The 45,756-nt window shown below is 41.0% G+C and carries 33 protein-coding genes and 2 pseudogenes; 11 read left to right on the forward strand and 24 right to left on the reverse strand.

Going from position 1 to position 45,756, the window contains the following annotated elements; all coding sequences use genetic code 11:
• Positions 1-50: 50 nt before the first annotated feature.
• Positions 51-266 carry a CRISPR-associated protein Csx16 gene (gene csx16 / locus IE070_RS15415; RefSeq protein WP_189484094.1) on the reverse strand — a complete coding sequence of 72 codons (216 nt, stop codon included), beginning with the start codon at positions 264-266 and terminating at the stop codon, positions 51-53.
• Positions 267-520: 254 nt separating this feature from the next.
• Between csx16 and IE070_RS15420 the strand changes: the two genes are divergently transcribed.
• From IE070_RS15420 to IE070_RS15430, 3 genes are read left to right on the forward strand one after another with little or no spacing between them, the layout of a single operon-like run.
• Entirely contained in the window at positions 521-1,594 is a 1,074-nt protein-coding gene (locus IE070_RS15420; RefSeq protein WP_189484095.1) for a hypothetical protein, read from the forward strand.
• 9 nt (positions 1,595-1,603) lie between these two features.
• Positions 1,604-2,311, forward strand: coding sequence for an SDR family NAD(P)-dependent oxidoreductase (locus tag IE070_RS15425; RefSeq protein WP_189484096.1), 708 nt, complete (start codon positions 1,604-1,606; stop codon positions 2,309-2,311).
• A 1-nt stretch (position 2,312) separates the two neighbouring features.
• Positions 2,313-3,269: a Gfo/Idh/MocA family protein gene (locus tag IE070_RS15430; protein WP_189484097.1), complete on the forward strand. Its 957-nt coding sequence runs from the start codon at positions 2,313-2,315 to the stop codon at positions 3,267-3,269.
• A 933-nt stretch (positions 3,270-4,202) separates the two neighbouring features.
• Here IE070_RS15430 and IE070_RS15435 read toward each other — a convergent pair.
• The 9 genes and pseudogenes from IE070_RS15435 to IE070_RS15475 form a co-directional block, all read right to left on the reverse strand.
• Positions 4,203-7,949 (reverse strand): DUF2357 domain-containing protein, encoded by a 3,747-nt coding sequence (locus tag IE070_RS15435; protein ID WP_189484098.1) that lies wholly within the window; start codon positions 7,947-7,949, stop codon positions 4,203-4,205.
• 75 nt (positions 7,950-8,024) lie between these two features.
• Entirely contained in the window at positions 8,025-10,541 is a 2,517-nt protein-coding gene (locus tag IE070_RS15440) for a DUF8727 domain-containing protein (RefSeq protein ID WP_189484099.1), read from the reverse strand.
• Complete coding sequence (locus tag IE070_RS15445; protein ID WP_229797105.1) at positions 10,534-12,555, reverse strand: hypothetical protein; 2,022 nt, start codon at positions 12,553-12,555, stop codon at positions 10,534-10,536. The genes IE070_RS15440 and IE070_RS15445 overlap by 8 nt, the downstream gene beginning before the upstream one ends.
• Positions 12,556-12,572: 17 nt before the next feature.
• The gene (locus IE070_RS15450) at positions 12,573-16,121 is read right to left on the reverse strand and encodes an AAA domain-containing protein (RefSeq protein WP_189484101.1); all 3,549 of its coding nucleotides are present in this window, start codon (positions 16,119-16,121) and stop codon (positions 12,573-12,575) included.
• Positions 16,111-17,613, reverse strand: coding sequence for a protein kinase domain-containing protein (locus IE070_RS15455; RefSeq protein ID WP_189484102.1), 1,503 nt, complete (start codon positions 17,611-17,613; stop codon positions 16,111-16,113). The genes IE070_RS15450 and IE070_RS15455 overlap by 11 nt, the downstream gene beginning before the upstream one ends.
• Before the next feature lie 31 nt (positions 17,614-17,644).
• Positions 17,645-18,382, reverse strand: a complete 738-nt coding sequence (locus IE070_RS15460) for a PP2C family serine/threonine-protein phosphatase (RefSeq protein ID WP_229797106.1) — start codon at positions 18,380-18,382, stop codon at positions 17,645-17,647.
• Positions 18,366-18,899, reverse strand: coding sequence for a hypothetical protein (locus tag IE070_RS15465; RefSeq protein WP_189484103.1), 534 nt, complete (start codon positions 18,897-18,899; stop codon positions 18,366-18,368). The genes IE070_RS15460 and IE070_RS15465 overlap by 17 nt, the downstream gene beginning before the upstream one ends.
• Positions 18,886-19,608 carry a vWA domain-containing protein gene (locus tag IE070_RS15470; protein ID WP_189484104.1) on the reverse strand — a complete coding sequence of 241 codons (723 nt, stop codon included), beginning with the start codon at positions 19,606-19,608 and terminating at the stop codon, positions 18,886-18,888. The genes IE070_RS15465 and IE070_RS15470 overlap by 14 nt, the downstream gene beginning before the upstream one ends.
• 145 nt (positions 19,609-19,753) lie before the next feature.
• Positions 19,754-20,604 (reverse strand): annotated as a pseudogene (locus IE070_RS15475) (IS1634 family transposase); the annotation flags it as partial.
• Positions 20,605-20,736: 132 nt separating this feature from the next.
• Here IE070_RS15475 and csm6 point away from each other — a divergent pair.
• A complete protein-coding gene (csm6, locus tag IE070_RS15480; RefSeq protein ID WP_189484106.1) occupies positions 20,737-21,936 on the forward strand; it encodes a CRISPR-associated ring nuclease Csm6 in 1,200 nt (399 codons plus the stop codon).
• 25 nt (positions 21,937-21,961) lie between these two features.
• Positions 21,962-23,112 (forward strand): annotated as a pseudogene (locus tag IE070_RS15485) (IS3 family transposase).
• Between the two features lie 345 nt (positions 23,113-23,457).
• Here the strand turns inward: IE070_RS15485 and IE070_RS16795 are convergent.
• The 6 genes from IE070_RS16795 to IE070_RS15515 form a co-directional block, all read right to left on the reverse strand.
• Positions 23,458-23,523 carry a DUF4113 domain-containing protein gene (locus IE070_RS16795; RefSeq protein WP_189484125.1) on the reverse strand — a complete coding sequence of 22 codons (66 nt, stop codon included), beginning with the start codon at positions 23,521-23,523 and terminating at the stop codon, positions 23,458-23,460.
• A 219-nt stretch (positions 23,524-23,742) separates the two neighbouring features.
• Complete coding sequence (locus IE070_RS15495; RefSeq protein ID WP_189484107.1) at positions 23,743-23,889, reverse strand: hypothetical protein; 147 nt, start codon at positions 23,887-23,889, stop codon at positions 23,743-23,745.
• Positions 23,873-24,043 (reverse strand): hypothetical protein, encoded by a 171-nt coding sequence (locus tag IE070_RS15500; protein WP_189484108.1) that lies wholly within the window; start codon positions 24,041-24,043, stop codon positions 23,873-23,875. Before IE070_RS15500 ends, IE070_RS15495 begins: the two co-directional genes overlap by 17 nt.
• Positions 24,044-24,184: 141 nt before the next feature.
• Entirely contained in the window at positions 24,185-25,060 is an 876-nt protein-coding gene (locus IE070_RS15505; RefSeq protein ID WP_189484109.1) for an HD domain-containing protein, read from the reverse strand.
• Complete coding sequence (locus IE070_RS15510; RefSeq protein ID WP_189484110.1) at positions 25,053-26,231, reverse strand: Arm DNA-binding domain-containing protein; 1,179 nt, start codon at positions 26,229-26,231, stop codon at positions 25,053-25,055. The genes IE070_RS15505 and IE070_RS15510 overlap by 8 nt, the downstream gene beginning before the upstream one ends.
• Complete coding sequence (locus tag IE070_RS15515; protein WP_189484111.1) at positions 26,224-26,460, reverse strand: hypothetical protein; 237 nt, start codon at positions 26,458-26,460, stop codon at positions 26,224-26,226. The genes IE070_RS15510 and IE070_RS15515 overlap by 8 nt, the downstream gene beginning before the upstream one ends.
• 149 nt (positions 26,461-26,609) lie before the next feature.
• On the opposite strand from IE070_RS15515, the gene IE070_RS15520 reads away from it, so the two are divergent.
• Entirely contained in the window at positions 26,610-26,807 is a 198-nt protein-coding gene (locus IE070_RS15520) for a helix-turn-helix domain-containing protein (RefSeq protein WP_189484112.1), read from the forward strand.
• Positions 26,808-26,986: 179 nt separating this feature from the next.
• Here the strand turns inward: IE070_RS15520 and IE070_RS15525 are convergent, their stop codons facing one another.
• The gene (locus tag IE070_RS15525) at positions 26,987-27,202 is read right to left on the reverse strand and encodes a hypothetical protein (protein WP_229797109.1); all 216 of its coding nucleotides are present in this window, start codon (positions 27,200-27,202) and stop codon (positions 26,987-26,989) included.
• 201 nt (positions 27,203-27,403) lie between these two features.
• Between IE070_RS15525 and queD the strand changes: the two genes are divergently transcribed.
• From queD to queC, 5 genes are read left to right on the forward strand one after another with little or no spacing between them, the layout of a single operon-like run.
• Entirely contained in the window at positions 27,404-27,766 is a 363-nt protein-coding gene (gene queD, locus IE070_RS15530; protein ID WP_268247356.1) for a 6-carboxytetrahydropterin synthase QueD, read from the forward strand.
• A 1-nt stretch (position 27,767) separates the two neighbouring features.
• A complete protein-coding gene (locus IE070_RS15535; protein WP_189484113.1) occupies positions 27,768-28,691 on the forward strand; it encodes a hypothetical protein in 924 nt (307 codons plus the stop codon).
• A gap of 3 nt (positions 28,692-28,694) precedes the next feature.
• Entirely contained in the window at positions 28,695-29,945 is a 1,251-nt protein-coding gene (gene dpdA, locus IE070_RS15540) for a tRNA-guanine transglycosylase DpdA (RefSeq protein ID WP_189484114.1), read from the forward strand.
• A 3-nt stretch (positions 29,946-29,948) separates the two neighbouring features.
• A complete protein-coding gene (gene dbpB / locus IE070_RS15545) occupies positions 29,949-31,043 on the forward strand; it encodes a DGQHR domain-containing protein DpdB (RefSeq protein WP_189484115.1) in 1,095 nt (364 codons plus the stop codon).
• A 3-nt stretch (positions 31,044-31,046) separates the two neighbouring features.
• A complete protein-coding gene (gene queC / locus IE070_RS15550) occupies positions 31,047-31,715 on the forward strand; it encodes a 7-cyano-7-deazaguanine synthase QueC (protein WP_189484116.1) in 669 nt (222 codons plus the stop codon).
• 108 nt (positions 31,716-31,823) lie between these two features.
• Here the strand turns inward: queC and dpdD are convergent, their stop codons facing one another.
• The 7 genes from dpdD to dpdF form a co-directional block, all read right to left on the reverse strand.
• On the reverse strand, positions 31,824-34,031 hold the full coding sequence (gene dpdD, locus IE070_RS15555) for a protein DpdD (RefSeq protein ID WP_189484117.1): 2,208 nt from the start codon (positions 34,029-34,031) through the stop codon (positions 31,824-31,826).
• Positions 34,012-34,596, reverse strand: a complete 585-nt coding sequence (gene dpdK, locus IE070_RS15560) for a phospholipase D-like domain-containing protein DpdK (protein ID WP_189484118.1) — start codon at positions 34,594-34,596, stop codon at positions 34,012-34,014. The genes dpdD and dpdK overlap by 20 nt, the downstream gene beginning before the upstream one ends.
• 23 nt (positions 34,597-34,619) lie before the next feature.
• Positions 34,620-39,029, reverse strand: a complete 4,410-nt coding sequence (dpdJ, locus tag IE070_RS15565) for a protein DpdJ (protein WP_189484119.1) — start codon at positions 39,027-39,029, stop codon at positions 34,620-34,622.
• An 18-nt stretch (positions 39,030-39,047) separates the two neighbouring features.
• Positions 39,048-39,848: a hypothetical protein gene (locus IE070_RS15570; RefSeq protein WP_189484120.1), complete on the reverse strand. Its 801-nt coding sequence runs from the start codon at positions 39,846-39,848 to the stop codon at positions 39,048-39,050.
• Positions 39,845-42,922 (reverse strand): protein DpdH, encoded by a 3,078-nt coding sequence (gene dpdH, locus IE070_RS15575; RefSeq protein WP_189484121.1) that lies wholly within the window; start codon positions 42,920-42,922, stop codon positions 39,845-39,847. The genes IE070_RS15570 and dpdH overlap by 4 nt, the downstream gene beginning before the upstream one ends.
• Complete coding sequence (gene dpdG, locus IE070_RS15580; RefSeq protein ID WP_189484122.1) at positions 42,919-43,881, reverse strand: protein DpdG; 963 nt, start codon at positions 43,879-43,881, stop codon at positions 42,919-42,921. Before dpdG ends, dpdH begins: the two co-directional genes overlap by 4 nt.
• Positions 43,881-45,756, reverse strand: a 1,876-nt coding sequence (dpdF, locus tag IE070_RS15585; protein WP_189484123.1) for a protein DpdF, incomplete at its 5' end; no start/stop codon positions are given. The genes dpdG and dpdF, both read right to left, overlap by 1 nt.

The raw sequence follows: 45,756 nt of genomic DNA on the forward strand, positions 1-45,756 counted from the left end.
AAACGAAAGCGAGCGCAGATATTGGCTTAGCTATAACAATGTGGCCAAAATTAGTTGACCACTACAACCTCTACACTCAAGTGCAAGTAAGTAGCGCCCTTACGATTTAATTCGTGCACCATAGGGATGGGCAAAGTACCAACAACTACATCACCCGCCATCACATCAGATAAAGATAAATGGCTTTCCCAACGATCAATACGCACGCCCTGTTTTTTAATCCACTCAATTGCTCCAGGATGGCGGCTAATAAAAAATGTTGTCATACAGCAATCTCCAAAAGTTTTACCAAAGATAACATGCAATTTAAACGCCGCGTTTTTAACAAGTTTGTCAGCTACAACATCAGAACAAACAAAACTGCAAGATAAAAAAGTATTGATAAGCAGATAAAGCAAGGTACCCTATTCGCATTCTTAACAATTACATATCAGTACTACCTAAAGGAATATACCTAAACAACGTTTTAATTTTTCTGGCACCGACTATAACCCTGCAAAACATAATGGGATTAAACAAAATGGACCAAATTGATTTCGATCGCTTCTGTCAGCAGGAGCATTGGCAACATCAGGGAGAAGCATCTGCAGCAAAAACACAGCATAGTAATTTTGAATGTTGGCAACGCTGGCTGACACGCCAACCCTTAACAATAGCAGAACTGAATCAACTACCCAGTACAGCAAAAGCAGTGCATCAAGCCTGGCAGGACTATCATCAAGGCTTATATCAAACCTCTTTAACCCATTTTAAGCAAGCTCTAACCGAGATGGAGAAAAATTGGCCAGCCATCAATCTAGATGCTGCACTGGGTATATGCCGAATATACACACGAACCGGTCAATGGCAGCTGGCCCGTGATTGGGGGACTTATGCGCTAAAACTGGCAAGAAAGCATAACCGCTTATTTGACACTAGCCGCACTTTCAATGCCTTAGGCGATTTATTTTGCCGTGCCGGTTATACCCAATTTGCCCATTTATTTCTAATGAGCTCAACCAACGTACTACTGCAAGGTTCTGTACACAAGGCTAGGCATTACAACAGCCTGGCAACCGTATTAATGCGCCAAAAAGCCTATCTTCGCGCCGAGGCTCTACTAATGAACAGCCTGTATTTAGCGCATGATAATCAAGATAGTGACAGTGTCTGGCATGCCTTGGCGCGCTTACAGTGGCTTTATGTTGAAACCAATACACAGATCATGGTCCACGAACGTTTCAACAACTTAATACCCGCAAAACATAATGCAATAGCCAACGCCTATATGGAAATAGCACAAGCCGTCATGATTATGCATGAGCAGCCTAAACTAGCTGAACACTTACTTAACCAAGCAGCAAACCGTACATCTACACTCTACCCTATCGAGTCGGCCTGGTTTGCCCGTTGTGCTGGTAACCAAACAGCACTAAACGCAGAGATGCTTAATCTTCCGCTATACCCAGCCCCAGCAGCAGAAGGCTTCAGCTGTTTCGATAGTAGCTGGCAACAGGTAGAGCTAGCAAATAATCAACTAAACTGGCTCGTAACACCCCAGTCAGCGCTCAGTGCCCAGCACTTACTAACAGAACGCCAAGCTTTTTTTATTTAAGGACATCATATGAAAACCGTTATTATTACCGGCGCCGGCGGCGGCATGGGTCAGGCTACAGTTAAAACCTTAGCTCATGAAGGCTGGAACGTTATTGCCATAGACCGGCATCAAGACAGACTAGATGCTATTGCAACCCTGGCTAATGTTACGCCTTTACAAAGCGAACTCACAGCCAATGATCTCCTGCTAAAACTAACCGACTTATTACAAAATATGCCAACGCTACAAGGCTTAGTGAATATGGCAGGTGCTTCAATCGGTGCGCCAATACAACAACTTACGCAAGAAGCCTGGCAACAGGCTTTTGCCACTAACGTCGACATCCCAATGCAACTAATCCAATTTGCAACAAAACATATGCCCGCAGGCAGCAGCATTGTTAACATTGGTTCACCAGTAGGTATTGTGGGTGCAAACAAACCAAGTTACGCCGCGAGTAAAGCAGCACTACATGGTTTAACCATGAGCTGCGCTCGCAACCTTGGACCGCAGGGAATTAGAGTAAACCTGTTACTACCCGGGCCAACCATTACCTGTATGACAAACGACTGGCAACAAAGTCGCCGAGATAGCATTGCGCAAGGAACCTTTTTAAAGCGTTTATGCACCCCAGCAGAAGTTGCCAATGCGGTAAGCTTCCTGTTAAGCGACAAGGCCAGTTATTTTACTGGTAGTGTCGTAGATATGACAGCGGGCAGTATATGGGGGCACTAACATGAGTACCATTCGACTTGGTTTAATCGGCCTGGGCAACCAAGGCCGTGAGCACTTAACGGCTGTAATGGGTCAAAACGATATTCAATTCGTATGTGGCTTCGACCCGGCGCCAGAAGCCGCAGCCTTAGCAAAACAAATTCAGCCAGCACTAAGCTGTGTTAAGACTATTGCAGATATTGCAGCTTTTCAACTGGATGGCCTAGTACTAGCCTTACCACACTTTGTCTACGATACGCTCTGGCCAGAATTACTCAAACTAAAACTGCCCCTACTAAAAGAAAAACCTCTTGGTCGTAATCTGGATGAAGCTATGCGCTTTTTAGCGCAAGCAAAAAATGCAGGATGCCCACTCCAAACAGCCATTCAGCGGCGGCATCATCCAAGTTATGCCTTTTTGAAAAACTTACTAGCCACAGAAAACTGCCAAATTTACGAAGCTCATGCCAAGCTTCATCTGGGATTTAGCCGTAGCGGAAAAGAAGATAGTTGGCGTAATCAAAAAGCCTTGTCTGGTGGCGGAGCACTTTTAGATGCAGGCTATCATATGGTCGATCTACTTCATTATATGATTGGCAGTTTCGATTTAGTCTCAGCCGCCTTATGGTTAGATGGTCAACTTTGCCAGCAACAAGATGTTGAAGATCAAGTACTGTTAATTGCCAGAAACCGGCGATGCTGGATCACGCTAGACGCCCAAGTTTACGCCGATAAAAAAGAGGAAAGCTTAAAGTTAATGACCTCCAACGGCTACTACCATGCTAATCGAGAAAATGTTTGGCATAATGAGCAACTAATATTCAGCGCCAACAAACAATGGCAACAAGCCATGCAACAGCAACTAAGGCTTTTTAGTCAAAATATCAGCAAAAAAAATTGGCACGACACGCTTATATGGGATCAAATCCCCGCCATGCGGGTTATTGAAGACGCCTACCAAGTGGCACAGCGTTTATAACGGATAACAACCTTTATAATATTCAGGGAACCGTAAAACCAACTAATCACCTACGGCTTTACCTTTAGAGACCATGTTAACTCTAAGGGTAAAGTTTTTTACTTTTTAAGCTATTAACCTACTCACAAACTTGTCAGCTAGCCCAAAAAACGGGCAAAGCGTTATCATTTCATCCGTTAACACAAGCACTGCAGATGGAGAGATAAATACCTTATGGCAACAAAGCCCAAAGCCTACACTATTGTTTGCAACAAATGCCGCTGGCAACAAACCTGGTGCCCCACGAGCGATATGTTGCCCGCCACTGCCAGGCCAGAATGTTGCCCTAATTGCCAACAACCTGATTTGCACTACCGTAGCGCAACGCTGTTTGAAAAGTGGCTTGATGGCATTGTTTGCTAACAAGCTATTAGACAGAAAAAAAGTTAACAAACTTGTTAGAACATAAATAAAAAAAACAGGTTTATTATCTTCTCATCGCAAAACAAAACGGGGTAACGACATGTTCAAGTGAATAGTAGTGGGTTGCTTGGTTTATATTTGCTATCAGGTGTCAAAAGATAATACCAATAACAAAAACTTGGTAATAACCTCAAACGCTTTAAGCAATCACTTTTTAAATCATTTCAGAGGTAAGCTATGACAACTTATTCTTTAACACCAGGCGCGCATTTAAAGGTTTCAAAGGGCCAGTATTCTTTGAAAAACTGGTACCTTTGCTTTTACCTTCATTACTGCCCCAAGATACAGAGACTTGTAGTGGTATGTCCTTGTTGCAAAGAGATACGTGCAAGGGGCGCAAGCAATTCGTAACCTCTATATGCTTATTTGAACAGCAGGACGATCTAAGGCGTTCATTAATTTATCAAGCGATTTAATCTCTACAAGGTTGCTCATATCTCTCACTTAAAATAATGCCTGTTATGACCCATATTATGTATTAACCAGCTCGGTAATGGTTATTTGATCAGCACCATCTTCTCCTGAAAGGTAAAGCTTTAATGCATACAGTAAATCTGGTGTGCGATAGTAAGAATCAGGTTTATTAACAGACAACTTAACTCGAGCTACAACCTTAGGGTTTTGACGGATCTGATTAGCCAGCACTTCCCCTTGTTTATCTGTAATTTTTTCAACAGTACTAAGTAGCTGGTTAGTTAAGCTACTACCGTAAGCAAACAGTGAGCTTATTTCTGATTTTGAGCTTTTTCGTGTACGCAATAACGCAAGTATTAGTTCCAAATGCAGAATAAATGAGTTCCACTTGTAATGCTTATCTTGCTTCTTAAGCTGGCCAATAGCTTCAAGCAGATACTCGTTTAGCCTTTGAGTAAGCATTATCACTTGTTCTGCAGTTAATTTATGAATAACTGTTTTATCTCGCCACATAGCAACCGATATAATCTCCAAAGTTGCTGCTCGAGTACCGCCACTATCGTCAACTGGCTCTAGTATTTGGGTGAGCAATTGTTGTTGCCATGGCTGGCTTACATCACCCAAAGCGTACTTAAACCAATTACTCTCATGCCTAAGTAGATATTTATCGGTTGCCATTTCTAGAAGATTATCCGCTGCAGATGCAGGCATCAGCTTGTGGTTATAGCTTAAAAACTGCACAAGCTCTCTTTCAAGGTCTTTATTGCTACCCTTAAGCAGGTTAAGCAGTTCCTGCGCTTGCTCTATGGCTTGCTGGCCTTTTTGTGCAAACTCTTTTGGGAGTTCTTCATCAGCAAAGCTACGAGTTTGATCGCTAAAAATAAGCATAGGAAAGCGCCACTTTTTAGGTAAGTTTTTAAGCTCCTCTTTTGTTAGCTCTCCTTGAACACCAACATTTTCCAAAGAGTATCTATCATCCCCTTTAATTCGAATATCACCAGAAAAATATCTTTGATTTATAATATCGAGCCCTTCAAATTGACTACGGTGTACAAAAATATTCTCGTAATCTAGGTGTGCTCTATAAAAACCAAAATCCTTATTAGGAATCCAGTCAACGTCTCCATAAGAAAAGTTAAAACGCTTTTTACTCTTACCATCCGATATAAATTTATAAATATCGTCTAACTCTTCAAGGTTGCGTTCAATCCAACCTACAATATCAGTTGAACCGTCATTGCCTGAATAAGTCCGCAACGTCTCGAATGGCAAACGTTCAGGAAAAGCAGGAATTGCAACCACTCTATCAGTAGCATCATCCTGTTTTTTACCCCATTGTGCATCAACATAATTAAACGGCTTATTATCAGTATTTCCTGGGATAAAACGTAATTTATATGGCTTTTCATCACCATAGGTATAGGTAAGCTTTAAGTTGCAGCTACAATCCGTATTAAGTGGTTTTCTTAGTGATAACAACAGTGAAAATTCCTGACGATGACTCTCTGTTCCCTGATAGACATTAAAGCGCAATTCTTCTTTACCACTTGGAAGAGTAAAAGGAGTACTGATTGGAATCTCAACTGCAACACCACGCTCAGGTTTAACTGAGGTACGTTTATCAACAAAGTAGAATTCTTGCTCGATGCCTTCTATTGGCAACCGTGTCATTAACTGGGGTAAGTGGTCTTTCCAAAAAACCTTATGAGGCTGATCATACTGTTTTTGTAGCAGCTGCTGCGATCCTGAAAGTGGATCGCTAGCTAACCACTGCTGGGGTTTAACACCCTTTTGCTGCTTGATTGCTACAGATACAGAAATAAAGTAAGTTTTTTCAATTTTCTTCTGTAATTTTTGTGTTTCTTTAAATAGTACATCACTAATGTCGATGTTCGACACCTTTAAACCTGCAGGGACTCGATACCAATGCTCACCATCCTGCAGTATGATTTTGGCTTTGTTTGATACGATTTCACGGTAGCTGTATAGATCGATAAAACGCACTGCTATATGACTAGGCAATCCTGACTTAACTAACGCATCCTGCAACAGCTGCAGCTCCCCCTTGTTAGAAAGCTTAATTGATGGATGTCTTTCAAGGTACTCTTCCCCTGCATTCTCTCCCCAGCAATAATAAACAGGTGTCGCATAAATGCCATCGCAATCAGAGCTAAGAACCATAATTAAGTCATTAGGTTTAAATTGGTTGTTAGCTGTTGCTGCATAAGCGGCTGCAATACTTTTTGGTAGTGGACTTGCATTATTGAAATTACGACTCATTTCACGACGCAGATCGCTGGTCTCAAACTCACTATGATGATCACTAACTAGGTAGTGCATCTTCTGTTCTGCTCGAAACTGCTTCGCTAACTGATCTGAAAAAACGCCTAACTGCTGCTTTTTACTACCTTCATTTACTGTAGCTAACTCTTTAGCACTAAACACTTTTGCATCAGCTAGTAATGCTTGGCTTTGGCTAGAGTCTAATCCAGCTTCATCAAGTAATAGCGGCTCTATCCAATACCCATCTGAATCAGTTCCGAGTTTTAACTTGCAACTAGCACCATCAAACATCATTGATGCAAAGTTATCAGACACCTTAGTCGCTGGTTGTAACATGTGCCTAGTCTTTCTCTCACCAGGAAGAAGTTCGTCAATAATCCGTGCAGCCAAACTAGAAAAATCTGCAGGCATAGCAGGAATAAGTTGTTTATCTTGATTATGACTTGTTGTTGAAGAGGTGACTTTTACATTAATTACGCCATTATAATGCTGGAAGTTAAACTCCCAACAATGCAACTGGCCTGACTGAGCTCGCCTTTGGATTTTAATTTGCCCTTCGGCAGATAGTGACAAGAACAACTCAGCCTGCAGCTTTATAATAGCGTCATTCTTGGCTCCAGTCTCATCACCACCAAGATCTATAGCCAAAACCTCGACTTGAGCTAGCTTTTCAGTTAGTTCAAGCGAGGAAACCACCGATAAACAATCAATCTTAAATTGCCAAGGCTGATCTAGCAATACGCAACCCTCTGTTCTAGCTAGCTGCTTTAATAACTCACTAAAAAGACCAAATCCAGTTGCAAAAAAATTCTGCTGCTGATTTTCACAGTCTTCTTCTAAACGCTGTAATAGCTGCCAAGCACGCCATACCTTTCGGTATTGTTTATCTTGCAGTAACACATTGTTGGGCGGCATATGTTGCCAGGGTTTAATTGCAACAAACTCTTCTTGCCTTAAAGTTTGCTGTATTGAGTCTATAAGGTTTTCTTGCCTATCAGTTAATTTTAAACCCGCGTCTTGGCGATCTAAAATAAGGTTTTGAGTTCGAGTTAAGAAAGCCTTGAACAAACGGTTTTCAAGGGTATCGAAACTCATTTTACGAGTAGCCGCCAAAATATGTGGGTTTGCAGCTAGCTTTTCACGCATATTATTACCCGGCTTTCGGCTCAGCCACTGTACAGAACGACTATCTAGGCGTTGCGCTAAGTAGACTGGTGTCATCTCATGGACTCGCACCACGGTTTGCCGAGGCGACAACAAAATATGGCCGATAGCGTCCATGCAATGATTGATCAGGTGCGTAAAGCGATCATATAACCATTGATCTGGCCCCGGAACACTCTGGCTCAGCCAGTGGCTCATTCGCTGTGGTAATGCCTCACCATTGAGCGGGTCAAAAGTGAGGTTGCTCAAGTAACAGTGCTGTCCTTGCAATAGCTGCAGCGCAATTGCTTCACCCGCTTGATAGCGAGTATACAGTTGACCAAAATCGTTCAACTGCTCATTTTCATTGTCGGTCATCTAAATTCCCTACTTACTCTTTCCAAGCATATCTTTCATACCTTTAGGCCTCAGTGATGCCAAGGGTTGCGAGTTCTATTTAGTAGGTTGTGATACAGGATCTGCAACTGAAGCCTGCTCTGTAATCGTTGCTGTGTTTGGAGCCAACAATGGTGGATTTAAAGCAAGCTTGAATAATTCTTGATAACGATCGTTGCTCTGCTGATTATTTAAGTAATCTGCACTTGCCCAATTAAATTGTCCATGGCCAATCCGCATCGCTTTATCAAAGTCATCAAGAATGTCTAGTTGATTTTTGGCGAGAAGCTCACGAATGGGGTCTAAACAATGCTCTTTGGCATAACCGCGTGTCTCAATTCCGCGCAATTTAGGCATGACCTTTTGTACTAGCTGATCTTCAAAAGCGAACTTGAGTGCGTCTTTGTATTCGTCAGGGTATTGTTCTGCATCCAAACCAATGACTAGCGGGTGGTTAACCATGTAGTATTCAATGGATTGCCAAACACGGTGACCAAGTGCCTTGCCATCTTCCCCCAAATATTTATTTATTGCTTCTATCAGTTTCTTATATGGCTCTACCACAGTGTCTGATAGCTCACTTTCTTTCTTAATCCAATCCCACCAAATTTTCAGTGGCAACAAGTCTGCTTGCGCAGGCAATGATTTAAGCTTTTCACGACGGTGCAATGAGCTTGGTCGTGGGAAATAAATTGAGGTGCCCCGGTCGATTACCTTATCAGACAGAGACTTAGTCGTTTCATCTTGGTTCATAGTGCCAGCAAATAGCAGATTTCTTCCTAATGAAAGCTTATAAGGATCTAGCTTTGCACCAAGGTTAATATCAATGTAGGGCAGTTCACTATTTTTAGTCGCGCGACGCTGCTCCAACTTACTGAGAAAATCTGCAAAGTAGAGTTCCACATGAGCAAGGTTCATCTCATCAAGAAGCACCAAGCTCACAGTGTCATTAAGTCCATTGTAGTTATCTTGTGGATTATCACTGCCTCTTATCAACTCTTCGCGGCTTTGTACAAGAAAATTGAGCAGCGGTTGTGTTTCATAGCTGTTGCTGATCGAATTAAAGTAACCCAACATGGACTCCTGTGAATCCCAATTTGGCTGCACAGGTACGTTAATGAAGTTAATACCGCCAAAACGGCTGTAAAGCTTTGGTAGCTCTGACTTACCTGTACCACTAACGCCAGCCAAAACAGTTAACGGCGACCACTCAGCGATTTTTAACGCCGTATGAAAAGCACATAGAATTCGGTAAGAGAAATGCAAACCATGCTCATCAATTCCTGACCGAATTGCTTCGAGCCATTTAATCTCATTGACATTCTGACTTTGACGGCGTGGCACATATTGCTCAATGTAAGGACGTTTAATCTCTCGAATCCGATCTTCTCGATTCTGTGGCTCGTTGTAAGCGGGGTTTAATCGATCTAAACTTTCTCGCAGTTTATTATTATCAGCTAAAACTGCATTATAATTAACCTCAAGGCTATTGAGCTTAGTTTGTAGCCGTTCTTGGTCATACTCCAACTGCTCTTGAGTATCTAAGTCACGCTGAAGCTCACGCTTTTCCTTTTGTAAAATTATCTTATCTTGTTCTAGCCTGGTGACTTCAGCTCTGTGCTTATCGTAGTATTCTTCTAGCTCCTGACTCGGGAGCTTAAGCTCTTCACGCAACTTACTCAGCTCTTCGTTCTTTGCTGTAAGGTCAAGTAGTACTTCCTCTGGCGACCTATCACCCAGTGCCTTTTGAAGCTCATCGTATGCACTGTGTAATGCATCTTGACGCTCAATGCGACTCAAAAGACGCTGCTTATCCTGCTCAAACTGTCGCTCTTTTTGTTCAAATTCTTGCAGACGAGACTGGGTGCGCTCTGTAATTTTCTGCTCAAGTGAAGTTTGAAGTTGTTCAACCTCAACTTCTCTAAGTCTTACACTATTCTGCTCAGTTGTTAACATCGCTTGCTGCTGCTCTAACAGATCTTCTCGGCTTTTAAGATCATCACGGCGTTTTTGCAACTCCCTTTCTAGCACCTCAAAATCATTTTTGCGCTGCTGCTCTATTTCATTGTGCAACTTAGTGATGGCTGCAGAACGCTTCTGTTGCAACTCTCGCTGTAATTCAGCTCGCTGCTCAGAAAAGTCACCTTCCACTGTTTCTTGAATTTGTGCTAACTTTTCACGCTCTGCTTGCAGCTTATTCGTCTCCGCAACAAGTTCAGCACGCTGTTTTCTAAGCGCTTGACGCTCTTCTACAAGTTGCTGCTCACGCTCTGCAAAAAACTCATCTCGCAAAGCCGGTAAACCCTGCTCGATTTCTAGCTGCCGACGCTCTTGCTTTTGATGGCGAGTTTCAAGCTCTAAGCTACGCTCATTAAGTGACTTCTTATCTTGGGCAAACGCTTCTACTCGCTGCTTCAAGAGCTGTTCTTGCTTATTGAGCTCTTGTTGTTTTCCTTTTAACTCGACCTCTTTTTCATTTAGTGCATCTGCTTGTTTTTCAAGACTCTGCTGTCTAAACTGCATCTCAGAATCTCCAGCCTTAATCTTCTCCTGACCCTGCTGCTTGCTATCCACAATATTGCTCCATTAAAAGCTTAATAAGTTCAAATACAGTTTTCTCAATTTCATTCAAGTTTTCATTCTGGCCTAGTATTGGCCCTGAATGGCCTCTTATCTTATTTAGACGATCCACTGCTTTAACAAAACTCTCAGTCTTTCGAAACTCTTTTTGCTGCTGGTCGGTTATTTGCGCCCAAAAAGCGATAAAGTTTGCTCCAAGGCTCGCATTACTACCATTTAGTGCGTCTTGTACCTTATGTCGATTGCTCTTAGTGATGCTTACTGCGCCAAGGCCTTCTAACTGACGTATCATCAACTCAGTATCATTTACTTCACTTGCATCAAGCACTTGACAGGCTTGATAAAGCGCATGCTGCAAGGCACCAGCCAAGGCATTGGTTCTGTTTCTAGCATCCTCGAAATTGGCAAACACCAAAGCATCAAATAACCCCTGATACACATGCTCGCACATGCGACTGCACATTAGCCCAAAATATTTGTCTAGTTTATTGCTCGCTTCGCTGCGAATATCCTCTTTAAACCAGTTGGGAACAGTTATTTCTGCTACTTGATTGTTATTATCTTTTAACCAATCTGACAAGGTTTCGCGCACCCGCTCTACAAGCTGATAGATAAACCTAGCCTGCTCCAAGCCAAGTTCATTGCGTACAGCATCAGCGTCACCATGATCAATCGGGTTTCGCCAACGGCGTAACTTAGCAATACTACTTAGTAGATCTGGATATTCTTTAGCTAACCTAGCCATGGGCTGCTGCTCGTCATTGCGTGCTGCTAGTAAATGGCAGAATAATAATGGCGACATAACTGGTTGCTCTGCCTTGAGGTGAATAACACTACCCTTATTTACCTTAAGTAGATTATTAACAAGCTTGCCATCACTCACCTCAAAGCCTAATTTTGATGCTATTTTTTTTGCTAAGTCAGCATTACGCTGCGGGTCGGCACTCAACTCAGAAATGCAGTTATCAAGCTTTGAGAAGGCGTAGCATTCAGCCAACATCTGTTCGATTTCGTGATAACTTTTGCTTACAAAAGAGGAAAGATTGTTCTCATATTCGGCTTGGCCAATAGCGTTTTTTACTTGGTCTGCTGTTAATGCATGGTAGAGCCTATCCAGTGATTTTGATTTTTGCATCACCTGACGCTGATGAGTTCTTCTGCTTTTTTGAAGCAGCCCTTCATACGCTATCTTTAAGGTTGAATTGTTCTCTCGGTTGCTATGACTATTAAACCCTCGAGTAAACCGCTCTTGAATAGTCGAGCGAAAACCATCACTAACATAAGCCGAATTTACGCCATCTACCCTAAACGCATAGCAATGCAGATAAACCAACTCACTCTCTGGGTTGACTGAAATAGTGCCACTGCTAGCTATGAACCCATCATGGTTGCCGCGACCAGAAGAGGCAGTTAGCTTTTTATTCTGCTGCCGTGAGCGCTTAATAATCTCAATCACCTCGCGCTCATCCGGTAACTTTTTAGATACATTTTCACTCAGCAAGGGGATTGCTTGTACTTTTTCAGCCTTACCAACACTGCCTTGAGCAAATTCAACAAGGCCACTAGATGCTTGCTCAGCATTAACGGGGGATAGCTCACCACGACTAATGACTGGTAACCAACATTGATTGATTAAATCAAAGTACACAGTCGCGCCTATTACCTTCGTTTGACTGCTATTGATTTTTTTGAGCACTTGCTCGCCCTCATGGGTTAATCTGAGCCTATCGGTAATTAAATCTAGTTGTTGTAGTTTAAGGCTTAAAAATTCTGTAAGGCTGGAATGCTCACCTTCTTCATTCATAAGTCCCATTTGCTGGCTTAACTGTTTAAGATCGCTTCCCCCTTCACCTAGCAAACGCAATAAGGTGCGCTCAAATAGATTCAAGTTCTGATCTGCTTTAGCTTGTAACGAGATAGCAAAGCGCAAGCAGGGCCATAAAATGTCTTGCATAGCTTTAGGGTGGTACTGCGCAATAGAATGCGGCTGATGCAATACTTTAAACACTTTAGGTTGATGTAGACTCATGACAGCAACACCCCTTGCGAATGGTTTTTACACAACTCATAAAATGCTTGCAGCTCTGGTACTGCCTGTTCGGCTATGGGGGATTGAACCAGCTGACTGTCACCAACTAGAACCAACGCTTTTTTTTGGCGGGTCACCGATACACACAAGCGACTCTTAGACATTAAATGGCCAAATACTCTCTGCTGCTCCTTAGCTGAAAAGTTACGCTCTTGTAAAAAACTTGATTTATCGGACTGAGACCGCACCATAGACAAAAACACCACGTCGAACTCCATTCCTTGAAACGAATCAACGGTACCTACACGGAGGCGCTCTTCTAAGGGTTTGCCTTCACCGTCAAAAAGAATTTGATATTGCCTAGCAATAACATAGTGCCCTTCTTCGTCTTGCTCAGTAATGTGATATTCAGCAAGCGCTTTCATAACTTCATCAACCTGCGCCTTATAAAAAGAAATCACTCCAAAACTGAGGTTCTTGCCTTGCTCGCTGTCTATCCACTGCTGCAACTGCTTCGCTATTATCTTAGCTTCGGCCTTTCTAAATCGGCTCTTACTGGTATTACGATCTTCATCACCCAACCATGCAGGTACGTCTAGCCACACAGCTGCTTTTTCCTCAATTCCCTCAAGCTGTTGAGTAAAATGTTTAGCCGATAAAGGCGATTTATAACCTTCTCCATAAGGCTCATAAAACTGATCGCTAGCAAACTGTCCTAATAAAGGGTGACTACGATATTGTGCATCGAGTGTAATGGTTCGGCGCTTGCCATCTTGTTGCTCTAACTGCTTGGCACGATTAAACAAATATTCAAACATACTTTCTTTAATATGTTGATTAAACTCTTCTTTAGCACCTTGCCAATCAGTATCTTCAAACTCACTTTCCATTTGCTCTAATAATGATTCGTCAACCATATGCGGTAGTTGTCTATGGTCACCAACCAAAATAATCCGGTCTTTTGCTTGCACCATAGGGATCATAAGGTCTCTTGGACTAGCGCGAGCCGCCTCATCAACAATCACTGTGCCATACTGCAAATAGCCTTTACCGTCACCGCTCTTTGATTTAAAGCGGCGAATGACTTCACCCTCTGATTGCCCCGTCGTAGCGCCATAAACTAGGTTATATTCTGCCAACGCCTCTTGCACTAAATTAGGGTTACCTTCTAGATCACTCAGGTATTCTATAAGTGCTCTATTTTTAGACTGCTGGCGGCCGTTGGCTTGCAGCAAGTCGAGTGCACGCTGTATTGCTAACTTAACATCTTCTCTTGCTAGTGCTCGCCTAAGCTGAGGGCGTGGCGTGAACTGCTTTAACAGTTGTTGTTTTGCTTCTTTTAATTGCGGCAAAAAGTTTAGATCATTCTCTGGCCGCCAAATCATCGCTTGTTGTAATGCCTTTGAATAGGCTTCTTTGATGGTGACATCTTGCTCATCAAGCCAAGCCTTCAAAGCTGCAGCTCTATTGGAACCATCATCCAAAAATGCAGGCTTTGTTAGGCGCAATGCACGCAAAAGTCGCATACCATCACCATCCTGCTCACTCAAATACTGGTTACCAAGCTCACTACTTAGAGCTTTTAGTAAACCGATTAACTCATCACTTTCTGGATGCCCTGTTAATAGCGCTTTCGCCTTGTTCACCAACCGCAAAGCAGCGCTATCGCTTGGTCTTGCAGCGTAGACTATGGCGTCATTCTCGAGCTGTAAATATGCGATACTCTCTTTTAACTCTGGTGCTTGCTGATAAATTTGTTTTACTGTTTTCAGGCGCCATTCATCTAATTTGATTTCGGTTGAGTTGCTTTGTTTTTGCTCTCCCGAACGCTGACCAAACTTTATCGCAGGCAGATCGTTAACCGACAAGCGGCTTAACAGGTTTTCTACCGCATCATGCTGATAACCAGAAACCAAGATATCGCCCTGTATAGATTTGCTTTTATCAAGTTCCTGATTTAGGCGCTCAATAATAGCGGTGATAACGGTGGTTTTTCCCGTTCCTGGTGGTCCTTGAATAATGGCAATATCTGGTGTGTTTAAAGCGAACTTAATTGCTTTTTTTTGAGTTTCAGTTGGCGGATTTTTAGGGAATATCTTTGTTTCAACAAAATTTGATAGTGGCTCTATATCGGGGCGCTGAGCACGCCCACCAGGTAGTAAAGCCCCATCTTCTATTAGCAACCCTAAGTGTGGCATCGCACTTTTGCCTTCAATAATTGCATTGCGGGCAGCCATTCGTCGCTCAACTTGAACTTGATCACCCAGGATGGACTGTACTAAGGTCACTTCGCTTGAAGGCATACCCACTCCTTCAACAACAATTCGCTTCTCCTCGACCCTAATAACTTTTAAAAACTGATCAGGTTCACTAGCTGCCTGTGTTAAATTATTTTTAGGATCAGGATCTTCACTCTCTACGCTTGACTGTTGATCCCAACTTGAAAGGCCACTATCAAAGCCTTTTTTCGCTTTATACTCGTCTAGCATCTGCTGGCTAAATGACTGCCAATCCATATCTGGGTTATCAAGGTGAGCAATGGATGTTTCTGGGCTTACCATTAACAAGGTGTCTTGTGTTGTTAATAAACTGCGCAAATCTCTATCAATATAAACAGACAAGTGATTACCAGCTTCTCCACTAATTTCACAGCACTCAGGTGACACTTGAATACGGCCGATATCTCTAGCGCGCTTCAGCAGCTGCTCACCTTCCGACTGGCCATATCGATCCCAAGTAGCCAAATATCCTTTTTGATCAGCAATGATTTTACTCAACTGTTGAGTTGCCAATAACGCCATTTGTTGCTGCTGTTCATTAAAACTCAATTGCAGCTTCACTAGACGAAGTGTACGAGTGGGAGCTGTGTGAGAGCGAGTGACTAATTTGCGCACTCCTAAATAGTCATACTCCACCGCAGAGTATTGCTGCACGGCAAGTTGGAGATCATCACCTAATAAAACTAAGCCACTTTTAATCTTTTGCTGTAAGGCTTCATCAACATTAGTTATTTCACCTTCGCTTTTTTCAATCTGCTTCAGTTGATCTAGTGCCCCTTCCCCCAAAACAGCAATAGCATATTGCTCTTCTGACTCACCGGTAAGGTTTAACGTGCAGCGCTGTTCTAAAGCCTTCTTTATAGCATCGAAATCTTCGCCAACATCCGCGGCACGCGCCTGTTCTATAGTTCTTGGATCCAGTGCGATATCAATAGGGCCTAACTCAATCTCAGGGCCGTTGAACGAAGCCAGCGCCAATTCAAGCTCTATGCGCTCTTGTGGCCAATCTTTTTGCTGATGCACTCGGCGTATCTCAACTAGATTTGCATTAGCACGGTCAAATCCAAGCGCTAGCTCATTAAATAAAATCGGCTCACGCAAGGTAATAGCAAACAATTTATCCTTAATAATCAGCTGTAATTTACCGGTACGTGAACTCAAACGCAGTCGGCCTAAGTCGCCCTGACTAAAACTTAGCCCTTTACTTTCAAGTGGCTCTATCCAAAAGGTATGACTTACTTCAATATTAAGTTTTTTAAATCTCATTGTTTTTTTGAACCTTAATCTCGATAATCACAGAATAAGGCGCACGCAAATATAACTGCACACCTTTCTCAAGATCTTGCCTTTCAAGCAACCACTGATTAGTTAAAGGACGAAAACATCCATTAATATCTGCGATATCTATTTGTACATCTTCTACAGCTACATAGATAAACCAATCTTGCTCAATCTGGTTAATCTCAAGCATTGGAGTGTTATGTTTATCAATTTCAAAACTGCCAGATAATCGCATTGGTAGCCGTAAATTTTGGCCGTCAACAAACGGTGCAACCCAAGTCCAAGCCAGTTCACTTACACCCTCTGCTGTATAAAAATAGCTAGTGGCTACCAAAAGCTGTTGTGGTTGCTGCGTACAATAAGGACAAGTATGCTTGGGCAAAAAAGGCTGATAATAAAAGCTCATACCGCAAGTACATGAAATAGAGGCATCTGCAGCACTGGCTAACAAGCGTGGTAGTGCATGAAGACTGGGACGCATCCAAGGTGCGGTGCGCCCTTCGCCAAACATCGTTTGAAAATAACTTAGCAGTGAAGGTGTTAAAACTAAGTCAGAGGGTAGTCCGTTAACTTGACTATTGCTGTCATCTTTAGCGTCGTATATAAACGGCAGCTCACCTTTCGCTGCTTGGTCTTCTAGGCTTGGTCCAGCACTTACAGAGTCATCTACCGCCCAGTCATCTTCATCATTTTGAGAATCAAGAAAGCGTTGCCCAGCAAAAGCGCTCGTCATAGCTAATATTTTGAATGCTAAAAGCGCTAACGAATAAGCATCAGCGGTAACGCGAGAACCACTCTCTCTCTTAACTACTTCTGGCGCACCGTACTGTGGAGTTATGACACCTGTTATAGCATTTACTGTCTCAAAGCGGAGGTTGTCTGCATCAATCATCCAGACTTCACTATACTCAGCATCCACCGAACAAAAGATATTTTCCGGTGAAATATCCATAAATATCACACCGACGCTATGTAGCTTAAGTAGTTCGCAAGCAGCCTGCGCTAGTAACTCTAACCTGCGTTTAGTACCACCAGATTTAGCATACATTGTCAGCGAGTAAGCGGCCTCCAAGGGCACGTCATCGCTAAGCCAAGCTGGTGATTTAAACTCTTCTTGATCTTTTTTGGCTAGACTTTTAAATAGTTGTGGTAACCACTCACCAATCGGCTGCATGTCTTGCATCATCTGCATTACGTAACCTGCTTGTTCTTCAAGTAAGTAAAGCGGCTTAGTGATGTGCATCGCTTCATTTAATGGCAGCAGGTATAAACGTTCCAATTGGTCTTGAAAATTTTTCACTCCCTCCTTATCTGTTATTTCCTTACCGTTTTTAAGCGGCATCTTAACTAATAACTCAGGATCTGTAGTTCGATATACGATTCCTTGCCCGCCTTTCCCTAACTCTTTAGTGAGCTTATGCTGTTGAGATAACTGATCTTTAACCCATTTTGGCTGAGAGTTTCTTTGCTGTGTCATATACAACTTCCTAAAATTATTGCTACAGCTACTAGCGATACAAGGCAGCGATGGATTTATCATCACTATGGCCAGCCACAGGCCACTGGCTAATCCAGCCCCGTACATCCTCCTTAACATCATCATCTGACAACTGACGATATTGCCTCAATAGCTCAAGATAAAAACTAGCGCGGTGTTCTAAAGCCAAATCATCGGCAATACCATCGGTGACTAAGAAGCAGGCATCTAATTCAGCAGTCGGTTGCAAACAAAACTGCCACTGACTGGCTTGAAATTTATTGCCTAACGAGTATGTTTGGTTGGCAAACAGGTCGTCGTCTTTATCAGTTAAAAATCTAACCTGTTGCTCACCTACTATTTGCTTGGAAGTAATAATGCAACAATCACCATCACCAAGCTGAGCAATAAAAGTCTGCTCACCCAGCACAATAGCGAACAGCGCCGTACAGCGACACTGCTCAACATCTATATCCTGAAGCTCTTCTAGCCAAAAATCATGGAACAATTTAAGTAAAGATAGGGGCTCAATTTCCGACTTATCCACACAATACTGCGCTAACTTCACCACCGCACGGCTTACGGCTTGAGCTCCAAGTTGGGATAAATGTTTGCTCCCTAAACCATCCGATACAGTAATGAGTAGTGGCTCCTTCTCAAGCTCTAGGTAGTAAGCATCCTGATTTGGCAAACCTAGGCGTAGATGAAGCGGACCAATATCACTATCGCCTAAGCCTCGCCATGCCGGTGTGTTACCACTCATCATCATCTGATTCACCTTCAACAAGAACCACAGCTAATTCAACTCGACTTGCTGGGCCGACAGTTGCAGTTTTTGGTCGCCAAATTGTATGTAGAACATGGCCTAGTTGTTCAGCACGATAGCTATTCTGTGAAAGTGTATTTAGCTGTGCTAAATCAGCATCACCGCCCACCCCAACAACATATAAATTTTCCAACTGAGTAAGTTGATACCGCTGTTGATCAGTTAACTTAAAATAACCATCCGTTAGCACCAAAAATGTGACTCCAGGATTTGCTTCAGTCCAACTGCAAAGGGCAGCGATATCGCTACTACCCTCAACAACTGGCAGCTCAACATCAATTTGAGCAGACCAATTCATCTCAGCAATATCTTTTTGCCAGCTAAAGTAACGAGAGCTCTGACTGTGCTGTGTAGTAAATTGACGGATATAGCGCAGCAAGTTAACCAACAACATTGGCTTGCCATATTCCGCCATGCTTCCAGAACGATCTATGATGCAGTGCAAATTAGATGAACTCATCTTCAGACTCAACTAACTGCTTGTTTTGTTCTTGCTCGACCAACTGTTCAACTTCTTCTGGCTTAGGTACAACATTTGCATTCTGACTGTTCGTTCGGGTGGTTACAGACATAGTGACAAATTTAAAGAACTCTTGAATTTGCGAAGCATCTTGTGCCGTAAACACTTTATTTTCAGTACCCGAGACAAACTCATTAAGCACAGCGTTGGAAGCTTCACTGCCAATAGCCATTGCCATACGATCGCATTTTTGTGAGCGCCCCTCATTGACTAAAGCACGCAATGGCTGCTGCCAAGAGTCATTTGGCTCACCATCCGAGACTAAAACGATAGTAGGACGGTAGGCACGCGATGGAGTAACATCTTTATCTTCAATCATCGCCTTTGCCATAGAGAAAGCGGTACCCATTGGTGTCGCACCACTTACTCGTAAGTCTTGCCATTCAATGTCTTTGGCAGAGGTGTAGGGAGTATGAAGTAAGACTTCAGCGCCAAAAGTGATGACTGAAACCAAGATCTCAATTTCATTTTTTTCAGCACGGGCAAAGTCAGCAATCATCTCTTTTACAGCAGCGTTTAGCTGATTGATGCTGTTACCTTGCATACTGGTGCTTACATCAAGCAACAGTACTACAGGCAAGGGCTTAGCTTTAGCTACTGTAAAATTAGCGGGGTTAAATCCAGTCATAATATCGTCCTTCAGAGTCATTAAAATATAAAAGTAGCGAACGGTAGTTATTCGCCCTTCCTTGTGTGAACTTACAATAGCAAATTGAAAAATAAATATGGCGTTTACAAGCTTGCTATCTTCGCCCGCTCACCGGCAGCTTTAGAGTGCAACACTATCCAGCGTTTATCCAGCGTTGCGGTATCTCCATATGCTCTAAATGATTGACGGTGTATTGATAGTTATCATCAATTTTCTGCCATTGCTGTGCCGCTAACGCTTGTGTAATGTGGGTGTTTTCAAGTTTGATGGTGGAAGGAAGCAGTGTAATGAAGGTTAACTGCGATAAAAATTCGGCGTTTTCTTTATGGTACAGTTTACAATCAGCGACCAGATAACTGGGTTGTTTGGTGTTTTTCAGCATCTCCACTAGGGCTTTGGCGCGATCTTTAAACACTTTGGTATCAGCAGTATTGCCATCCCAGTTTTCACAGGCCAGAGGAATTCCACCGTCCTGACTGACAATCATTTCCTGAACAACTTGTTTTAAATAAGGGCGATCCGCTTTGCTGTAGCCGTGCGTAATGTGAATGACATGCTCATCGCTGTCCTCGTCAGAATGGACGGCATAGTCTCCGGTCAATGAATGGCTGGTGGTGTCCAGTGACTTAAATGTGCAATCCACGGCTTCTAATTCACAGGCTTGATGGGAGACCAGAGAAAATAAGCTTTCACAGCCAAAATCAGCACATTGATCAAGCGTTCTACCCAACTTGTGGCGATTAAAGTGCGAGGCGTTGACGCCTTCGCGAAACAAATGTTCCATCGGCAGATTGGTGAAAAACTGTGGGCTCAACGACAACGGACGACTCGAAAATCCCAGACCATTCATGATCATGCCCTTAATTGCATCGCATGGGGTGATTTCCTGTTTGTCATCTTGTGGTAAGTGCAGATCTAACAAGGGCACAATGTTTAAGTCATCAATGACGCAGCGACAATACCGTGATGGTCTAACCGTTTGATTTTTAATTTCATATTGCCCCCGAAAGTTGAGGCTATATGATACCGAATGGCTGATCAGGCAGGAATATCGAAAATAGAAAAATGAAGTTTTGGTCTGATCAATGTCAGTGTAAAGTATTTATTTTAGCTCTTAGGATCCAAAGAATGAAAAACATTCTGCTTGCCATTATGGGAACAAGCCCCCAGGTGTTAACTGAAACGCTATATGCTATTCATATGCAGGGTAGGCCGTTCCCTGACGAGGTTTATTTAATCACTTCAGCCAACGCCAAAGCCAAAGCGGTAGAGTGGTTACTTGAAAAAGGAAAAATTGAGCAATTAAAAGCTCATCATGGCCTACCTGACTTCAAGTTCTGCCTGAGTCATATCTTGCTTATGGAGCATGATGATGGTGAGGCCGTATTTGATGGTCGTGAAGAGGGGGACCAACAAAGTATTGCAGACTCGATTACGCGCATTGTGGCCAAGTTCACTGCGGATGAGAGCTGTCGAATTCATGCATCGATTGCAGGCGGCCGCAAGACTATGGCGTTTTATATGGGGTATGCCATGTCAATGTTTGGCCGCGAGCAAGATGTTCTTAGTCATGTTTTTGTTAGTAAAGATTTTGAGTTTTCTGATCAGTTCTTTTTTCCAACCTTAAACGATAATTATATTGCGAAAGGGGACATACCTTTGAATACCAAAGATGCAAAAGTTACTCTTGCAGAAATCCCTTTTGTGCGCATGCGTAATATGGTTGATCAAGGATTCATGAATCAGGTTAAGTGTAATTCTTTTAGTAAATCCATTAAGTTGTTAAATTCTTACAAAAAGAAAAAAATAATTGTTGAAGTTTTGACTCATAAAAAATGTCTGTTAGTGAATGGCATTGAAATTAAACTGCCACCAAAAGAACTAGCATTTTATCTTTGGTTATCCAAATTGCCTGAGAGAAAATTAAATGTTGATCGTAAGTTTTGTGTTGACTCAACATATAGCGCTTCTTACTTAAAAATCTATTCAATAATTGCTGGCGATAGCCGAGTGTTTGCTTCTTTTAATGTCGATAGAGAAATAGTTGAGGGAAGCTCTGAAGAGGCTTTATCAAAGCTACCTGCTCTAAAACCATTTGAAAAAGACTGGCTTCAGCAAGCTCGATCTAAAATTAATGGCCAGCTTAAAAAGTGGTTAGATGAGCGTCTTGCCACTGCTGTTGAAATTAAAAGTCAAGAGTATGACACACAGCTACATAAGGTTCGTTACTTTATTTCTGAGTCTCTAGCTGTTGAGCATGACTTAAATAAAGATAAAAGTGTTGATCAGGTGATCCGTACCAACACTTTTGGACACCTTGCTAAGTGAGTACAATCGCTTAACGAGATGAATCATGTCAACAAAGAAAGTCCGCAAAACACATACCGCTGAATTTAAAGCTGAAGCTCTGAAATTGGCTGATAAGATCGGCGTAGCTGCCGCAGCCAGGGAATTAAAGCTTTATGAATCTCAGTTGTATAACTGGCGCTCTGCTGCCGAGAAAAAGTCTACTACCAGTGAACGTGAATCCGAGCTTGCCGCTGAAGTAGCACGCTTAAAGCGTCAGCTAGCTGAGCAAGCAGAGGATTTAGCCATCTTAAAAAAGGCGGCCACCTACTTCGCGAAGAACCAAAAATAGCGCGGTTTGAGTTTATTCTTGAGCATCAGCATCTGTTCTCGTTAATCAGAATGGTTGCGGTGCTTCAGGTGTCGCGTAGTGGGTATTATGCCTGGCGTAAAAGCGGCCTGACGACAAGCCCAAGGGCGGTGAAGCGTGCACAGCGAGATGTCTTGATAAAGGAAGCCTTTGACGATTCCAAAGCACGTAATGGTGCTAGGCGAATTCAGGTAGACCTTGCTGAGCATGGTGATAAACCTGACGTAAAAACCATACGAAACAGCATGGCACGTCAGGGATTAGTGGCCAAAGCGGCGCGCAAGTTCAAGGTTACAACGGATAGCAATCATACGCTCCCTGTTGCACCAAATTTGCTTGAACAAGACTTTAACGCAACAGGCCCGAACCAGAAATGGGTCGGTGATATTACTTACTTGATGACCAACGAAGGCTGGCTGTATTTGGCTGTGATTATTGACCTCTACTCACGCACAGTGATTGGCTGGTCGATGAGTAACCGCATGACGGCAGACTTGGTGTGTGATGCGCTTAAAATGGCCTTGTTTCGCCGCGGACGCCCAAAAAAGGTGATAGTTCATAGTGATCGCGGCAGCCAGTATTGCTCGCATGATTACCGTGACTTGATTACATAGCACCAACTGGTGCAAAGCATGAGCCGTTAAGGAAACTGCTGGGACAACGCCTGTGCGGAAAGCATCTTCCATTCATTGAAGGTTGAAGCGCTTCAGGATGAACCGATAATGGATAGGGAAACAATGAGACAGCACGTTTTTGAATACATTGAGGTTGATTACAACAAGACCATAAGGCATAGTGCACTGGGCTATCTTAGCCCAGAGAATTTTGAATTGAAGAACAGTGCTTAGTGAAGTGTCCACTGATGCTGGTACAGATCACTACGTATTATTCGTCAGCGCTTAAGCTTATAACGCGTGTTAAATTGCTGGCAGCTTCAATTGCTTCATCACTTAGCGTCTGATCAGTATGTTTTACCATCCTCATTTCATTTCGCTCCTTATTCATCTCACAAACCAAAATATCGCCAACGGCAAAGCCTAACGCTGTGCAAAGCGGTTCAGGCAAGGGCAGCAGGTTATTCTGAAGGATTTCAACGGTGTAGCTCATAGCATTCCTCTTTGTAACAGCATTAACATTCTGATCGTAGTTCAAAGGGTATTTTTTGCCACAAATCAGCCAAGCGTGAACAGTGGCTAGCTGACAACGGGCAGCTCTGTCCATTTTGTGGTGTATTGCGGCGATAGCATCGCACGCTTCATGCTCCATGCCTGAGAAACGCCTTGGCTTGCTGCTTTTCTTTAGGCAGGCTCTGCTGATGTATTCTGCTATTGCTGCGTACAGCATATTTTTTAAGTGATTTACTGATATAGGAAATGCTGGAAAAGCATATTGAAGCTTTACTGCGCTAGCAAAAAGCCTAGCAATACATCAATCTTAGTCGGCAAAATAGGCCCTCAGCAACAATGCTAGGAAATTACCTAGCATTCATCGTTGTCACTATCTTTGGTCTTTTCCTGTTGCTTCTCCCGCTTTTCCTGCTCAATCGCATGATACAAACGCCACATCATATAAACGAACGAAGCGGCAATGGTTAACAGCATCGCGATTTCATAACCGTTTAGCATTTTTCTTTTCCTTCTTGGATTTTTGTTGCATTAACGCCCGATTTTTCCGCTGCTCTTCCTTGTATAGCGCCGCAAAATAGGTTGCAAGGAGCGTCATTCCGATTGCCATAAAGGCAAAGAATGCAATAATCAATGAGACGGTTGTCATGCTCATAAAGCCTCCGGAGGTGGTTTAAGTTTAACTGACGTACTGGGTTTTAAGCATGTTGCCATGCTTTGGTATTCACGCCACAAATCAGAATTGGTATATGTGGCGTGAAAGAAAGAGGGATGAAACCGCCTGCCTGCAACGCATTTAGGCCTGTTTCGCTAACTGTGAGCTCATCTGGTCGGCAAGCTGCAGGGCCGGTGCCAGGTAGGTTTCCGCTTTATAACCATACCGAGCTCCTGGGCTGCTGCATGTCCAGATATGACGCAGCAAGATAGCCGCTGATGGGTCTTCTGCGTCTAACCAGCGAAGTGCTGCAGCACAGATTTCTAGCGTCATTTCATCATGGTCCACTAACTTACCCAGTGATGTGCGGCGCATGGTCTGGGTTAAGGTTTTCGCCTTACCGATATCATGCAGTAACGCTGCTGTAATCAGCACATCGCGGTCATACTGAGTACGCAAGGGTAAGGATGCAGCAATCTCTGCTGTTTCCACACTATGCTCAAGTAAGCCGCCTTTATAATTGTGATGATAATTAAGACTTGCCGGTGCCGCTAAAAAGGCCTGCAACACATCACTTTGCCAGAACACCTTGGTGATAAAAGCCAGTAGTACCGCAGATTGCATACTCATCAAGAGCTGCAAAAAGCGCTCCACCACCCACTCGGCAACAATCCAACTCACCGGTAACGCTTTCCAAAACAGCGCGGGCTCCATCAATGCATCTCTTAGCGCCAGCTGCTCCGGATTTTTCGCCACAATAAACCCGACTTGAGGGCGTAACGACAACTCCATCATAATCACCCCATTGACCGCGAAGGTATCCCAGCGCGGCGTCTCGTCAAATAACAACACTTCGCGCATACCTGAAATATCCGCCACTTTAATTGACCAGTACGGCTCGCCAGTGCGAGACACCCTAGCAACACAACCCAGCAAACGAAAACTGCCATGAAAGTGTTGATTGTTCTGGTTTAAACCCGACAAACAGCCTGGAAAAATAGGAATAAGACTATGCATGCTGCACCTCTACGTGTTGTAACACTAAGCGTTCAAAAGCAGATCCATCCTGACGCGTCAGGTTAGGCACAAAACGGCTATACACCCGAAATAACATCTCTGTTGTGGTATGCCCCATTTGCCGTGCGATCCACTCTGGGTTCTCCCCTGCCGCTAACCATAAGGTGGCTGCGGTATGCCGAGTTTGGTACTGACGACGCTTTCTAAGCTCAAGTTTCTCAAGCAAGGGATACCATTTGCGTTTTAACAGGTTATGCCGACAAAGTGGCTTACCGGCACTGTTACTAAACACGTAGATCCCATTTGCGGTTCGCTGCTGTTGACGCTGCAGTGCGGCCTTAACAGGTGCAGACATGGCAATTTCACGCTGACTGCCATCGGTTTTGGTGTACTCCTCTTTACCATTGACGATGGTTTCCCGAATCAAAATCAGATCATTACTAAAATCAACGTAACGCCACTTAAGCCCCAAAATCTCCCCCGTGCGCATCCCGGTAAATAAAGCCACCGTAAGCAAGTCTCGATATGCAATGTCGGCATGACTTAAGATCCTGTTGATTTCATCTAAGGTGAACGGATCCACATCCGTTTTTTTCACCTTGGCTGGTTTGAGCCTCTCGATTGCGCTAAACTGAAAACGGTCGGCTGCTTCACTGAGGATCATTTGAAGAACCTTCAGATGGCGGTTGATATAATCAGCTGAGAGTGCCTTTCCATCTTCGCGACGTACTTTGCCGAGTGAGGCGCGAAATTGGAGTAATTCAGCTTTAGTGATTTGGTCGACCTTCCTATCCTTGAAATAGGGTTTAATCCTAGTCTCAAGCAAAATCTTAATGGTCGATGCGTACGAGTCACGCCAGGTAACCCGCATTTCGTCATACCAAGTATCAGCAAAAATCCCGAACAACGGGTTATCGCCCATCCGTGTAAACTGACGCTCGTAATTAAGTTGCTGTTCAACCTTGTCAGCATTTTTGCTGTTAGGGAAATACCTACGGTACTCGAAAGTGTCTAAGGTGATTTCCGCTTCAATGCGATCAAGTAACTGTTTTAATTTCTTACGATTAGCTGCGTTGTCAGGCAAAGCCGTTTGCTCACGAAAGCGCTGATTCTTGTATTTAAAATCGATGAGCAAATTCTTTGAACCCTCTCTGGTTCTGATACTAGCCATGAGCATGACCTCCATTTGCCATTGGAATCACCAGCCCCCAAGTGGGCTTAGCCATATCTCGTTCAATCGCTTCCCACAGATATAAAATTTTTCTGCCACCAAACGGCCTGATGTAATGGACTCCTTCAAGTAGCACCTTGTCTTTTAGCTGCTCCCGTATAGTTCGGGAGTCATACTTGATTAATGCCGACAGCTCATTAGACGTTAAATAAGTCATTGCACTTTTCATGGTAAACACCTCTTTTTTGAGTTAGTCTAAATGACATAAAGCTACTCTATAAACCAAAATGTCATCTTGAATGCAATTTAGCATCTAAAAATGACATGTGCAAACATTTTTTGTCATTTTAAATGGCATTTTGATATTTGAGGTGTAAATTGATTAAGTGTCACTTAGCCAGATTAATGGGTGAACACAAATTAAAAGTTACCGATGTTGCGCGAGAGACAGGGCTTAATCGAAATACGATTACCCTGCTTTACAAAGAGACTGCACAGCGCGTTGACTTTGAAACCATTGATAAACTTTGCGAGTTATTTAACTGCAAAGTTGAAGACTTGTTTGAGAAAGTTTAAGCATTATCTCAAATACTCTTGGCTTCAAGGGCGCGTTCGGCAGTTTTTGGTTAACTGCTTTAGGATACCCTGCTAACCAAACGGGTCTTCCTGGGATTTGTAGTCAGCTAATAAATGATCGATAAGCGGGTATGAAACTGACATTATTTATTTTTTTAAATATGTGAGTAGAATGGCGCTTACACAGGATTTTTTATACTCTCAAGAGTTGAGACAATTTTATCAACTCGCTCTTCACTAATTTTATTTATTATTTCACGGATATCATTGTGTTGAATTTCGCAACCTAAAGCCTGCTTTGCTAAGTTTATTGCTTCCTCTTTACAGCCATGATGGTCGTCTTGTAGTGTTAAAATTATTTTAACGAGTGTCTTTTTCAGCACAGTGTCCATCATGTCATCCTTATTTAATATAAAGTAATTCGAATTTTTAACCTTCAACTTGTTGATGTCCATCCACCTCTGTAGTCTTCAATTATTGAAAATCTTCATTATCGTTTATCGTACTGGGTGAAATTGGATTCCGCAACTAGCTGCTTAGCAATTACTAGTGTACAATCTCACAAAATATCACGTTAGTAACGGCATTAACCGATTATGTCTATAAAAATTTGTAAGGAATTTACCTTTGAGGCTGCGCACTTTTTACCCAATGTTCCAGAGGGTCACAAGTGTGGACGACTTCATGGGCACTCCTACGTAGTAAGGCTTCACCTAATAGGTGACATAGATCCCCTAAAAGGATGGTTTATTGATTTCGATGACGTAAAGGTCAAGTTCAAACCAATACTAGACCAGTTAGATCATCATTATCTAAATGAGATTTCAGGATTAGAAAACCCAACCGCCGAAGTAATCGCAATGTGGATTTGGGATAAAGTTAAGCCAATTTTACCTCAATTGTTTGAAGTGGAACTCAAAGAAACGTGCACATGCGCAGTCTACTACCAAGGTGAATAGAATGCGGGTGAATTTGATCACTAGTTGCGTTAGCGCCAAAAATACCACGGTCGGAGATACCGTAGCACTGACTGATGCGTTTGCAAAAGGTTGCAACTCTGCAGAAGAATGGCTCAATACATTAAGCGGTAAAGCTGATGAAATGCTGTCGCTTCTCGACTTATACAAAGGTGACCATTGGTCGATTGCCAAAAACCTTAATACACTTAAGGACGTAACACTCTGGGTCGTTTCAGCGGGATTAGGTTTCGCTCATCACTCAAAATTAGCACGCCCTTACGACGCAACATTTAACAAATCTAGCCCTAATTTTGTGGGGAACATTGAACTTAACAAGCTTACTATAGACCCGACCAAAAGTTGGTGGTCTCTACTACACAAAAATCAAAATGCTTTTAAAAAACTTGTAAAAAAATACCCAGAAGATATGTATATTTTTTGCTCTAGCGAAAGCTATTTGGTTGCGATTGAAAATGATCTTCTAGATTTAGTCCATAAAGGGCTTTTTAACGAGAGCAATTTCTTAATAATAACTAGCAATAGCAAAATCAATAAGAATTTGAATAGATTCGTTTTGAAGTCAAAAGAAAAATTTTCTTCTTCAGAGCAAATAAAAGGTTCGATGGTATCATTGAATATTAGACTGGCCCGGTATCTCATACAAGCATCCATCAACGCACCGTACCCGCTAAAAAAAATGATTGAGGTATATAAAGAGTTAGACCATTCATTGCCAGATACTATAAGAAAAAAGATAAATAGACTCAACGACTCTGATGTAATGAACGAAATATCTAAATTACCAAATTCTTCTCTCAAGTCAGCAACTTCCGCGTTGAGAGCTTTACGAGATAAGGGAATATCCTGTGAACAAAAAAGGTTTTCCAGACTATTTGCGAAATATCATTCTAGCCTAGAGTTTTAATTAGTGAAAAAAGTTAAATTTTTCTTTCCCGATAGCCATGATTTTGTTGATCCAACATTTGATTTTGTTAATGAGACAAATAATGAGTTTCGCGTTATTCAACGTGATGATAAGTACGCACATGAATTATTTGATAGCCCTGTTTATGATGGCATTCTTATATCTAAAGCTATCGTGGAGGGTTTAAGTGGGGTAAAAGGCCGCTATTCAGTTGCACAAAGACAACGATTTTTCCGTGAAGGCGTATACCGATTTTTTAGACTCCCACGAAGTTATGAAACTATCGGAGATTGTGGTGCCTTCAGTTATGTAAAGGAAGTTGAACCTCCATACTCAGTTGAAGATGTAGCAGAATTCTATACAAATTCAGGCTTCACTCATGGCATTGCCATGGATCATATTATTTTCGATTATGAGAATAACGATGTTAAGTCCTCTAAAATCGTTGGTGAACGCCTTAAGGAATGTTTAAGAAGAACCGAACTAAATTTAGAAAATGCATCGAAATTCCTGAAAATATCTAAATCTGAGCCATTCAATCCATATGGTGTGGCACATGGTTGGAACCCTAGTTCATTTTCCGAATCCGTCACTAAACTTCAGAAAATGGGATACGATAAAATCGCATTAGGAGGTATGATTCCTCTAAAAACTAGAGATATTCTAGAGATCCTAGCCAAGGTCTCAGAAATCAGGAAGCCTACTACTCAACTTCATCTACTTGGGATTAATCGTTTAGAGCACATCCCTCAATTCTACTCGTTCGGCGTAACTAGTTTTGACTCCACGTCACCTCTTATGCAAGGGTTAAAAGACGATAAATTTAATTATCATTTACCTGAACATAAGTACACCTCCATAGCCATACCACAAGTAGATGGTAACAACACAATGAGAAATTTAATCGCTAGTGGAGCTATTGATCAAGACTTAGCAATTAAGCTTGAAAGAATTTGTCTAGATTTAGTCATTCAATTCGATAAAGGACGCGCATCGAAAGAAGCCGTATTAGAAGCTCTTTGTGAATATGAAAAGCTCTATTTAAAGGATGCACATAAAAAAACAAGAAGAATGCTAATGGATAAAGTTTTAACAGATAAACCTTGGACTGCCTGTCCTTGTAACATTTGCAAAGCAATTGGGGTTCACGTGATGTTAAAACGAGGCGCGGCTCGCAATAGAAGACGTGGCTTTCATAACCTTTTCAATGCATATAACACCTTACAAAAAGAACTAGCCAAGATATCGGATTAATCTATGAAAATATTGAAAGTACCAGCGCTGAAAATAATACAAGGTCCAAATCGAGAGCTTTATAGTTTTGCTTTAAAAGGTAAAGACATTCATAGTGTTGCAGCCATATCAAGAGTCAAAAGGGAAGAAAACCACTTAGCCGGATATCAGAGACCTGAGGTATCATCTCACATCAATGAGATAAAGAGCTATCTCGAGTCTGCTAACCCAATGATACCTAATGCAATCGTTATCGCATTTGATGAAAGGGTGACCTTCAAGCCACTTTCTGAAGACGGGACATTTGGTGAAATACATATTCCATTGATTGATGGCGACAACATAAAACCTGGTTGGGTTGTTGATGGACAGCAACGTGCAGCTGCATTGCGAGAAGCTAACTGTGGAGAGTTCCAAATGCCAATCTCCGCTTTTATAACGAACGATACACAAGAGCAACGCGAACAATTCATTTTGGTTAATTCAACGAAACCACTTCCAAAAGGCTTGATTTATGAGTTACTGCCATTCACAGATACAAAACTTGCCAGGCCTCTTCAGAAAAAGCGGTTCCCCGCTAGGTTACTTGACGAACTAAATTACCACCCGGATTCACCAATGAATCGGATGATAAAAACTGCTACAAACCCTAATGGAAAAATTAAAGATAATTCTATACTGAAATTAATTGAAAGTAGCTTGGCTGAAGGAGCTCTTTATCGTTTTCGAGATGCCAAAAATGGTGAAGGCGACATAGACGCAATGTTCCAATTAATGTGTAATTATTGGTCAGCAGTTAGTCAAGTATTTCCCGAAGCATGGAACGTAAACCCAAAGGAGTCCCGATTAATGCATGGTGCGGGAATTTCTTCAATGGGCCACTTGATGGATGCTATTTATGATCGCTATCATTCAGAGGAACATGAGGATATAGTTTCTATCAACCAGTTTAAACATGATTTAGAGTTACTAAAACCATATTGTAAATGGACCAATGGCTATTGGGACTTCGGAACCGATCAAAAAGTGAAATGGAACGAACTGCAGAATATATCCAAAGACCTGCAAAATTTAACCAATTTCTTACTTCGCAAGTATCGGAATGAGGTTTGGAGATAAAAAATGGCTCGGATAGTTGTAGTTTATTCTGGCGGAATGGATTCATTTACAGTATTACACAAAGCCCTTAAAGAGGAGAACGAAGTATTCGCGCTATCGTTTGACTATGGGCAAAAACACAACAAAGAATTAGAGTGCGCAAAGCAAGTTACCGGTGAATTGGCTGTTGCACATAAAATTCTTGATATTAAAAACATCAGTTCTTTGTTTACCAGTTCTTCCCTTGTTTCCAACGAAATTGCTGTGCCTGAAGGTCACTATCAAGCGGAAAACATGAAGTCGACCGTAGTGCCGAACCGGAATATGATTTTGCTGTCTCTAGCAATTGGTTATGCAGTTAATATTAAGGCCTCAGAGGTATGGTATGGGGCTCACTCTGGCGATCATATAATATACCCTGACTGCAGGCCAGAATTCGTTGAAATCATGGATAGAGCATCCAAGGTAGCTAACTTTGAACCAGTTAAAGTATTCGCTCCATACCTCAACTCAGATAAAGTTGGCATTTTAAAAGATGGCTTCGCAATGGGACTAGACTACTCTAAAACTTGGACCTGTTATAAAGGTCTCGAGAGAGCATGTGGCAAATGTGGTTCATGTGTTGAAAGATTGGAGGCTTTTGAAGTTCATAACAAACTTGACCCTTTACCTTACCTATCTACTGTAGGGTAAACACCTGAATTAAATATGAATGTTCCAGGAGCACCCGGAACATTCACCTCTAGAAAATTCCCAAGCAGTTACACTGAATATTCCAAGCTTAAACTCTATATTGCGACTCTAAACACTTTTCAAATTTGCAATGAGAGCTCTTACAATTGAAGAACTACCCTTACCATCTGGATAAATAATATTTTTATTTATATCTTTAATTGCATAATATGATTGATGAGCAGCACTTTTGTTGCAAAAAACAAAATAATCAGCAGTTTTTACCAAACTCCGTAACGTATCTGTGGCAACCTTGTCATGGTTTAAAATGACTTCAACAGAAGGAAACAAAGTGTTCAGGATTTCTGCAGCTCGTTTTCCTGCTTTCTCAGTAAGAGTAGAAATACCAATTTTTTTGCCCTCTAATTGCTCAGAATTCGCATTTAAAGATGGATTATTCTTTTGAGAGCGAAGTTTTTCGAAAAGCAGGGACTCGGGCGAAAGTTGCTTCTCTAGCCAGATAAGCACACTTTGTGTATCAACTTCATATTCATCCCAATGGTCTGCTGCAAACGACCTTATTTTTGGCCATATTCCAAATTTCAAATAATTTTCGTCTTTTATTGCGTAGTCAAATAATGACTCAATGAAATCAATGACCGCACCTAGAGACCTTCGGCTTAACTCGACAGAAAGCACCAAATCAAATGCCTCCAAAACCTCCTTGTATTGAGCTTGCGAATGAGGCGTTTGCAAAAAGTGATTAATTAGGTCCTTAAGAAGTAGAATTGTTGTTAATGAAGTCTGGTCGTCGACTGAGATTAGTTCAATTAAAGATAACCAAAATTCTGAATCCGTTTTAACTTCTCGCTCTTCAATCCACCTTAGGAGGTGCGGTGATATGTCTCTAATTTTCTCAGGTTCACTGCATTCCTTTATTTTATTTGTAACCATCTCTAAATCGAAACCTTCAGATTTTGATTCCATAAGAAGGTCGACGTTTACCGAACGTTTATACCCATTAGAAAACCAGGTGTTCCAATCCAAAGTAGGATGTACGCCAGAATGAGGCAAGTCATCTGTCACTTCTTCGTGCGTGACATCCTTAGGTTCATCGTTAACACCATAAACATAGTCTTCATATTCATTCCATTTTTTTCTCAGAGGTATGCACGATTTTATTTCTTTTCTAATTTCAAGCGGTAACTTATCAAGCCAGTCAAGAATTTCGGGTATCTCTATGGACGAGCAATTTTCAGCATAGCGGAATAAAGCACTGGCTGTATTTATGTCTTTGGGGCTTTCTAATAAGGATTTAAACTCTTCGCTGAAAGATTGTTTCACTTTGAGAGTTAGTGCTGTCCTCTTTATTAGAGACTCTATATTTTCAACCCAAGATTTTTCTATAAAGTCAGGGACTACTTCAACTACATTTTCTACGCCCAATATAACGTTCAGTAAAACCCAAGATTTCCAATCTTCTTGGAACCTCGAATCGCTCTTTAATGCTAACTTATTCGTTAAGAAGGGCTGGAACTTGTCTAACTTGGCCCTAACTAACACCAAATCCATCTCTTCAAGACGGGCTTCGTGTATTTCCAAAGTTTTTGAAATGGCTCTAACTAAAATGTGATATATACGACTAGGGATTATCCCACTTACGTAATCTATTAAGGAGTCATGGCTAAGTATTTCTTCCCATTTTGACTGCGCTTTAAGAGACTGCAATTCGAGACTTATAATGTTTCTATGACTAAGCTTTCCAGAGTTTTTAATCTCGCCCAAATAGTCAGTGATTAATTCTGAATCTTTGTGTCTGCAGGCAACAAAGAAATCCCTTAGCATACGGCCTACAGGCCTTGATATATTCGGCTTAAAAGTAGGTTTAATTTCGAATCGTTTAGATATTTGAAGTAATTTCGAAATTACATATTTCACACTTTCGAGCTGTTGATCTTTGCTCGAGTATTCAAGGAGTTCAAATCTTACGATTCCATGCGGAAAAGCCTGTAAGGCTTCTTTTTCATATTCAAAAGAGGGCTGCCGAATTATTCGATAGTGGCTCGTATTAGAAGTACCCAAGGCAAAATGTAAACCATTCCTTAACTCCATTAGATTTTTTCGGCCATCACTAAACCCATAAAAGTATAAAACATTGTCGTTACATGATGCCAAGAAGAAGGGGCGACTTCCCTGTAACTTGTCCTTAGCATCTATTATCAACGGATAGACTGTGTTCAGCAGAACATCACTGTTAGGTTTATCAACTTCGATAAAATTCTCATAACTGAAGAATGTTTTCAGCCAAGTACCCTGCCTAAAAGAAGTCATGCTCATCTTCGTCATCTTCTATGTTTGAAACATGTTTATGATTATTAATTGGATTATTAGGCTCGATTTCCCTAGGTTTAAACTGATAGAATTCTTTAAATTCTATCCTCGCGCTTGAAAGTTGATGCTCATCTCCAGTGAGTGAAAGCATCTCTTCATTTTTATTAGCACCTGAATAGGTGAAGTTCATAGAACCCTTCAAGAAACACGACTCTGTAAGAAAACCTTTTATATGAACTTCTTGGCTTTCACAAATTCTAAATCCAACCTCTTTGCCCAGATTAGTCCGAAGCCGATACAAAGCAGCATCGTTAATAATGTCCTCCTTTACTACCATATTCAGATGACATCCACTCTTGACTGCAGTTTCCAACAGATCAAGAAAACTTACCTGTCTAGCCCCCCATTCTGGGTTTAAATAACTCCAGTTACCTGACCGATTGTCCAAAACGTCGAAATCAGTTAACCAAGCAGTTACCAACCATAAATTCTGAGGCACAATTATAACGCCAGCAAATATGCTCGATAAAATTTCTCTTAACTCTCGCTTGCCAAGGAGAGATTTCGTCAATATGTCCCTAGACGTTAACTCGATCATTGTATTGTTTCTGCTATTTCCAAATAAATTGATAAATAATTTTTTTGTCGAGCTATTTTGATAATTCTAGTGTGAAACAACATCCCTAAGTACTCAATTGCGAACGTGTTAATTTCGTAAATAATACTATTTAGCTTATCCACATCTTCAAAATTTAACCGTAGTTCAACTTTGCCTTGTTTTTTCGAAGTCAAAACATCAGAAACTTCTTGCTTCCAACTTGTGGAGAACTCGACAGACTTAACCTTGTCTACAAACAATCTACTTACAGCAAGTCTTTCAAAAACAGTTATGCCTCTCGCGAATCGGTTATAAAATTGTATAGAACCTTGCCTAATCGCACTGCCTTTCGGCCAAAGAAGTGCCAAAATTTTATCTTTTGCCTCATTGACCTCTCCATCAATTGCATTGTTTTTAGCAATCAGATAAGCCATAGCAACCAAGGGAATTTCTAACTGAAATTGCTTTTCTAATTTTTCCCATTGATTTAACCAATCTAAGAGATCTTTATCATTACTCGATGTACTCCCAGCTTTTAACAATCTTGTATGAAGTAGACTGTTAAAACTATGTGTTTGGGTCACTCCAAGCTTAGAAATAGCGGTTCTAAGTTCTCGTAAAGCCTCCAATCTATCGCGATAGCCTTGAGTTTGCCTAAGTCTATCTATTGCAGTTGCCAATTCTCTATTCTTTTGCAACTGAATCAATAACTGATGGATATCGTAGTTAACTTGTTCGTATTCTCCAATCTCAAAGCTTCTTGATAAATGATTTAACACACTAAGCGGGTCATTTACATACAACTCTTCAAAGCGGGAAACAACACCAACACCACCGGCTTCATTTTCTGTTAACCAAACTTTCAAATTATCTCCCGCCCACACAGGGTCGACATTAATATCAGATTCGCTAACATCCGGAAGAAGACTATGCAGCGTTGCAGATATCCCACCGCACAATGTATTTGCAAGTATATTTCTAAACCATGATATGAAGTGTTTTGTGGTTAATTTTTCTTCATATAAAAAACTAAGTAATGGCTTCAAAGCAACTAAGTTATTGTCATTTTGTAGAAACTCAATAATATCCTTCTGCAAAACTTGTTCTTCTGCATTCTCACCATCTAAGTCTTTCATCTGAAAAACCTCCAATGGAATTGAACAAATTGCGCTCTTAATATCGGGTTCTGAAATAGATTCAACAATAGACTTAATTGTTCTATTCTGTGAGCAAGCTAAATAATATATTGCTGTTGTGATGCAATCGAAAACCCAACCACCTTGGAACTGGTTTTTAAACAATGATGATTCTTTGAATAATGCTTCAACATAAGTAGCCCGTAGGCTACTTATGAGAACAGGATCTTTTAGTAATTGAAGCAAGCACTCTTCAGTAAAATGAAAATCCCAGTAAACTCCATCAACAAAAAGTACAGTTCCTACACCAACCGGTGAACCGTCATTCTCCCAGTTAAAGTCAACCTTAGACGACTCACCTGTTTTAAATTTTATAGTAGCTTCAGATCCTGTTGTATATCGAGTTAACTCAATCGGGGTCATTTGGGCGTGGCAGAAAAAGCAGATGCTTTTCAGAAGTTCGTGCCAATCAGAACTCTGTGGAATATTCAATTTATGAGAATCAGAATCAAAATAAAAGTCTGACGCCCAATTTAAGAAAGCATTACTTTTATCTGTCATGTTTTTGCTTTCAACTCTCTTTGTATATAACTCTGTTGGCTTAAATATTTCGATACTACTTCTTGAGTCTAAAACAATCCGTTTAATTGGTTCTGCACTTTTTCCAAATGCGTCATAAACCTCAATCCCACACTTCATGTCTTTTTCTGGTATAGGCGAAAAACTGTCTGATACCAACCAATCGCTTTCAGACTGGTTATTGATACTGTATCTTTTCGATACTCTACCAGGCGCAAATTCTTTCAAGCCTTGAAAAAAAGGCAATTCGTGCCACTCTTGTTTCCTGTCATCTTTTTTCCCTCTCAATATACAAATATTAAGGGAGGGTAAAGCCAATTCGCTAAATAATGTAGCAGGGAAAAACTCGGGCATAGGCGACCCGCTTTTGGTAACCCCCTTCCACTTGATTCCATCTATGGACCAATCTGTTTCAATTTTTTGTAGTAAATTTGGTATGAAGTCCATTCTTAGCGATCGAGGGCTTTGCCAAAATACCTGGTTGATATTTTCATCCGATAACCCTAATGCTGCCGTCAGGTATTTCTTCAACTCTTTTATGATTTGTTCATCACTGTTGAGAGCTTCAAGTTCATTTTTAAGATTGTTAAAATATAATTTACTGGTTTTACCTTCGGGATTCTTCAGGTTAGACCACAAGTGCGATTTACCCACTCTCCTACTGAGCCAATCCAGTGTTGCCATACATGCTTGCATCTTTTGAATGTGGCTATTTTCGATGGGGAGTCTGCTAGATTTTATTTGAGGGTCAACCAACCCCTCATACCGATGAAATGCAACTCTATCCCTACCATAGTCAGATAAAACCGTTACCATCCAGGGGCGCATTCCCCTAGATCTCCCGGCACGCCCCTTACGCTGAACGTACGATGCCATTCCTCTAGGAGCTTTATGTTGAATAACAACTCCTACTTCAGGATCATTAAAACCAACCTCAAGTGATGCTGTTGCGATTGTAATTTCTGCGTCACGATCAACCCCAGCGTCTTGACTAGATGTTCGAGAAACTCTAGCTCTATCATGCTCATTCATTGCATGGCCAATGTATTCACAAATAGACCAATCCTGACCTAGTGCATTCATTTGCTCATTTTGAACGTCATATTCTGGGTGTTTGCCGCTTCTTAGAAACGCCAGGGGAGTTTTTTTCGGTTTGAGGTTTTTGTAATAATGATCCCATCCTTCAGCATCCGCCATCATCTCGAACAATCGGTTATTTACATCCAAGTCATCAGTAAATACAAAAAGCTTACTTCCATAAGTACCTTTCGAAACAGAGTAATTTATAGTATCCATCATTCTCTGAAACAGCATAGTGGTCTGAATCGTAGTAGAAAGTAACGCAGTTTGAGATACGGGATCCCCTCGCACAGCCAACAAGTACTCTGCCCCTTCCTCTAACATTTCGGATTCTAACGGCTCAATAGCTTCAACCTGATAATCAGAAACACCGGTGAATGAGGCAAAAAACTTGGAAGCATTATTTAACGTAGCTGACAGCCCCACAAAGTGTGGTGAAGAATTCGTGTACTTCATCCATCGCTTAAGTAAATAAGACGTTTGCGCCCCTGTAGAACCTTCATAAGTATGCACTTCATCTAGAAGTACCAAAGGAATAGATTGATTTTTGCGCGCACCAAATAGATGGTTAGAGAAACTGTTTCCTAAATGCTGGTTTAGCATTTCAGTTGTCGTAAAAAGAATATCAGGCGCGGGAGACTCTCGTGTTAACGCTATTTCATCTCCTTCAATTCTTTCACCGCAAGACCCACAAGTTAACACTTCATTATCTGCGACAAAATCTTCGCCTTTCCACTTTAATACGCCGGAGCACTTACAACTCAACATGTTGTAAGAATGATTTCCTTTCGCTAGTTCTGAGTCTTTTTTACTCCAAGTATCACCGAAAAACGTGCCAATTCTAATTTTTCGGGCGTTATGTCTCTGCAAGTAAGAGTCTAACTTCCTAGCTTGGTGAAAGGTTTCCTGAAATTGGTCTTTGAGCAACTCTTTCCTAGGATAAATTGCTAAGATTCTAACTTTAATCTCTTGGTTTTGAGTGAGTTCAACAGCCAGATTAGCTAAGGCAGGCAAGTAAAATGAGAGTGTTTTACCACTACCAGTTCCTGCACACACTATAGTTGCAGAAGCAACATTACTTTTTTTAGTCAGTTTATTAAGAATTCTTGTTGTCGCTCTTTTTTGAAATCCAGAGAGCTTAAACTCTTGGTTATCCCCAAGCATAGAAAAGAGCGCTTCTCTGTAATTACTGCCTAACTGGTTCGATTTACATACTTCTTCAACAACTAAATTAGGTTCTATATCCCTTTGTGGATATTTTCGCGCTCTGCGTATAAATCTGAAATCTGAGACAAGAGTCTTAGTATTCTTTAGACTTTGCCCGTGAAACCACTGTCGCAACTTTTTAGAAAGATAAACCGACTGAGCCATTCGACTTCGGTAAGCATCGGGGAAGAAAATATCAGCGATAGAAAAGATTAAACATCTCTTCATTAATTCTCTAAATATATCTTGAGCATTTTGGGAGGTTTGAGACTGTATAATTTCAATTATCTCACCTTTTGTATGGCGAACCTCCGTATCCCCCCACGCCAACAGCTTAAACTCTCTCTGCTCAATAACGTCTAGGCAGCTATCCAAACAATGCCGAAGTTCATTTTCATGTATCATAAACGACTACTTTCCTAATTATTTTCTTTCTACCTTGAAATTCGTTAGTTTACTGTTGGATTTAAGCCAATCTAGGACTTGAGGGGTCAGCAAATCTAAAGTCGCAGTTTCAAATGGAGAGTTTACTGCCTTAAAAAATCTTGCAACATCTTTGGGAAAATCAGAAAGATCAAATTGTGCTTTCAAGTTCTCCAAAGAGTCGCGTAACTCCTGAATTCGGATTGCACAATCCTTTGTAACAGTTCTATTTCGCTTCAACGCTTCTAAAGTAGAAATTTCTCTATTAAATTTTTCATAGTTATCTTTTTGAGTTGGGTTGTATTTCTGGCTTTCTAAGACCTGTTCTTCAATAAAAACTCTTTTATCTATCAATGCTAACCACTTTTGCCAACAGTCTTCATTGGCCGCTTTTATTTTTTCTGATAGTCCTTTCAACATATCTCGGGCATGAATATACGAATCCTTTTGTTGCACCTTATAATTTTCGTCTCTCCAAGCGCGCTCAAACTCATCAAACTTTGTTATAGCACTACTAATTAGTTCTGCCGCCTCCCGATTGAAAACAATAGTACTAATGCCATTTCGATATATACAATCATCAGAGAAAACGGTGCTGTAGTCTGGCGTTTCCTCTAATTTTCTGTTTACGTAGTTCAAAGCTTGCAAAAATTCAAACTGCGTTTTGAACTTGTCACTTACAGAACGCAACTCATTGTAAATAATCTCATTACCTTCAATAATCACTTCATTCTGTTGGGAACTATCTGCCAACATGATTTCTGATTTAAAAGTAGCAACTCTTTCCTTCAAACTATTCATTTACTATCTGACTCCATAAACGAGGTTAAGTCCGAAAGTGTTTGGCTTAAATTAGCGTTTGTATTTTTGATGCTTTGGTTAAGTGAATTTAACTGATTTGCACCCACAGTTTTATTGACCAGTTGTATTTTCGGCAATGCTAACTTTTCAAAGGCTTCCCAATGGGAAAGAACTTTTGACAATAGAGTGATGAGTTTCCCATCAAGGTTGGCAAGAATCTCCATCTCTTTTTGCTCATCTTCAACGGTTATTAGCTTGATGGCATTTTTAACATCAATCCAACTTAAAGTTTCTAGCAATATTTTGATATCTTGATCGGCCGTTTTTCGCTTCAGGATTTCATCTGGATACAATCCCAAATCTTGAATAGATTTGTACACTTCTCTTATATCCTCAAGTAATTTTTGAAATTCCTCTCTATTCTCACAATCGCCAATAAACATTTTTATTTTAAGGAGGTTTGGCTTTATTTCATCGATTGCCGCTTTCTTAAGTCGCCGCAATGCTGGATCAAGCTTCTCCTCGCCATTTTTTCTGGCTTCTTTGATTGCCGCCTTTAATATGTCTGAGTCGATAGCAACATTGTCAATAAGAACAAGACTTGACCAAACCATTTGCGTATCGTCCCATTGGTCTAACAAAGCTGTCCTTAATTGTTCGAAAACAGAGTTTAGCGGTTCTTTTAGAATCGATTTGATGTGCACACTTTTCATGAAAAGCGTGTTTTCAAGGCTACCTTGCTCTTTTAGTCCCAAACCATTTAGCAACATCAACTGCTTATCCACTGAGCGTACTAAATATTTCTTACGTAATGCTTTGAGAGCAACCTTTAAAGCATGGGGAACCCATTTTTCAGCGAAACTTTTATAATAAGCAAAATCTTCATATCCTTTTTCATAATTCCAACCCGTAGATGGATTATCTTTGTTAGTTCTGTGATAGCGAATTATCGCCAGTGCAGTCCGTTGTAGTACATTCGAAGACTTTTCATCATAGAAATCGTGCTCTGAGCAAAACTCAACCAACGATAATGCATTGTTATTATTTGAGTTTGGTAACTTAATTAAAAAGTGTGGTTCTGACTTAAGAATTGCTTCAAAGGCTGTTCTTGTTTTTTTCCCAGATTCAAAGACTTTACTATTTTTAAACCCAACCCATTCTGAAAGTTGTGATTCTTCAATCATTGTATAAAGTTGGCTTCTGAAATCCTTCGCCAACTTAGAATCAATAGGTGCCTCATTGTTGAACCACCTCCCAAGTTGCTCCTCAATAAAATCAGACTTACTCGGAATAGAAATCGGGGCGGTCTCAACCGGTTTCGGTGTTGCTATCACAGCAGGGCTTGGTGTAGGGATATGAATTTCACTACCTAAGTAGGGAGCGAGTTCTGATAAATTGAATGAAATAGCAACTTCTTTGGGTAAAACTGATCTCAAAGCTTCCATGCTAGATTTATCTGACCAGATTGAACAAAGTGTTATAGCTTGTTGCGGAGTCGCAAGACCCAAATTGCTCAATTCAGCTAGAAGTGTTGGTTTGCGCTCTTTAAGTTCAACATTCTTAGGAAATATACCCGCTTCATAATCGTTTCGTTGATATCTTAAAATATTAAGTAAAATATCATTCAACACATCTCGTGGATTAAAGATTAACGAACCGGAATCGTTGGAACAATACCATTTCGCAAGATTTACTATGGCCTCTTTATTAAACGGAAAAAGTGGGATATGTAAAGAAGATTTACCAAATGCTTCCAAACACAAGCTATCACTCTCATCCAGTTCGTCATTCCATATAGGAATATTATCATCCCAATCTTCAAGGCTAATGACATCCTGTAATTGGGATTTCCCATAGCGGGCCGCATTTAAATACCGACTGCAAAAGTCGACTATTTTAGTAGGGATCTCTTCTTGGCTGTCCTGATTATTTTTGATTTGCCACTCAAATCTTGCTCTCGTCCTAATAGTGTTTTGTCTTCTTGTATAACCGCTGTAGCCACTTGTAACAGCGAGTACTGATTTCAGAGTGCATAATTCATCTTTAGGTTCCTCTAACAGGCAATCTATCAATACATCTTCGATAGCCGAAATTGCAGCGAGATCCTCAACTAAAATAACAAGCGTTTGATTACGTGCTTTTAGGTGCTTTCTTATTTCTTTAAATAGATCCTGAAAGTTGCCACTACCAAATTGAAATAACTGTTGGAAAGCGGTTTGTGAGGCTCGGCCAACCCCCTCATTTATTACTTCTAATGCCTTTTTACTTTGCTCGGGGTTACTGTCTAATCTAAGTGCACTTAAAGCTTTACGACCGGGTAAAGATAAATTATCTATTTCAATCTCTTCAATTATCGAGTCGAAATCTTTCTGTGACAAAGCAAATTCTTTTTGGCGCAACTCTTCCTCTGTTGCCCCTTTTATCCACCTAGTTGCTATATTGTAAATATAACTATCATCACTAATTAGTCTCAATTTAAATTCAATATCGTCAACTAAATTAGGGAGTTGTTTAGCAAACTGTATCCTCTCTATTACTTCTCGGGCTCCAGCAGAACCAGGTTGGCAGTTATCCAAAAGTTGAACACTCTCTTCACCAATATCCTGAATGCCATGTTTTAAGTGGGTACCAAAAAGATCAGCTATTTTTCTAGCGACTAGAGTATTTCCGACTTCGTCTACCTGCTTTCGAGCGCTTTCAAAAACATCTCCTTCCAAACCGTTAAGAAGTAGGTGAAGAGTCTGTCTTAAACTTGCATTCTTCGGGATTCGCACTATCTGCCAGTTTTCTTCCTGAACTATTTTCTCATTTTTAAGCTTCGCATGTAGCCACCTTATAAGGTGTGATTTGCCTAACCCAGCATCAGCAACGATAGGAATGGGCCTATCAATTCTTAAAAAATGATCTAGAAGGTCCTTTTCGGTAGCCTCTTCTTCAGGTTTATTGCTACTAAATTTAGTCAGCTGCATCGGTTCATGAACAGCCAGCAATGTCTCATCTGAGAGTTCTTCAGCTTCAGTTTTGATACAATCAATTACGTTCTGTACAGATGGCCAGTATCTATCTAAACTCATTTTTCTACCCCAAATCTAATGTGACTAACTGGCCTTTTTTTGTTTCCAGGTAGGTTCAACTGCATTGTTTTTTCAGCATCCGATTTAGGCACAAGAAAAATAAGCCCCTCAATATTAAGTCGGTACAAAGCCTGAGAAAGACTTGCCGATAGTTCGTGCTCAGGCAAAGATTTCCAATCTTTTACCTTAGAGCGAATAAGTTCCTCGATGGTGCAGCGATACGCTCCACCATCAATTACGGGAAGTATTCCCCTTAGTTGAATTAAAAATTCTTCTACTGGCATCTCACTAGCAGCATCTGAATTTTTTAATATTTTGATAACCGCAGGTCTAATTAAGCGAGTTGGATCAACCACAAGCGTATCTTTGGTTACTTGTTCTAGAAAACCTAAAAGAAGACCATAGTTGGCAAAAGTAGCAGTCTCGGAACTGTTAATAGTAAGGCGAGTATCGTTTCCAGATCTTGGTGGTAGATACTTTCCAACGATGGTTTCGATTTCTGTAGACTTAAAAAAATTACCACCTGCAAATGTAAATGAGTCCAGACACAAAAAAAGTGCCATGCCTCGAAGCAGTGGTTCTATTCCAGTTCCATCGACGATATCAAGCTTCTCTTTAAATAAAGTTTGAGTAATTCTTTCTCCAAGGTTGTCATCACATGAAAACTCTGACCAAGCCTTGATCCCTTCTTCATTTTGCTGCCATAAACCAGTTTCCTTCCAAAAAAATAAAGTTTCTCTCAGCTTTTTTTCGGGGTTAGTGCTTCTCTTAAACTCTCCCTGAGCATCACACTCCTCATCGATAAAAAGATAATCTGGCATGTTCGATGACAAAATAGCGGTCAATGGTAAATGTTCTTCGCTTTTATTTTTTTTGGAAAAATGTCGGTTAACCAAACGGTCAATGAAATGTAGTGAAGGTATATGGCTGCCTGGATTCGCATTGTTTATTACTGACATCAGTTTTGTCCTAGCAGATTTCTAAAGTTACTTATTGATAATGACGATGAATAATTTTCGTACCAATTCCGATATTCCTTGCCTGACTCTTTTTGTGACCTTTCTGCAAAGAAATACGTTACCTTCTCTCTAACCTTTGGTACATCAATTACTTTTGCACTTTCCTCAGCAATCAATATGGTAGGCCAGAAGCTCGATTCATCCTCAAATTCTTGAGAAATCCAGAACTGTTCAAAGCCAATTGGTAAGGTTTCTTGGAACTCTGCCAAAAACCTATCAGATGCCTGAATACCCGAAATAATATTTTTCACTAACATTGATTTCAGTAAACCTTTCCAATCGAAAATATCATTATTATCGTAGTAAACCATGCACATATTCCTGTTAGAAATCAGCGGTTGTAATCTGGGCGTCGAAGTTGCCTGAGATGTATAGTTATCCAGATAGGCTGCCCCTCCAACAGTAGGGGAGAATCCGTCGCAATTGCGACACCCCCTGCAGGCTCGCTGTGCAGGTACATGATTAATCGAATAGTATTTAGACAGCGTTTTACAAAGTGTTACGGAGTTATTTTCTAGGTACTGCCTCAAAACATTAAATCGGTCATTCTGCACAGTTAACTCACGTTCTCGGTATCTATTAATTTCAGTTTCCCAATAATCCTTTTTCAGTGCTTTGGGCTCTAACAACTCTATTACTATTGTTTCAGAATAATCTTCCCAGAACTTTTGAAATTGTAGTTGGTCATAACTTTCATCTGACGTTGAAGGTAATTTAGGAACTTCATAATATATTTTGATAGCGCCAGCACGCTGCATAAACAGCAAAGTTAACCAATTCCACTCACTGTTAGTATCGGTTTTTTTATCTAAATCCTTTCGAAAAATGGAAGTGTCTAGCTTGTAAAGGTCATCACTTTCAAACAAATCACTTTTGACAGGTTGTCTGCGCTCGAACATATCCATCCAACGCTCAAACCCTAGGTCAATCGATATGATGTTTTCTCTGTTAATTTTTTGAGCAATGGATAACTGATCATCATGATAAACCATTAATGCCATTGCTGAGTCACCGTTACGGCCAGCTCTTCCGATTTCCTGATAATACCTATCAATGTTATCTGGAACACTAGCGTGTAGAACTGTTTTAACATCCGCTTTATCCATCCCGACACCAAAAGCAGAAGTTGCAACGATGATGTCGTACTGGTTACTCTTCCATTTTTCTATTATTCCGTTTCTTGCTTCATATTTAGTGTCGCCGTCAAACTTAGCAATCCTGGTACATCCATAATCCTTTAATTTTCTATATACTTCCTCAGCTTCAGACTTTACTGTTGTATATAAAATCATTGGTTTCGGTAGAAAAAAGGTATATTTACATACTGAAGACAGATGCTCATCCCTATTAACTTTTAACACAGAGCTTTTAATTTCTGGGCGAAGAAAATTACCATTGACGATAATCGGATCGCTAATTCCATCACCATAAACTTTATTGATTGCCTCTATATTCGATTGAGTAAACGTTGCCGACATCAGGACAGTATTAAACTTACTTTTTGAAACCTTTCTGAGTGTTGCTAACAATGCTCCAAATTTTTGAAAGTCTGGCCTAAAATTGGTGCCCCAACTATCAATTAGATGAGCCTCATCGACAATAATTTCTGCAATTTGATCGCTGCGCGATAATGAAAAAAGCAAATAAAGTAAACTTCCAGTAAGTGATTCTGGTGATGTAAAGAGAACTTTCTGACGGCCCGTTTGCATGTTTAACTTTATTTCTTCTCTCTCTTCCTGAGTTAAACTTTGGACTTCCCAGCTTTTACTAGACAGTCTGTTGTTCCAAAAAATACGTTTCTTCAAATTTGGCAGG

The sequence above is a fragment of the Alishewanella tabrizica genome (assembly GCF_014652375.1).
Lineage (GTDB): Bacteria > Pseudomonadota > Gammaproteobacteria > Enterobacterales > Alteromonadaceae > Alishewanella > Alishewanella tabrizica.

What these genes read in the sequence shown, in the direction of transcription:
- csx16 (WP_189484094.1), bottom strand. Translation starts at nt 266, where the DNA reads ATGACAACATTTTTTATTAGCCGCCATCCTGGAGCAATTGAGTGGATT.
- IE070_RS15420 (WP_189484095.1), top strand. Translation starts at nt 521, where the DNA reads ATGGACCAAATTGATTTCGATCGCTTCTGTCAGCAGGAGCATTGGCAA.
- IE070_RS15425 (WP_189484096.1), top strand. Translation starts at nt 1,604, where the DNA reads ATGAAAACCGTTATTATTACCGGCGCCGGCGGCGGCATGGGTCAGGCT.
- IE070_RS15430 (WP_189484097.1), top strand. Translation starts at nt 2,313, where the DNA reads ATGAGTACCATTCGACTTGGTTTAATCGGCCTGGGCAACCAAGGCCGT.
- IE070_RS15435 (WP_189484098.1), bottom strand. Translation starts at nt 7,949, where the DNA reads ATGACCGACAATGAAAATGAGCAGTTGAACGATTTTGGTCAACTGTAT.
- IE070_RS15450 (WP_189484101.1), bottom strand. Translation starts at nt 16,121, where the DNA reads ATGAGATTTAAAAAACTTAATATTGAAGTAAGTCATACCTTTTGGATA.
- IE070_RS15455 (WP_189484102.1), bottom strand. Translation starts at nt 17,613, where the DNA reads ATGACACAGCAAAGAAACTCTCAGCCAAAATGGGTTAAAGATCAGTTA.
- IE070_RS15460 (WP_229797106.1), bottom strand. Translation starts at nt 18,382, where the DNA reads ATGATGATGAGTGGTAACACACCGGCATGGCGAGGCTTAGGCGATAGT.
- IE070_RS15465 (WP_189484103.1), bottom strand. Translation starts at nt 18,899, where the DNA reads ATGAGTTCATCTAATTTGCACTGCATCATAGATCGTTCTGGAAGCATG.
- IE070_RS15470 (WP_189484104.1), bottom strand. Translation starts at nt 19,608, where the DNA reads ATGACTCTGAAGGACGATATTATGACTGGATTTAACCCCGCTAATTTT.
- csm6 (WP_189484106.1), top strand. Translation starts at nt 20,737, where the DNA reads ATGAAAAACATTCTGCTTGCCATTATGGGAACAAGCCCCCAGGTGTTA.
- IE070_RS15495 (WP_189484107.1), bottom strand. Translation starts at nt 23,889, where the DNA reads ATGCTAAACGGTTATGAAATCGCGATGCTGTTAACCATTGCCGCTTCG.
- IE070_RS15500 (WP_189484108.1), bottom strand. Translation starts at nt 24,043, where the DNA reads ATGAGCATGACAACCGTCTCATTGATTATTGCATTCTTTGCCTTTATG.
- IE070_RS15505 (WP_189484109.1), bottom strand. Translation starts at nt 25,060, where the DNA reads ATGCATAGTCTTATTCCTATTTTTCCAGGCTGTTTGTCGGGTTTAAAC.
- IE070_RS15510 (WP_189484110.1), bottom strand. Translation starts at nt 26,231, where the DNA reads ATGGCTAGTATCAGAACCAGAGAGGGTTCAAAGAATTTGCTCATCGAT.
- IE070_RS15515 (WP_189484111.1), bottom strand. Translation starts at nt 26,460, where the DNA reads ATGAAAAGTGCAATGACTTATTTAACGTCTAATGAGCTGTCGGCATTA.
- IE070_RS15525 (WP_229797109.1), bottom strand. Translation starts at nt 27,202, where the DNA reads ATGATGGACACTGTGCTGAAAAAGACACTCGTTAAAATAATTTTAACA.
- queD (WP_268247356.1), top strand. Translation starts at nt 27,404, where the DNA reads ATGTCTATAAAAATTTGTAAGGAATTTACCTTTGAGGCTGCGCACTTT.
- IE070_RS15535 (WP_189484113.1), top strand. Translation starts at nt 27,768, where the DNA reads ATGCGGGTGAATTTGATCACTAGTTGCGTTAGCGCCAAAAATACCACG.
- dbpB (WP_189484115.1), top strand. Translation starts at nt 29,949, where the DNA reads ATGAAAATATTGAAAGTACCAGCGCTGAAAATAATACAAGGTCCAAAT.
- queC (WP_189484116.1), top strand. Translation starts at nt 31,047, where the DNA reads ATGGCTCGGATAGTTGTAGTTTATTCTGGCGGAATGGATTCATTTACA.
- dpdD (WP_189484117.1), bottom strand. Translation starts at nt 34,031, where the DNA reads ATGAGCATGACTTCTTTTAGGCAGGGTACTTGGCTGAAAACATTCTTC.
- dpdJ (WP_189484119.1), bottom strand. Translation starts at nt 39,029, where the DNA reads ATGATACATGAAAATGAACTTCGGCATTGTTTGGATAGCTGCCTAGAC.
- IE070_RS15570 (WP_189484120.1), bottom strand. Translation starts at nt 39,848, where the DNA reads ATGAATAGTTTGAAGGAAAGAGTTGCTACTTTTAAATCAGAAATCATG.
- dpdH (WP_189484121.1), bottom strand. Translation starts at nt 42,922, where the DNA reads ATGAGTTTAGATAGATACTGGCCATCTGTACAGAACGTAATTGATTGT.
- dpdG (WP_189484122.1), bottom strand. Translation starts at nt 43,881, where the DNA reads ATGTCAGTAATAAACAATGCGAATCCAGGCAGCCATATACCTTCACTA.